Below are 49,678 nucleotides of genomic sequence, written 5' to 3' on the forward strand. Positions count from 1 at the left end.
GGCGCAGATCCTCGCCTCCTGCGCACGCCATGCCAAGGCCCGCACCGTACAAGAAGGCCGATCAAGATCTGTTGATCACAGCAGCGCGAGGCCACGCAGGCCACGCCTGGCGAAACGGCGTTGGTCGGCATAGTGGGCCGTTCGCGCCCGGCCCACCGACCGGGTCGGCGTCGCCACCGGACTGGTCGAAGTCGGAGTCCGGAATCTGTGTCGGCGCCGTGCCGACACCCCCACGCGCCTGGGACGTTGACACGTCCGATCAGGTGCGTACACCCAGACCCAGGATGACGAGCGCCCCGCGCGAGAGGGCGCGGGGCGTTCGGGACGGCCGAGTTGCGGGGAGGACGGCGTGTACTGGTCTGGGAAGGTCAGGGCCAGACCTGGTGGAGGGTCCACGGACCGGGCTTATGGGGAGCGATGACCTCGGCGATCGCGGGGCCGTCCGGTGTCGCCACCTGGAGGCGGTAGAACCTCGCCTGGCCCGGGGCCTGCCATTCTTCGAGGACTCGGCGCACGTGGTAGCGACCTCGGGGGCCGGTGATCTGGGAGGGGCGGCCCGTGGGCGTGGTCTCCGCCGAGACCGGTTCATCGATCAGCACGAGACGACAAGCTAGCCCGAACACACGTTCGAAGCGAGCGACACGCCGGGACGAGTCCTGGCGGTCAGACGTACCCGGCTCCTAGCTCAGGACTTCGTGCGAAAGGAATGTCCGCGGGGCTCGCTAGTCTCGCTGCCGCCGCACTACGGAGGACGATGAACATGGCGACCTACACACTCATCCCGGGCGCGGGCGGACAGGCCTGGTACTGGCATCGTCTGGTGCCGGAGCTGCGGGCGCGAGGGCACGAGGCCGTGGCCGTCGAGCTTCCAGCCGGTGATGACTCTGCAGGCTTGTCGGAATACGCCGACACGGTCGTCGAGGCGATCGGCGACCGGACGGACATCATCCTGGTGGCGCAGTCGATGGGCGGCCTCACGGCACCGCTCGTCTGCGAACGGCTGCCGGTCGACCTGCTGGTGCTGCTCAACGCCATGGCCCCGTCGCCGGGCGAGACGGGCGGTGATTGGTGGGGGAACACCGGCCAGGCGAAGGCGATGTCCGACCAGGCGGCCCGAGAGGGACGGGCGCCGTCCGCGGAGTTCGACGTCGAGGAGTGCTTCTTCCACGACGTGCCGGAGGATGTCAAGGCCGTCGCGCTGGCGCAGGAGCCCCCGCAGTCGTCCACCCCGTTCGCGGAGCCTTGGCCGCTCCACAAGTGGCCCAGCACTCCGACCGTGTTCCTGCAAGCGCGCGACGACCGCCTCTTTCCGCTGGAGTTCCAGCGGCGGGTGGTCGGCGAACGGCTGGGAATCACCGTGGACGAGATGCCCGGCGGACACCTGGTCGCGCTGAGCCGGCCTCGGGAACTCGCCGATCGCCTGGAGGCTTATCGCGCACGATGATGCGGATCGTCCGCCACTACCCGGGGACGCTTTCGAAGCTTGCCAGTGAGATGCTCCGGATGGCGGGCGCACCCGCGGAACGTGGCCCCCGGCATTGGCCGGACCGCCCGGGCCGGCAGTGGAACCGGGCGCCGCGAGGCTGACTAGGCGCGACGCGCGGTCGTCGGCTCCTCGGACGCTCCGAGGCGGTCGGTCAGGGCAGGTGGCAAGGGGTAGGGGCGTTCCTTGGGGAGCAGGGCTCTGGCCTGGGGCATCCGCCCGGCCTTGCGAAGCCCCTGGATCTTGCGGGCCAGCGGGGTGAGGTCCTCGATGCCGAGGACCCAGTCGTCGACGTAGCGGTCGACGATGTGGCGGCTGAGGCCTATCTGGATGCTGCGCGCTTCGAGTTTCCGGCCGTCGAGGGAGCGTTCGGGGTCCCATTGGACATGCACGACCGCCTCCGCGAACCGGCGGCGCCAGTCCTCGGAGCTCCGGAAGACGCGGCGGTCGGGATCGGTCGGGACGGCCAGCCCGAGCGCCTCCTCCCAGCCGGCCCGGCCGATCCGGACGGCGAGGATCGTCTCCTGACCGGGTTTGCGCGCCCAGTCGCTGCGGGCCATGAGCCACAGGAACGACGGTTTGATCCAGGTCATGCGGCTCCGCGAGAACGGCGGGACGAACGTGCCGTGCCTCGCGGCCGGGACGCCGATCTCGGGGGCGTACGCCTGGTAGACGGTGATCGAGTCGCGGTCGTAACAGGCACGGATCTCGCGTGTGCGCATGATCTGGCCAGCGTGTCGCGGGAGCCCTCCGCGGCTCAAGCGGTTTTCCGGCGGCGGTGGGCCTTCTGGCGGCAGGCGGCGCCGCAGTAGCGGGCGGGACGTCCCGTCGGCGCCGTGGTCAGCGGCTTCCCGCACACCTCGCACCTTCTTTCGTTACGCTCCCCGGACGATGTTTCGTCTCCTTTCGTTACGGGACGGAGGGCGTCGCACGCCAGTGCCGTCATGCGTCCGGGACCGCCCTCGGGGCGCTGCCGGCGTTCCATCAGCATGGCCCCGACGAGGAGGGTGCGAACGTCGTGCACGTTCACGTCCGCGCGGACCTCGCCGGCGGACTGCGCCCGCCGCAGCAGCTCGTCCAGAGCCGCGGTGAACTGCTCGTCCGTGCGACAGGCGTCGAGCGCTCGCAGGTCCGCGGCCAAGGCGTCGCACAGGGCGTGGTTGAACATCGCGCGCTCCACGACCCACATGAGGAAGCCGTAGAAGGCCTCCCCCGGCTCCTCCGCGTGGACGAGGGCCTGCGCCTCGTCCACGATCCGCTCGACGCGATCCGTGACGACCGCCTGGAACAGGGCTTCCTTGGTCGGGAAGTGGCGGTAGACCGTCCCGGCTCCGACACCCGCCCGGCGGGCGATGTCGTCGAGCGGGACGAGGCGGCCGTCCGCGGCGAACGCCTCGAACGCGGCCTCGAGGATGCGTTCACGGTTCCGGCGCGCGTCGGCGCGCTGGGGCCGTCCGCTCACCCGGCGCCTCCTTCATCGGTTGACAAGCGGGGCGGACGTTCCGGTAACGTCCCAAGCGGGTTGCTCGTTCCGATTATAGGAGGACCGATGACGGTGGTGGACGAGGCGCGGGCCGGGCTCGGCAGGATCGGCGTCGGGCTCGTGACGCCCATCGCGCCGGCCGACGCATGGCGGAGTGCGGCGCAGCGTGTGGAGCGGGCGGGCTACGGGGCGATCTGGGTGAACGAGGCCATCGGCGGCCGGGAGGTGTTCACGCAGCTGAGCGTGATGCTCGCCGCGACGGAGCGGATCGTTCTCGGCTCGGCGATCGCGAACCTGTGGGCGCGGCATCCCGCCACCATGCAGGGCGCCGCGTCGGTCCTGGCCGACGCCCACCCCGGACGGCTCGCGCTCGGCGTGGGCGTCAGCATGGGGGCGATCGTGGAGCAGAGCGGGCAGAAGTGGACCAGCCCGCTGACCCGGATGCGCGAGTACCTCGACGGCATGGACGCGGCCGTCGAGGCGGCACCGGTGCCCGAGAAGCCCTTCCCGCGGCTGCTGGCGGCCCTCGGCCCGAAGATGCAGGAACTGGCCCGGGATCGCGCGGACGGGGCACTCCCCGCCGCGATGCCCGTCGAGCACACCAGGCAGGCCCGAGAAAGGCTCGGCGACGACAAACTGCTCGTCGTCATGCAGACCGCCATCCTTGAGACGGATCCGGTGAAGGCGCGCGGACTCGCGAGGGGGACCCAGATGCTGGCGCTTCCGGGCTCGCCCTACGTCCGCTCGCTCAAGGCGCTCGGATACGGGGACGAAGCGGTCTCCGGCGGTGGCTCCGACGAGGTCATCGACGCCTGCTTCAACTGGGGCGACGAGGCCGCCGTCGCCGAACGGATCCAGGGACACCTCGACGCGGGAGCCGACCACGTCTGCGTGACGGTGTTCACCCCCGACCTGGCCTCGGCCGCCGACCAGTACGAACGCCTGGCCCCGGCCCTGCTCTGACCGCCACCCCGACCGTCGATTTGAGCCGCGCACCTGCGGGCCAGGTAAGTCTCAAGCCCCGCACCTTGGATTCCGACGTTTCGGTAACTCAGGCGGATTCCCGCCGTCCCCATCCCCGTCCGTCCGGGCCCGGGTCTGGTTCGGGCGGAGGTCATCGGGCGCGGACGAGCCCGGTCTCGTAGGCGGTGATGACCAGTTGGGCCCGGTCGCGGGCGTGGAGTTTGGCGAGCAGGTGGCCGATGTGGGTCTTCACGGTGGCGGGGCTCAGATGGAGGTGCTCGGCGAGTTCGGTGTTGGACAGGCCGCGGGCGATGAGGGTGAGGACTTCGCGCTCGCGGTCGGTGAGGGCGGCCAGTCCGGTCGGCGGGGGCTGCGCGGGGCCGGGGCGGCGGACGAACTCGGCGATCAGCCGCCGGGTCACCGACGGTGCGAGCAGGGACTCGCCGGACGCGACCACGCGGATCGCCGACAGCAGGTCGGCCGGCGGGGTGTCCTTCAGCAGGAAGCCGCTCGCTCCGGCCCGCAGCGCCGAGTAGACGTAGGTGTCCAGGTCGAAGGTCGTGAGGATCAGGACCCGGACGCCCGGGATGCCGGCGCAGATGCGCTGGGTGGCCTCGATGCCGTCCATCTCCGGCATGCGGACGTCCATGAGGACGACGTCCGGGCGCTCCCGCCCGGCCAGCTCGACGGCCTCGGCCCCCGTGCCGGCCTCGCCGACGGTGCGCAGGCCGGGCGCGGTGTCGATCAGGACGCGGAAGCTGCCGCGCAGCAGGGCCTGGTCGTCGGCGACGAGGACGCTCAGATCCAACGGGATTCCTAGGAGTCGTACGGGAAGGCGGCGGACACGGCGAAGCCGCCTTCGGGACGCGGGCCGGCGGAGAAGTCGCCGCCGTACATCATGACGCGTTCGCGCATGCCGATGAGACCGTGCCCGTCACCGCCCGGCAGGACGCGGACGCCGGGCCCGTCGTCGGTGACGTCGATGCGCATTCGCAGGCCGTCGGCTCTGACGCGGACGCGGCAGCGCGCGGGGGCCGCGTGCTTGACGACGTTGGTGACCGCCTCCTGGACGATGCGGTAGGCGGAGAGCGCGACGCCGTCGGGGAGCTCACCGGCGTCGACGTCCAGGGCGACGTGGACGCCGGCCATGGCGGCGCGTTCGGCGAGGCCGGTCAGGTCGGTGAGGCCCGGGGACGGGGTGAGGTCGGCGTCGGCGGCGCCGGTGCGCAGGACGCCGAGGAGGTGGCGCATCTCGGTGAGCGTGCCGCGGCTGGTGGTCTCGATGACCCGGAGGGCGTCGAGGGCCTCCTCGGGACGGGCCTCGGCGACGTGGACGGCGACGCCAGCCTTGACGGCGATGAGGCTCATGCTGTGCGCGACGACGTCGTGGAGCTCGCGGGCGATGCGGAGCCGCTCGTCGGAGACGGCCTGGTCGGCGAGACGGCGGGCGGCGTGGGCGGCGTGCGCACGGCGTTCGCGGACGACGCGGCCGAGCGTCCAGGACGCGCCGAGGACGGAGGCGCCGAGCAGCAGCCTTCCGAGGATCTCGGCCTGCGCTCCGACGGGGCCGGCGACGGCGCCGGCGAAGATGAAGACGGCGCTGACCACGCCGATCAGCAGCGTGGGGATCCAGCGGCGGCGGCGCCGGGTGAGCGCGACCTGGTAGAGGGCGAACCCCGCGGCGGCGTAGGTGTCCCAGGGCAGGCCGAGGAGCAGCGTGGCGGTCGAGGCGGACAGGACGGCGGCGAAGACCGGGACGGGCCACAGGCGCCGCACCGCGAGGGGCAGAGCCGCCGCGACGGCGAGCGGGAGGACGAGGATCGGCGAGGCGGCGGTGTCCGCCGGCAGCACCAGGAGCACGAGGGCGTAAAGGAGCGCGGCCCCGGCGTCGAGGCCGATGAGGCCGCGTCGGCCGAGCCTCGGGAGCGGAGAGCGCAGCTCGGATTCGTCCACGTCACGAACGGTAGCGGCAGAGCCGATGACCGCGCCTCGGGCCGGCGGCCGTCATACCGGGGGTGGAGGCGGCGGGACCGTCTCGGAGCACGGTCGCACGCATGGTTCCCGCCCACGTTCCGATGTGCGCGGGCCGGTCGTGCACGACGCTCGACCACATGATCGAGGTACGCGAGCTGACGAAGCGCTACGGCGGCACGACCGCGGTGGACCGCCTGTCCTTCACGGTGAGGCCGGGGACGGTGACAGGGTTCCTCGGCCCGAACGGGGCCGGCAAGTCGACGACGATGCGGATCGTGCTGGGCCTGGACCGTCCGGCGTCCGGGGAGGCGTTGGTCAACGGGGGACGGTACGCGGCGCTGAAGCGGCCGATGCGCGAGGTGGGAGCGCTGCTGGACGCGGGCGCGGTGCAGGGCGGGCGCCGGGCGTTCGACCATCTCGGCTGGCTGGCGCGCAGCAACGGGATCGGGACGCGGCGGGTGACGGAGGTCCTGGAGCAGGTGGGGCTCGCCGGGGTGGCGCGCAAGCGGGTCGCCGGCTTCTCGCTCGGGATGCGGCAGCGGCTCGGGATCGCCGCGGCGCTGCTGGGCGATCCGGGGGTGCTGATGTTCGACGAGCCGGTGAACGGCCTGGACCCCGACGGCGTCCGCTGGATACGGGAGCTGATGCGGGCGCTGGCCGCCGAGGGCCGGACGATCCTGATCTCCAGCCATCTGATGAGCGAGATGGAGCTGACGGCCGACCGGCTGGTCATCATCGGGCGCGGGCGGCTGATCGCGGACACGTCGGTGCGGGAACTGGCGGACCGGTTCCGCCGCGGGGTGCTGGTCCGCTCGCCCCGCCCGGCGGAGCTGACCGCCGTGCTCGCCGCGGCGGGCGGCCTGGTCGAGTCCGCGCCGGGCGGGGCTCTGACGGTCGCCGGGCTGGACGCGGCCGCCATCGGCGACACGGCCGCGGCGCACGGGATCCCGCTTCACGAGGTGACGCCGCACAGCGCCTCGCTGGAGGAGGCCTACATGGAACTGACCGCGGAGAGCACCGAGTTCGGGGCGGTGGCGCCGTGATCGAGGCGCTCGCCGCGGAGTGGTACAAGCTCCGGACCATCCGCTCGACGTTCGCCGTCCTCGGGACGGTCGCGGCGTTCATGCTGCTCTGCCTCGTGTGGTCCTGGTACGTGACCCGCTACTGGGACGGTCTGCCGGCCGCGAGGAGGGCGACGGCGAAGGCGGCCCCGGCGGAGCAGCCCCTGGCCGTGGCGCTGCCGGTGTGCGCGGTGGTGCTGGGGGCGCTGACGGTCACGTCGGAGTACGCGCACGGCATGGTCCGGACGACGCTGGCGGTGCTGCCGAACCGCCTGGCCCTGTACGCGGCCAAGGGCGGGGTGGCGGCGGCGACGATGCTCGCCGCGTCGCTGGCGGCGCTCGCGGCCGGGGTCGCCGCCGGGAACGCGATCGTGGGCGATCGTCCCGTGGCCACGTTCCGGGGCCCGGTGCCGGACGTCGCGGTCCATCTGCTGTGGCTGGGCATGACGACGGCCGCGGTCACGCTCATCGCCTTCGGGCTGGGCGCCGTCCTCCGCTCCACGGCCGCAACGATCACCGCGGGAATGGCCGTGCTGTTCGTGGCGCCCGGTCTCGCCCAGCTGCTGCCGTCGCCGTGGGACGAGAGGATCTGGTCGGCGCTGCCCGGCAGCCTGTCCAACCAGATCGCGGGCGCGCCGGGCTCGTCGAACGTCCACGGCGTGCTGGCGCCGTCCGCCGCGATCGCGCTGCTGGTGGCGTACGTGGTGGTCGCGCTCGGAGCCGGCGCCTTCTCGTTCACGCGGAGGGACGCGTGATCGTCGACGCGGTCGCCGCCGAGTGGCGCAAGCTGTGCTCGATCCGCTCGACCTCCTGGATACTGGCCGTGACGGCGGCCTTCACCGGGTTCACCGTCCTTCTCGCGATCCAGATGGCGCAGGTCTGGGACGGTCTCTCCGCTGATCGCCGTGAAGATTTCCTGCTGCGCCCGCTGCAGGAGCTCAGCACATGGGTGGCGTCGCTGTGCCTGGCGGTGCTCGGCGCGCTCTCCGTCACGTCGGAGTACCGCACGGGGATGATCCGCGCGACTCTCACCGTGCTCCCGAGGCGCAGCGCGCTGCTGCCCGCCAAGGCGGTGGTGGTCGGTGCCGTCGCCCTGCTCGCCGGGGAGGCCGCGACGGTCGGCTCGTTCCTCGGCACCCGGCTCGTCATCGGTGACCGCCCGTTCCCGGACCAGCACGCGTCCCTCGTCCACGACCTGCCCGGCTTCCTCGTCGAGGGGACGGCGGTGCCGTTGTTCGCGCTGCTCGGCCTGGCGCTCGGCGTGCTGCTGCGCTCCACGGCGGGGACGCTCGTGTCGGTGGTGTTCCTGTGGCACGTCCTGCCGCTGCTCGTCTTCCACCTGCCGCGGCCGTGGAACGAGCGCGCCGGCTCGGTCATGCCCGGTGGCCTGCCCGCCCAGATGGCGGGGCTCAGCGCGGACAACTCCATCTACGGCGATCTGCTGTCCCCCGGCGCGGCGACGGGCCTGCTGCTCGCGTACGCGCTCGTGCCGCTCGGTCTGGCCGCCCTCGTCCTCACCAGGCGCGACGCCTGAAGTCCCGGAAGCCATCGACGGCGGCGTCCCGTGCGGGGCGCCGCCGATCGTTCTGCCGGCTCGTCTCCGGGAGGCTCAGCCGGCCTGCAGGGAGCTCGCCCGGATCGCCAGGCGCTCGCGGAGCATGTCGACGGCCTCGTCGATGCGGGGCGCGGCGGCCTGCGCGCGCACGCGGCGGCCGTCGAGATCGACGACGGCCTGGGCCAGGGCGGGGCGCGGCAGCGACCGGTCGGCCACCACGCTCAGCGTAACCTGGACGGACGTGACGCCGCGTGCGCCGGCCAGCGCGTCGCGGACGGCCCGCTCGGCCGCCGCGCGCTCGTGCGCCGAGACGTCGCCCGAGGTCAGGAATCGGATCTCCGGTCGTTCACGGGTCGCGTTCATGTGCTCTCCCAGATGCGCGGGGTGTGCTCGCCTGTCGGAAACCGGCGACCGCGGCCGCCGCTCTGCACTGTGAACGCCGCGGGCCCCCGCGATCACGCCCGCGCGGGACGAGAGCTTCATCACTCGGCGGACCGAGGGCGCGGTACGTACCGTGGGGAATGTTCTCGCCAAATAAGTGGTCAGAGACATTCACGGAGACGGCGACCGACAGCGAAATGGCCTGTCAGGATTGGCCCGCCCGCATTGCGGGAGAGCGATCCGCAATTCGTGCGCCAACCGCGGCCCGGAGGCTGGGAAAATGACCACCGGGCCAACTCGGATGCAACGACACTGCAACGTTCCGCAGCCGCACCGCCACCGACAGCACTGGTCACGGGACTCTGCGACGGCTTCGCGCACGTCAACCGCCGTTCGGGCGCACCCGGACCGCAAGGCGGTATTCCAACTTCCCAAAATCGTCCGCGCATCCTCTAACATAGGGCGGTGCCGTTCCGCCCACGAGCAGACCCGTCGACTGGCTGGTGACCCCTTGTCCCAGGATTCAGCTGCCCCAACACCTCCGTCCGAAGGTGATCCGGCCGGACGGCTGATCGATTATCCGCGCCGCGGCGGGCCCACGGTCCTGCGCATTCTCCTCGGCGCGCAGTTGCGGCGGCTGCGCGAGTCGCGCGGCATCTCCACCGAGCAGGCGGGCTACGAGATCCGCGGCTCGCACTCCAAGATCAGCCGGATGGAGCTGGGCAGGGTCGGCTTCAAGGAGCGCGACGTCGCCGATCTGCTCACCCTGTACGGCGTCTCCGATCCCGCGGAGCGGGCCCCGCTGCTGGCGCTCGCCAAGGAGGCCAACACCCCCGGCTGGTGGCACCGGTACGGCGACATCCTCCCGAGCTGGTTCGAGGTGTACCTGGGGCTGGAGGAGGCCGCCTCCCTGCTGCGCACCTACGAACTGCAGTTCGTGCCCGGGCTTCTGCAGACCGAGGACTACGCGCGCGCCGTCGTCCGGCTCGGGTACTCCGACGCCAGTGACGAGGAGGTCGAGCGCCGCGTCCAGGTCCGCACCACCCGGCAGGAGCGGTTCACCTCCCCCGAGGCGCCGACCCTGTGGGCCGTGCTGGACGAGGCGGTCGTGCGCCGTCCGCTCGGCGGCCGCGAGGTGATGCGTGAACAGATCCGGCACCTGATCGAGGTGTCGGAACTGCCCAACGTCACGCTGCAGATCGTGCCGTTCGGCGCGGGAGGGCACGCCGCCGCGGGAGGCCCGTTCACCATCCTGCGCTTCGCCGAGCCCGGCCTGTCCGACGTCGTCTACCTGGAGCAGCTCACCAGCGCGCTCTACCTCGACAAGCCGACCGACGTCGACACCTACATGCGCGCGATGAACAACCTGTGCATCACCGCCGAGCGTCCCGACGAGACCTCGCGCTACCTCACCAGGGTCCTGGACGAGCTGTGACCCGTGCGCCTCAGGGCGCGCCGCCTTCCAGGACGCGCTGGTCCCGGCTGCGGCTCCCGCCGCGGAACTCCGCGATGACCTCGCCGCCGGGGACGCGGCGGACCGTGACGTCGTAGATGCCGCTCCGCCCGTACCGGGTGCGTTCGACCGCGGTCGCTTCCAGGACGTCACCGCCGCGCGCGCTCGCGACGAAGACCACGTCGGCCGACGCCGCGACCGTCACGGAGTCATAGGTGTTGCACGCGTAGGCGAAAGCCGAGTCGGCGAGCAGGAACAGGTAGCCGCCGTGAGCGATCCCGTGCCCGTTCACCATGGCGCCGGCCACCGTCATCCGCAGCCGCGCCCGCCCCGGTGCGATCTCGGTGATCTGCATGCCGAGGTCCTGCGCCACCCTGTCCTGCGCGTACATCGTCTCGGCGCACCGCCGCGCCACCTCCGCCGCATCATCCACCACGCCAGGGTAGTGATCCCGAGAAGGGCGGCTCCGACCCGCGGGTTGCAGAAGAGCGCCCTTATGGCGATGGCAAAGTGAGGGGAAACCATGCTGTACGGCAATGAACACGTCGAGCGGTACCAGGAGACCGACGGCGCGGAGGGACACGACTGGCAGGGCACCGTCACCCTCCTGCTCACCACCACCGGGCGGCGCAGCGGCAAGGAGCGCACGACGCCGCTCATCTACCAGCCGGAAGGCGACGCCTACCTCGTCGTGGCGTCCAAGGGCGGGGCGGACGCCCCGCCGCTCTGGTACCTCAACCTCCGGGACAACCCCGAGGTGAAGGTGCAGGTGAAGGGCGACAGGTTCACCGCTCGGGCCCGCACGGCGACGCCGGAGGAGAAGCCCGCCCTGTGGCGGAAGATGACCGCCACCTGGCCGGACTACGACGAGTACCAGAAGAAGACGGACCGCGACATCCCCGTCGTCGTCCTCGAACGCGCCTGAGGCGCCGGACCGCGCGGTTCACTTTCGCGCCACGGCCGGGACGTGTAGCGTCGGCGTAGAACATCCATTCGACCGCCGTCCGTCCGAAGCAGCCGAGGTGCCGAGGTGCCGACGTCCCAGAGTGCTGACGCCAGAGACAGGGCTGACACCGAACACCGGGCCGGCGCGGCGAATCGGGCCGACGGGAGCGGGCAGGCGAAGGCGGACGGCGGGCCCGGCGCCGAGGCTCTCCCGCCCCGGCTGCTGAAACGCTGGGAGATCGGCGCGCCGGAGGTGACGACCCCGCCGGCCACCGGGCAGGGCCACCGGAGCTGGCGCGTCGACACGGCCGGCGGCGCGTTCTTCCTCAGGGAGCACGCTGGCGCCGACCGACGCCGCGTGCTGTTCCAGCACGGCGTCACGGCCGCGCTCGACGCGGCCGGTCTTCCGGTGCTCGCGCCCGTGCCGGCCCGCGGCGGGCGCACGCTGGTCACCGCCGCCGGCCGCGGATACGCCCTGTACCCGTGGGTCGGCGGCCGCGGCCGCGGCGGCCTGGAGCTGACGTTCGCCCAGTGCGAGGCCCTCGGCGAGCTGCTCGGACGGCTGCACGCCGCGCTCGACGAGCTCACGCCGCCCGTCCAGCAGAGCATGCTCGTGCCGGCGCCGCGGGCCGCCGACGCGGCCGCGGCCGTCGAGGCGACGCTGCGCGACGTCCCGGACGGCGGGGGCGGCACCGACTTCGACGCGCTGACCGCGCGCCGCCTTCGCGAACGCCGCGATCTGCTCACCGAGTTCGCCGGGCACCAGCCGCCCGACGTCGAGGTGAGCACGGTCGGGCACCTGCACGGCTCCTTCCACGCCGAGCACCTGCGCTACGGCGGGTCGGGCAACGTCACCGCCGTGCTCGGCTGGGGCGGCCTCACCACGGGCCCGGTCGCCGGGGAGGTCGTGCGCTCGGCGGCACGGCTGTTCGCCTGCGAGGACGAGCGCGGCCTCGATCTCGACCGCGTCCAGGCGTTCGTGCGCGGGCACCGCTCCGCCTTCCCGCTGGACGCCGGGCAGATCCAGTCGGCCGTGCACCGCGAATGGTGGGAGCGGCTCTGCGACGTCGCGCCGCTGCGGCACCGCTACCTGGGCGGGGACGGCGCGGGCGAGCGGGGTCCCGCCACACTCGTGAGCTGGTGGTCGGCCCACCTCGACCGCACCCTCGACGCCTTCGCCGTGCCCTACACCGCCGTGTACGCCGACGCGCCCGGTGACAGCCCCGCCTACGGCTGACCGGCCCGGCCGGCCACCGCCCGATCGGACGGCGCGGCGAGGCATTCCCGCCTCCGGACGGGTAGGGGTTCCTGCGGATGCGCATCAGGCCGTGATGTGCGAATGTTGTCCCCGCACCATTCTGTATCAAGCAGTCCAAAAGGAGGGGCAGATGACTCAGGTCGCAGTGCTCGGCACCGGGATCATGGGCGCCGCGATGGCCCGCAACCTGCTGAGGAACGGCCACGGGGTCGCCGCCTGGAACCGCACGGCCGCCCGCGCGGAACCGCTCGCCGCCGACGGCGCCGCCGTCGCGGCCTCCCCCGCCGACGCCGTCCGGGACGCCGACGTGGTCATCACCATGCTGAACGACGGGGAGACGGCCCTGGCGGTGATGAACGACGCCGCGCCCGCGCTGCGCGCCGGGCAGGTCTGGGCGCAGATGGGCACGGTCGGCGTCGCGGACGTGCCCGCGCTGGCGCGGCTCGCCGCCGACCACGGGCTGACGTTCGTCGACTCCCCCGTCCAGGGCACCAGGCAGCCCGCCGAGCAGGGCAGGCTCGTCGTCCTCGCCGCCGGGCCGCAGGACGCGCGCAAGGCCCTGGGGCCGGTCTTCGACGCGGTCGGCGGCAAGACGGTGTGGCTGGACGAGGACGGCGCGAGCGGCGCGGGCACCCGGCTCAAGCTGGCCGCCGTGAGCTACGCCATCTCGCTGACCTCGGTCGTCGCCGAGTCGGTGGCGCTGACCAAGGGCTTCGGACTCGATCCGTCCCTGCTCGGCGAGGTCCTCACCGGCGGCCCGCTCGACAGCCCCTACCTGCAGACCAAGATGAAGGCGATGCTCGACGGCGACTTCGAGCCGAGCTTCGCCGTCCGCAACGCTGAGAAGAACACCCGGCTCATCCACGACTCCGCCGAGGCGGCAGGCGTCCGCGTCGACGTGAACGACGCGGCGGGCGAGCGTTTCCGGCGTGCCATCGAGCAGGGGCACGGCGACGAGGACATGGCCGCCACCTACCGCGCCAGCTTCGCGGACTGACCCGGGCCGGCACCGGGCGCGCCGGTGCGCGCGCCGGGCGGCGCCGGGGTCAGGATGGTGGCATGGACGTACTGAGCAGCCGCATCCTGCTTCGCTCCGGCGACCCGGCGCGCACCCGGCGCTTCTACCGTGACGTGCTGGGCCTCGCCGTGTACCGGGAGTTCGGCCCGGCCGACTCTCCCGGCGTGGTGTTCTTCCTCGGTCCGGGCTTCCTGGAGGTGTCGGGGCACGGCGACGGCGGGGCCGGGGCGTCGCCGATGCTCTGGCTCCAGGTCCGCGACGTCCGGGCCGAGCACGAACGGCTCGCGGCCGCCGGTGCCCGCGTCACGCGGGAGCCGCGGGAGGAACCGTGGGGACTGGTCGAGATGTGGATCGAGGACCCCGACGGCGTCAAGATCGTTATTGTGGAGGTGCCGGCGGGGCACCCTCTCCGCCGCGACCCGCGCTCCTGACCCGGCGGTGACGATGACCGGCGACTACTGGAACCACAACACGCACTACCACGGCGTCGTGCTGCGCAACGTGCCGCGCGGGTGCGGGGAGGCGCTGGACGTCGGCTGCGGGGACGGCCTGCTGGTGCGCCGCCTCGCGCCCCGCGCGACGCATGTCACCGGTCTCGACCGGTCGCCGGACATGGTCGCCGAGGCGGCGCGGTCGAGCAGGGGCGCCGGCAACGTCGACTTCGTCGAGGCGGGTCTCCTCGAATACGACCTGCCGGAGGACTTCTACGACTTCGTCTGCAGTGTCGCCGCGATCCACCACATGGACTTCGCCAAGGGCCTGTCGGCGATGCGCGGCGCCGTCCGGCCGGGCGGCAACCTCGTGGTCATCGGGCTGGCGAACAACAAGGGGCTCCGTGACCGGGCGTACGCGGCCACCGGCCTCCCCGCGCACTACGTCCACCGGCTCCGCAACCGGGGGCGCGCGGGCAACCCCGGCGCCCCGGTCATGGATCCCGACATGACGTGGGGCGAGGTCCGGGACGAGGCACTGCGGCTGCTGCCCGGCGCCGTGTTCCGCAGGCACCTGCTGTGGCGCTATTCCCTCGTGTGGCGCAAGCCGTGCTGAGCCCGCCCGGACACCACAAAACTGGAAAACACTGGAAGTGTCGGGAAGTACCTGTACTGTCTGCCGCATGTCCCGGTCCCCCGGCGTCCCGTCCCCCGACGAGCTGGAGACGCGCATCGCCGAGCTGCGCGCAGCCGTGCGCCGGGCCATGGCCGCCGGCGACCGGGCGCGGGCCCGTGAACTGCGCTCTGAGCTGCGCAGCACCGAGACCGCGTGGGACGACGCCGTCCTCGGCGACACCACCGGGTCCGGCGGCCGCCGCGACGAGGACGACGGCCCGCGCGGCCTGCTGCCCGTCCGGGAGCAGGTCCACCAGGCGCTCACCCTGCTCGGGGCGCCCGCCGCGCCGAAGCTGATCGGATCGGTGTACGCGGCGTTCTTCCCCGGCCGGATCCCGGGGAGCCGCCTGACGAGCCTGCGCCGCGACGAGGAGCGCTCCTTCCGCACCGCGCCGTACGCGCGCCCGTACTACCTGTGCGCCGCGCTGACCGCCGACCTGCTCGCGCCCGCGCGCGGGCTGCTCACCGTGAGCACGTGGCCGCTGGAGCAGCGCATCGTCGGGCCCCTCAGCCCGCGCACCGACTTCCTCACCTGCGCGCTGCGGCTGGCCGAGCACGCCGGGCGCGGGACGCCGTCGCCGGACGTGCAGCGGCTCCTGTGGCGTTTCGCGTCCAACATTCCCGGTGCGGTCACCGGTACGGTCGGTACAGTCGATCCGGCCGTGCTCGCCGAGGCCGCCCGGGCCGAACTGGACGTGCACCGCGACCCGGACCGGCGGCGGCGCGAGTCGGCCGCGGCACGCGCCCGGGAGCGGCTCGACGACGCCGAACGGCTGTTCGGCACCCGGCTGCGGGCCCTGCGGGATCCCGGCCGGCGCCCCGCCATCAACGGAGAGACGGACCGATGACCGACACCGCGCCGGACCTGGACCGGCTGCGCGGCGACGCGCCCCCGCGCAACCACGACGCCCGCACGATCGCCGCGCTCACGTCCAATCCGGGCTGCGCCCGCCGCGGGGTGATGGACGCGGCGGGAGTCGACAAGGACGCGGTGGCGCGCGCCCTGGGGTTCCCCGCGCCGTTCGGCCAGTCCCAGTTCGCGATCACGCGCGGGAACGCGTTCGAGGCGCAGGTGAAGGCGGACGGCTGCGCGGAGCTGCTGACACTGCTGCGCGAGCGGATCGGCCTCGCCGTTCCCGAGGTCGCCTACGACGACCTCGAGGTGGTCGCGGGCAACGAGGGCCGGGAGCTGCGGCACTCGCGCACGCGGCGGCTGGTCGCCCGCGCGCTGGAGACCGGCGAGGGGACGCTGTTCGACCATCCGCTGCTGCGGCTGGAGATCGGCGGGCGGCCCGCCTACCTGGAACCGGACGTGATCGCGTTCCAGCTCGAAGGCCGGATGCACGTCATCGAGATCAAGTCGTTCGCGGTCGTGGACGGGCAGGCCGAGCCGGAGCAGGTCGCGGCGGCGGCCCGCCAGTCGGCGGTGTACGTGCTGGCGCTGCGGCGGCTGGCGGCGGAGCTCGGGCACGACCCGGCGCGCGTGTCGCACGAGGTGTTCCTCGTCTGCCCGGAGAACTTCTCGAACCGTCCCACGGCGACGCCGCTGGACGTGCGGCCGCAGCTCGCCGTCCTGGAACGGCAGCTCACGCGCCTCACCCGCGTCGACGCCATCCTCGCCGAACTGCCGGACGACCTGTCGTTCGAGCCCGGGGAGGCGCTCGCGGAGTCCGTGCGGGCCGTCGAGGCGCGGTACGCGCCCGAGTGCATGGCGGGCTGCGAGATGGCGCTGTTCTGCCGGGACGAGGCGCGGGCGTGCGGCGCGACGGGCGCGCTCGGCCGGTCCGTCCGCGACGACCTCGGCGGCGTCGACACGATCGGCGCCGCGCTCGCGCTGGCGGACGGGTCGCTGCATCCCTCCGACGACCTGGCCGAGACGGCCGAGCAGCTGCGCGCCGCGGCCCGGCTGCGCGACGAGGCGCTGCACGGGGCCGCGTGATCCGCCCATGACTGCGCTGTCCTCGCTCGCGCGGTTGCAGGCGGTGTCCGCCGGGATCGCGCAGCCGCTCGCGACCGTGCGGCACTGCCATGTCTCCGGCGCCCCGCTCGTGCTCGTCCCGCTGAAGCTCGCCGGGGAGGCGGCGGCACCGCTGGCCGTGATGCTCGGCAGCGCGCCGGACGACGCGACGGTGCTCGTGGTCCCGCAGCCGCGCAACCGCGACCTGCGGTTCGCCTTCGCGGCGACCCTCGCCAAGCTCGTCCTGAACCACATCGAGACGAGCCGGGGCCCGGTGGAGGAACTGCCGCCCGGCAAGGACGGGGAGGAGCGGATCCGGTACGGGGACGCGCCGCAGCTGCTCGTGCCGAACCGGGGCGGCGTCGCGTTCCTGCGGATGGTGGGCCGGTCGACGCGGTTCCGCAGCACCGAGGGCCCGTACGCGGTGGACCCGGCGGTGCCGGTGCTCGGCCGATGGCTGACCTGGTTCGCCGACCGCCACGACCATCCGGGGTCGTCCCTGCTCGGGGCGGTGACGGAGCTGCTGCGGCTGCACTGGGCGACCGGGCAGAGCTCGCTGGAGGACGGCAACCTCGCCGCGCTGATCGGCTGGATCGAGCCGCCGGACGGCCTCGACGGCCCGGCCGCGGCGGCCCGCGCCGAGGACCCCGTCGTCTGCCCGCCCGCGGGCCCGACGACCGACCCGACCTTCGACAACGAGGTCCTCGCCCCCGCGATCGCCGCCTACGACCGGTCGGGCGGGGCCCCCGCCACCGAGGAGCGGCTGCGCGCCGCGGTCGCGAGCCAGCTGACCCCGACCTGGGAGCTGATGTGGCGGGCCGTCGGGCTGCTGCGCGCGCTGCCGGAGGCGGCGAGCGTCCCGCGCCGCTGGGAGCGCGACCGGGACGCCTTCACCTATTACCACCAGACGTTCGGCGAGGCGTATCCTCAGGCGCGCCGCGACCCGCCCGTCCGCGCGGCGCGGCGGCTGCACGACCTCGAACGCGCGCAGGACGCCTACGACGCGCAGCGAGCGTTCGACGACCCCCTGGTGATGGCCGAGCACCGGCTGGCCGGCCAGGCGTTCGGGGGGACGGTCACCGAGTGCGACCCCGCCCGGCTGGACGAGACGGGCAAGCGGCCGAAGCTGCGCCCGCTGCTGCGGGTCGGCACCCGGGACCCGGTGCGGCTGGACGCCGGCACGACCGTGTGCAGTGCCGCCAGACCGGCGCTCAAGGGGAGGATCGTGGAGTTGGACGACGGCGGCGTGCTGCTGGAGCTGACCGGCGGGATGGGCCGCAAGCTCACCCCCGAGGCGGGCTCCGTCCCCGAGGTCGGCGACCGGGTGTGCTTCACCTCGCTGACGGAGGGCTCGTTCGGCGCGGCGAGGTTCCCCGACCGGGAGGACACGCCGTGGACGCACGGCGGGCCGCCCGTCGAGTACGTGCCGACCGACGAGGACGCCGAAGAGGAATGGTCGTGACCGGATACGCGGGCCGTCACCTGGCGCCGGTGGCGGCGCGGGACCCGGAGCCGTCCCTCGATCCCGGCGTCGCCGCGGCGCGGGTCGTGGACGGCGTCCTGGCCGACCTCGGCGGCGGGCACCGCGGCGTGGTGGTCGACTCCCCGCCGGGCGCGGGCAAGTCGACGCTGGTGGTCCGCGCGGCCGCGCACCTGGCCGAGGCCGGCGAGCGGCTGATGATCGTGGCGCAGACCAACGAGCAGGTCGACGACCTCATCGACCGGATCGCCGCGAAGCACCCCGGCATCACGCTGGGACGGCTGTCGGCGTCGGGCTACCTGCCGTCCGAGCGGGTCATGGCGCACCCGTCGGTACGGGTGGCGCAGAAGGCCGACGACCTCGCCGAGCACACCGTCGTCATCGCGACGGGCGCGAAGTGGGCCACGCTCTCGGACGGGTCGTGGCCGTGGGCGATCGTGGACGAGGCGTACCAGATGCGCTCGGACCTGCTACTGCGCATCGCCGGGCGGTTCGAGCGGGCGCTGTTCGTCGGCGACCCCGGCCAGCTCGACCCGTTCTCCACCGTCGAGGTCGAACGCTGGGCGGGCCTGACCTGGGACCCGATGCGCAGCGCCGTGTCGGTCCTGCTGGCGCACAACCCGGAGCTTCCCGTCCACCGGCTGCCGGTGTCATGGCGGCTGCCCGCGTCGGCGGCGCCGGTGGTCTCGGAGGCGTTCTACCCGTTCACCGGATTCCGCGCCGGGACGGGGCCGGGCGACCGGAGGCTGGAGTTCGCCGCGCGCGGCATGGGCACCACCTACGACCACGCGCTCGAAGAGGCGGCGGCCACCGGCTGGGCCCTCTACGAGCTGCCCGCCCGGCACACGCTGCGCACCGACGCCGAAGCCGTCCGCGCGACGGCGGCGCTCGCCGTCCGGCTGCTGCAACGCGGCCCCGTCGCCCACTCCGAGCTGGGCTCTGCCCCGGTGGACGCCGCGCGCGTCGCGATCGGGGCGGCCCACCGCGACCAGGTCACCGCGATCCGCGCCGCGCTCGGGCCGCACGGCGAGGGCATCACCGTCGACACCGCCAACCGGCTCCAGGGCCGCGAGTACGACGTGACGGTCGTGCTGCACCCGCTGTCGGGGCGCCGCGACGCGACCGCGTTCCACCTGGAGTCGGGGCGGCTGTGCGTGCTGGCGTCGCGGCACCGCCACGCGTGCGTCGTGGTGGCGCGGGCGGGCATCCCCGAACTGCTGGACGCGCATCCGTCCGCCGAGCCGGTGCACCTCGGCGTGCCGGTCAAGTTCCCGGACGGGTGGGAGGCGAACCAGTCGGTCCTGGCCCACCTGGCCGAGCACCGCGTCGCCGGCGGCTAGCCCGGGAACCGCCGGCGCTCGGGAGGGTCCGGTCAGGCTGGTCCGGCGGTCGCGGCCCAGCGCCCGCGGTTCCGGCTGATGGTGATCGGATGGTCGAAGCACGCGCTGACCAGCTCGGTCGTGAGGACGTCGTCGGCCGGGCCGGAGGCGAGCACCCTGCCCTCGCGCAGCAGCAGCGCGTGGCTGGTGCTGACGGGCAGCTCCTCCAGATGGTGCGTGACGAGCACGGTGGTCAGGTCGGGCCGCCCGGCGCGCAGCTGGTCGAGGCCGGCGAGCAGCCGCTCACGGGCGGCGACGTCCAGCCCCGTGGCGGGCTCGTCGAGCAGCAGCAGCGGCGGGTCGGGCATCAGCGCCCGCGCGATCAGCGCGCGTCCCCGCTCCCCCTGCGACAGGTTCGGCCAGCGGGCGTCCGTGCGGGGCGTGAGGCCCATCAGCGCGATCAGCTCGTCCGCCCGGCGCAGGTCCTCCGCGGCCGGCGTCCAGCGGGGCACGAGCTCGATGGTGCCCGTCACGCCGGTCAGGACGATCTCGCGCACCGTCCGCGCCGACTCCAGGGGGTGGCGCGGGTCGACCTGCCCGATCAGCCTGCGCAGCTCCCGGACGTCCACGCGGCCGAGCCGGCGCCCGAGGATCTCCGCCGTGCCGCGCGTCGGGTGGGTGTAGGCGCCGAGGATGCCGAGCAGCGTGCTCTTGCCGGCCCCGTTCGGGCCGATCAGCGCCCAGTGCTCGCCGCGCAGCACCGTCAGCGTGACGCGGTCGAGCAGCGGCCGCCGCTCGCGCACCAGATCGATCTTGTCGGCGTTCAGCACGACATCGGGCACGGGACCTCCCGTTCGAGAGCACGGAATGAGGGCACGCGGAGGGATGTGCGGCGTGCGGACGCGGGAGACCGGGGTCGCCGGGGCGGATGCGTCGGTGAAGGGTCCTCAACGTACCCGAACGCCGCGGCCTGGTACGAGCGAGGCGTCCGGACGGATACTGTGAGAGCCGGTGCCTCAGCGATCGGGGAGGGACATGGAGGACCTCGGCTTCATGTGCGCCCGCTGCGGCGGCGAGGTGCACGACGTGACGCACAACCGCGAGGGCTCGCTCGACGGCGTCGGCTACCGCCACAACCGGCGGGTGGAGCCGTGGGACCACGAGCTCGAGCTCGCGGTCGGCGAGCCCGCCCCGCTCGACCAGGTGTGCGACTTCTGCGGCGTGGCCGCGCCGCGCTGGCTCTACTACCCCACGCTCGACCCCGACGACACCGACATGTTCGAGGTCGAGCTGGACACCACGCACCTGTCGGACGACGACACCGCCGTGGCCGTTCTCAACATGCTCTACCCCTGGTACGGGTGCGACACGTGCTCCGTCCTCGTCGCCGACCGCAACGTCGACCTTCTCATCGACCGGGCCCTCGACCGCACCCCCGTCCCCGCGGACGGTCCCGTCGACGAGGACACCGCCCGGGCCCGCCTGCGGGGCTCCCTCTCGGTCTTCTTCACCACCCGTCCGGGCAGGCCGCAGCCTTCCCGGGCGGTGTAGCGCGGGCGGCGCCCGGCTACCCCCGGGGGGTGGGTTGTCGGTGGGGCTCAATATGATCGGTCCCGTTTTGGTTTGACGGTTGTGAGCACGGGGGACAAGAAATGATCATCGAGAGGCGGTTCCACGGGCCGGACGGGTCCGGGAACGGCGGGTACGTGGCGGGGCGCCTGGCGGGGAGGGTGCCGATCGACACGGTGACGGTGACGCTGCGGCGGCCGCCGCCGCTGGACACCGAGCTCCGCGTCACGGTCGAGGACGAGCGCGGGCACAGCGCGCGGCTGTGGGACGGCGACCGGCTCGTCGCCGAGGCGCTCGCGGGAGCGATCGTGGTGCCGCCCATCGCGGCGGTGCCGTTCGAGGAGGCGTTGACGGCGGCGGAGAAGTACCGGACGGCGGAGAACCACCCGTTCCCGGGCTGCTTCGTGTGCGGGCCGGAGCGCGAACCCGGTGACGGGCTGCGGCTCGAACCGGGGCCCGTCTCCGAGGGCACCGTCGCGTCGCCGTGGATCCCCGAGCGGGTGCCCGAGCGGGAGCTGGTGTGGGCCGCGCTGGACTGCCCCGGCGGCTGGTCGTTCGACGTGGCGGGCCGCCCGGCGGTCCTCGGCACGATGACGGCGCAGGTCATGGACGTGCCGGAAGCCGGTGAGCGATGCGTCGTGATGGGTCTCGCGCGCAGCCGCGAGGGCCGCAAGATGCACGCGGCGACCGCCCTGTACGGGGCGGACGGGCGGCTGCTGGGCCGCGCCGAGCAGATCTGGATCGAGGTCGATCCCGAGACGTTCGGGCGCTGACCATCCGGCCGACGATCCGACGGTGCAGCCGCCCGGGTCCGCCCGTTTCGGCGAACTGTGTCGTCCGACACTGTCACTCGCGCCGGATCCGCTGTTCAATCTGAGCTTCCGCGGAAAACGGGAGGCGGATCGATGCGCGGAGACGGGTTGCTCATCGTGGGACTGGCGGCGCTGACCGTGTACATCGGGGCTTACTGGGAGCACGCCCGCCGCGCCGCGGTGGACATGGGGCGTGGCCGTCGGAGGGTTCTCACGCCGCGGCGGATCGCGGCGAGGAAGCGCGACCAGGTCCTGGTGTCCGCCTCGGTGGCGGCGCTGGCGCTGGCGCTGGTCCTCGTGGTCGGCCTCCGCTGAGCCCGGACGGCGCGGCCGCCCGGGCCCGGTCGGTCAGGGACCGGTGAACAGGGGGTCCTCCCAGTCAACTCCGTTGAGGGAGCGGCCCTGGTCCGGGGGGTTGCCGCCCGGGGCCGGATGGCCGCCGGTGGTCGAGGCCGGCGTCCCGTTCGGGGCGGGAGGCGGGTTCGGGACGGGGTTCGGGACGGGGGCCCCGAGGGGCACCGGCGCGCCGGGGCGGGCCGGGGTGCCGCCCGGGAAGGGGCCGCCGATCGGGGGCGGACCCGGCGGCATGCCGGGCGGGGGCCCCGGGTGGCCGCCGCCGGACATCCGCCCGCCGGGCGGGAAGTTCGACGAGAGCGTGTTGTGGGTGAGCTGGTCGATCTGGCGCCGGGCGCGGTCGGCCTCGGCGCGGGCGGCGTCGCGCTCCTCGGCGAGGGCGGTGAGCGCGGCCTGCTGCTCGGCGACCGACTGCGACAGCTGCCGCAGCTGCACCGCCTGGTCGTTGACCTTGGTGTTCAGCTCGTCCCGCTCGGCCGTCGCGGCCGTGGCCTGCGCCTGCGCGGCTTCGCGCTCCTTGGCGGCCTCGTCGGCGCGGGCGTTGGCGCGGACGAGCTCCGCCTCGGCCTCCGACTGCGCGCGCAGGGCGGTGGTGCGCTCGGCCTCGGCCTTGCTGGCGGCCTGCATGGCGCGCTGCCGCTGGGCCTCGGTGTCGCGCATGGCGTTGCGCAGGTCCTCGGCGCCCTGCTTGGCGACCGCGGCCTCCACGCGCTGCGCCTCGGCGGCGCCCTCCGCCTCGGCGAGCTTGGCGTGCAGGCCGACGAGCTCGGCCCGCGCGGCCTCCAGCGCGGCGAGCAGCTCGGTCTCCCGTGCCGCGACCCGGTCGCGCTCGCTCTCGGCCGCGAGCTTGGCCGTCATGGACTGCTGCGCGATCTGGTGGGCCTCCTCCCACGCCTGCTGCGCCGCGTCACGCTTGGCGGTGGCGAGCTTGGCCTCCTCGCGGGCGCGCCCGGCGTCTCCCTCGGCCGTCTCGGCGCGCTTGCGGGACGAGACGGCCTCGTGCCACGCCTCCTCGGCCTTGCGCTGGGAGGCGTCGCGCTCGCTCTGCGCGATGGCGAGCTCGCGGGCGGCCTCGGCGCGCACCTCGGCGACGCGGCGCTCCACGCCGGCGACGCTCAGCTCGGAGGTCAGCGACTCGGCGAGCGCGTCGGCGGCCCGCTCCATCCGCTCGACGAGCTCCCACGCCGACGCGACCTGCCCGGTGAGGCCCGGCGCGTCCCGGCCGCGGTCGCGGCGCTCGCGCGCCTCGCGGGCGCAGGCGCCCTCGTTGTCCTGGCAGTAGCGGACGGTGCGGGCGGCGCCGACCGGCTGCGGGACGGGCCTACCGCAGTTGGCGCACGGCCAGACCGTGACCGGGTCGCCCATGCGCGCGACCGCGGTCTCGGCGGGCGCCCCTGACACCGTGCCCTCGTACGCCGAGCCCTCGGAGACCGCGCCCTGGGGAGCCGCGGCCATCTCCTGGGGGCCGCTATTGTCGCGCTCATCGCTGTTAGGCATGGAATGAACCTTACGCACCCCTGCGCATCACTGCAGTGACTTGGGTGGTACATGTGGGGGCGCCCACTTCGTGGAGAAGTGAGCGGCGAAAGCGTCGGTGGCCTCGATGAGGCGGTCGCGCGTGCCGGGTTCGCCGCCGCCGTGCCCGGCGTCCTCGACGATGTGGAACCTCGCCTCCGGCCACGCGCGGTGCAGGTCCCACGCCTGCTCCAGCGGTGTCTTCATGTCGTAGCGCCCGTTCACGATCACGGCGGGGATGTGCCGGACGCGGTCCACGCCCGCGAGCAGGCCCCCGGCCGGGAGGAAGCCCCCGTTCGCGATGTAGTGGTGCATGATGCGGGCGAAGGCCACCGTCACCGCGTCGTCCAGCTCCGGCGGCGGGACGGGCAGGAGCGTGTTGGCCGCCAGCTCCCACGCGGCCCAGGCGCGGGCGGCGGGAACGTGGACGGCCGGGTCCGGGTGGCCGACGCGGCGTCCGTAGGCGGCCAGCAGGTCGTCCCGCTCGGCGGGCGGGATCGCGTCCCGGAACGCCTCCCACTCGGCCGGGAAGAGACGCGCCGCACCGGTCGCGGCCAGCCCCCACGCCTCGTCCCACGGGCGGACGAGCCAGATGCCGCGCAGCACCATCGCGCTGACCCGGCCGGGATGCGCCTGCGCGTACGCGAGCGCCAGGGTGCTCCCCCAGCTGCCCCCGAACACGAGCCAGCTCTCGATCGACAGGTGCTCGCGCAGGCGCTCGATGTCGGCCACCAGGTGCGGCGTGGTGTTGTGGTCGAGGGACACCGCCGGGTCGCCGGCGCAGGGCAGGCTCCGCCCGCAGTTGCGCTGGTCGAACAGCACGATGCGGTACCGGGACGGGTCGAAGAACCGCCGGTGGTCGGGCAGGACGCCGCCTCCGGGCCCGCCGTGCAGGAACACCGCGGGCAGTCCGTCCGGATTGCCGCAGGTCTCCCAGTGGACACGGTTGCCGTCGCCGACGTCCAGCAGCCCGGAGTCGTACGGCTCGATCGGTGGGTAGTACTCCCGCGAGGCCATGTCCCAGTATCACCCGAATATGATCACGCGTCGGCCCGCCGCCCCCGCGCCCGCGCCCGCGCCCGCATGACCCGCTACCCTCCCGGCATGACGCAGCCGACGTGCACGCAGTGCGAGGGCGACGACCTCGAATTGGGCTTCATCGAGGACGCGGGCGAGTCCTCCCGCGGTTACGCCCGCTGGATCCTCGGGCCGCTGGAGAAGGGCGTCTTCGGCGGGGCCAAGCGCATGGGCCGGCCCCGCTGGCAGATCGACGCGCTGCGGTGCCGCCGGTGCGGGCACCTGGAACTGTTCGCGCGCATCCCCGCCTAGAGCTGGGCCATCGCCTTGCGGATGCGCTTGTCGGAGACGGGGAAGCGGGTGCCGAGCTGCTGGGCGAAGAGGCTGACCCGCAACTCCTCCAGCATCCAGCGGATCTGCCGCGCCGGCTCCTCCTCGCGCCGGGCCGGATGGAGCCGGCGCAGGGTCTGGTCGTACTCCTGCGTCAGGACCTCGACCTGGTGCGCGAGCATGCGGTCGCGCCCCGGGTTCTCGGGGAGCTTGTCGAGCCTGACCTGCAGGGCGCGCAGGTAGCGCGGCAGATCCGGCAGCCGGGCCCAGCCGGTCGCGGTGACGAACCCCGGCCGGACGAGCGTGCCGAGGTGGCCGCGGACGTCGGTGAGCGCCGGGACCAGGGTCAGGCTCGCCGTGCCGCGCAGACGCCGGTCGATCTCGTGCGCCTCGGCGAGGATGCGCTCGACCAGGCCGACGATCTGGGCCGTAGCGTCGTGCAGGTCGGCGCGGACCCGGTCGTACAGGGCGCGGTAGCCGTCCTCGTCCCACGCGGGTCCGCCCGCCTCGGCGATGAGCCGGTCGGCGGCGGCGGTGACGCAGTCGTCGAACAGCGCCGCGACGGAGCCGTGCGGGTTGTGGCTGAGCGCCAGCTTGCCCTGGTTGGTCAGGCGGCCCTGGATGAGCTTCGCCGGCGACGGCGCGTTCAGCAGGATCAGCCGCCGCGTGCCGAGCCACATCGCGCGCCGCTGCTCGGCCTCCGTCTCGTACATGCGGACGGCGACGGTGTCGCCCTCGTCGGTGAGCGCGGGATAGGCCTTGACGTCGTAGCCGGCCTGGTTGCGCTCGTAGGTGCGGGGCAGCTCGCCGAGCGTCCACGCGGTGAGCCCGGACCGCTCGATCGTGGAAGCCGCCTTGGACAGCGTCCCGCGCACCTTCCCGGCTAGGCGGCGTTTCAGTTCGTCCAGGTCGGTGCCCTCGCCGAGGGACCGGCCTGCCGCGTCCACGACCCGGAAGGTGATGCGCAGGTGGGCGGGCAGCCGGGACGGGTCCCACGCCTCGCGTGCGACCGGCACGCTCGTCATCGCCGTCAGCTCGCGCTCCAGGGCGTCCAGCAGGGGCTCGGTGCGCGGTGCGACGCGGTCGAGGATCTTGCGCGCGTAGTCGGGCGCCGGGACGAAGTTGACGCGCAGCTGCTTCGGCAGCGACCGGATCAGCTCGGTGACCAGTTCGGTGCGCAGGCCCGGCACCTGCCAGTCGAAGCCGGCCGGCCGCACCTGGTTGAGGACCTGGACGGGGATGTGCAGGGTGACGCCGTCGGCGTCGGTGCCCGGCTCGAACTGGTAGGTGAGGCGCAGCCGCAGGGCGCCCTGCTGCCACACGTCCGGGTAGTCGGACTCGCTGACGCCGCCCGCGGACTCGTTGATGAGCATCGACTTCTCGAACCCGAGCAGGTCGGGGTCGGCGCGCCGGGCCTTCTTCCACCAGGCGTCGAAGTGCCGCCCGGACACGACGTCCTCGGGGATCCGCGCGTCGTAGAAGTCGAAGAGGGTCTCGTCGTCGACGAGGATGTCGCGGCGCCTGGCGCGGTGCTCCAGCTCCTCCACCTCGTCCAGCAGGGCGCGGTTGTCGTGGAAGAACCGGTGATGGGTCTCCCAGTCGCCCTCGACGAGCGCGTGCCGGATGAACAGCTCGCGTGACAGCGCCGGATCGATGGCGCCGTAGTTGACGCGGCGGTCGGCGACGATCGGGACCCCGTAGAGGGTGACCTTCTCGCGTGCCATGACGGCCGCCTGCTTCTTCGACCAGTGCGGCTCGCTGTAGTTGCGCTTCACCAGGTGCTGCGCGAGGGGCTCGACCCACTCGGGCTCGATCCGGGCGTTGATCCGCCCCCACAGCCGGGAGGTCTCGACCAGCTCGGCCGACATCACCCAGCGCGGCGGCTTCTTGAACAGCGACGACCCCGGGAACACCGCGAACTTCGCGCCCCGGGCGCCGAGGTACTCCTGCCCGCGCCGCTGCTTGTCCTTCTTGTCGACGTCCATCAGGCCGATGTGGGAGAGCAGGCCGGCGAGCAGCGAGGTGTGGATGCGGTCGGGCGGCGCGTCGGCGGTGTTGAGCGTGACGCCGAGCGACTTGGCGACCTGCTTGAGCTGGCCGTGCAGGTCCTGCCACTCGCGGATGCGCAGGTAGTGCAGGAACTCGTTCTTGCACATGCGGCGGAACGCGCTGCCCGACAGCTCCGCCTGCTGCTCGCGCAGGTGGTTCCACAGGTTCAGGTAGGCCAGGAAGTCGGAGCCGGGGTCGGCGAACCGGCGGTGCCTCTCGTCGGCGGCCTGCTGGTTGTCGGCGGGGCGCTCGCGCGGGTCCTGGATGGACAGCGCAGCCGCGATGATCAGGACCTCGCGGACGCAGCCGTTGCGGTCGGCCTCCAGGATCATGCGCCCGAGCCGGGGGTCGACGGGCAGCTGGGCGAGCCGGCGGCCGAGCTCGGTGAGGCGCTTGCGCGGGTCCTTCTCGGCCGGGTCCATCGCGCCGAGCTCGTGCAGCAGGTCCACGCCGGCCTTGACGTTGCGGCGGTCCGGCGGCTCAACGAACGGGAAGGCGGCGATGTCGCCGAGGCCGAGCGCGGTCATCTGCAGAATGACCGACGCGAGGTTGGTCCGCAGGATCTCCGGCTCGGTGAACTCCGGGCGGGACTCGAAGTCCTCCTCGGAGTACAGCCGGACGCACACGCCCTCGGAGACGCGGCCGCAGCGGCCCTTGCGCTGGTTCGCCGAGGCCTGCGACACCGGCTCGATCGGGAGCCGCTGGACCTTCAGCCGGTGGCTGTAGCGGGAGATGCGCGCGGTGCCGGGGTCGACGACGTACTTGATGCCGGGGACCGTCAGCGACGTCTCCGCGACGTTGGTGGCGAGCACGACCCGCCGCCCCCGGTGCGGCTGGAACACCCGGTGCTGCTCGGCCGACGACAGCCGCGCGTACAGCGGCACGACCTCGGTCGTCCCCCTCTGCCGGGTGAAGTGCTTGGTGAGCGCGTCGGCGGTGTCGCGGATCTCCCGCTCGCCGCTGAGGAACACCAGGACGTCGCCGGGCCCCTCGCGGCCGAGCTCGTCGACCGCGTCGACGATCGCCTGGACCTGGTCGCGGTCGGGGTCGGCCGACGGGTCGTCCGGGTCGGTGACGGGGCGGTACCTGACCTCGACCGGATAGGTGCGCCCGGACACCTCCACGATCGGCGCGTCCCCGAAGTGCGCGGAGAACCGCTCCGGGTCGATCGTGGCGGAGGTGATGATCACCTTGAGGTCGGGGCGCCTGGGCAGGATCTCCCTGATGTAGCCGAGGAGGAAGTCGATGTTCAGGCTGCGCTCGTGCGCCTCGTCGATGATGAGCGTGTCGTACTGGCGCAGCAGCCGGTCGGTCTGGATCTCGGCGAGCAGGATGCCGTCGGTCATCAGCTTCACGAGCGTGTCGTCGCTCGACCGGTCGGTGAAGCGCACCTTGTAGCCGACCGCGTCGCCGAGCTCGGTGCCGAGCTCCTCGGCGATGCGGTCGCCGACCGTCCGCGCGGCGAGCCGCCGCGGCTGGGTGTGGCCGATGGAGCCGAGCACGCCCCGGCCCAGTTCGAGACAGATCTTGGGGATCTGGGTGGTCTTGCCGGAGCCGGTCTCGCCCGCGACGATCACGACCTGGTGGTCGCGGATCGCGGCGAGGATGTCGTCCTTCTTCTTCGACACCGGCAGCTGCGCCGGATAGGTGATCGCGGGCACGGCGAGGCGCCGCCGCTCGACCCGCCGCTCGGCGGCCTCGACGTCGGCGGCGATCTCCTCGGCGACCCTGGCCCGGCGCGCGGCGTCCCGCGTCTTCTGGGCGCCGTCGATCCTGCGGCGCAGCCGGTGCTGGTCGCGCAGCATCAACTGCGGCAGGCGCGCGCGCAGGCCGGCGAGCGGCGATTCCACACTCGTCCCCATAACCATCGACAAGGATAGGGTTCCAGGCCCCCCGGGCCCCACTGACCCCACGACCTTCGCACCGTAGCCGGAACACGCCGCGTGGGGCGATCCATTATCCGGCCCTTACAACGCCGGGCCGGGAGAGCGCATTCCATCGTCCGCGGCCGCATTCCGTACCTGATCCTTCACCCAAAGCCACTGCACCGCCCCTTGTCCGTCATTCATGATTAGGAGACGTGGAGACCCCGATCGCCGCCGGGCGCTACCGGATCGACAGCCATCTCGGATCTGGCGGCTTCGCCTCGGTCTGGCGGGGGCACGATCCCGACCTCGACTCCCCCGTCGCCATCAAGATCCTGGCCGGGCACTGGACGCTGCGCACCGACGTGCGGGACCGGTTCGTCCAGGAGGCGCGGCTGCTGCGCCGCGCCGACTCGCACCGGCTGGTGCAGGTCTTCGACATCGGGGAGCTGCCGGACGGCCGGCCCTACTTCGTGATGACCTACGCCGACCGCGGCACGCTGGCCGAGCGGCTCGCCGGCGGGCCGCTCCCGCCGGGCGAGGCCCTGCGCACCGCGCAGGAGATCATCCGGGGTGTACAGGAGCTGCACGACCTCGGCATCGTGCACCGCGACCTGAAGCCGTCCAACGTGCTGCTGCGGTCTGCGCCCGGCGGCGGCGAGCGCATCATGATCGCCGATCTCGGCATCGCGCGCACCGGGGAGCACCTGTCGAGGCTGACGCTCCCCGCCGGCTCGCCCGGATACATGGCGCCCGAGCAGACGCTGGTGGACGGCGCGCCGGACCGCCGCGCGGACGTCTACGGGCTGGGCGCGCTGACCCACCACCTGCTGACCGGCGAACCGCCCGCCGTGCCGCCGCGCCCGCCCGGTCAGACCCGGGCCGCGATCTCGTCCGGGGTCAGCGCGGCCGTGATGCGCGCGCTCCATCCCGACCGGGACAAGCGCTGGGCGTCGGCGGCGGACTTCGGGGCGGCACTGGCACGAACCTCCGGGGAGACGCGCACCGGCGCTTTCGCCCCGAGGAGGCGTCCGCCGGGAAAGCGCTCGCGCGGCCGGCGGCGGGCGGTCGCGGGAGCCGGGGCGGCCGCCGCGGTGGCACTGGCCGCCGTCGCGTTCGTGGGGCTCCCCCACCGGGGCGACGGCGGCACGGCGCCGGAGGAGCGGAACCGGCAGTGGCTGCGGGCGGGATCGGACGTCCCCGCCCGCTACCGGGACCTGATCGTCCAGGCCGGGACGTGGTGCGAGCTGCGCGGGCTGAGCCCGACGCTGATCGCGGCGATGCTGAAGGCGGAGAGCGGCTTCGACCCGCACCTGTCCGACCCGGCGCACGACGAGTACGGCATCGCCCGGTGGACTCCGCACGTCCTGGCGTTCTGGCAGCCCGGCGGGCTCGACAACCCCGAGCCGAGGCCCGCCCAGATCACGCCGGAGCTGTCGATCCCCGCGATGGGGCGGTTCCTGTGCTACTGGGGGAAGGACCTGAAGGACCTTCCGGGCGACCCGGCGCTGAACCTCGCCGCCGCCTACCGCACCTCGGCCACGACGGTGGTGAAGACGGGCGGCGTCCCGGCCAGGACCCGGCCCTACGCGGAGCAGGTGAGCCGGTACATGGACGGCTACCGGCCCCAGTGAGGCGCGGGCGCCGGTCAGCCCGCTCCGTACACCGGTTCGGGGTCGGGGGTCTTCGCCAGGAGGTCCCTGACGACGTCGCCGACCTCGGCCGGGTCCCACCTCGCGCCCTTGTCGGCGGCGGGGCCGTGGCGGAAGGCGTCCATCACGCAGATCCTGCCTCCCTCGGCCTCGAAGACCCGCCCGGTGACGTCCCGCGACTGCGCGGAGCCGAGCCAGACGACGAGCGGCGAGACGTTCTCGGGCGCCATGGCGTCGAACTCGCCCTCGGCGGGCGCGGCCATCGTCTGCGCGAAGACCTCCTCGGTCATCCGGGTGCGGGCGGCGGGCGCGATCGCGTTGACCATCACGCCGTACCGGCCGAGCTCGGCGGACGCCACGAGCGTCAGCCCGACGATGCCCGCCTTCGCGGCGGAGTAGTTGCCCTGGCCGACGCTGCCGAGAAGCCCGGCGCCGGAGGAGGTGTTGACGACGCGCGCGTCCACGGCGCGGCCGGCCTTGCTCTCGGCCCGCCAGTGACGCCCGGCGTGCTTGAGCGGCAGGAAATGGCCCTTGAGGTGCACGCGCATGACGGCGTCCCACTCGTCCTCGCCGAGGTTGACCAGCATCCGGTCGCGCAGGAACCCGGCGTTGTTGACCAGGGTGTCCAGCCGCCCGAACGTGCCGGTCGCCGCGGCGACGAGCGCGGCGGCGCCCTCGTCGGTGGCGATGTCGTCGGTGCTGGCGACCGCCCGTCCGCCGAGCGCCTCGATCTCCCGCACGACGTCGTGGGCGGGGCCCTCGGAGGCGTCGCCGGTGCCGTCGCGCGCGACGCCGAGGTCGTTGACGACGACGAGGGCGCCCTGCCGGGCGAACTCCAGCGCGTGCGCGCGGCCGAGGCCGCGTCCGGCGCCGGTGACGGCGACCACCCGGTCCTTGCAGATCATCGCGTTTCCTCCTTGTTGGCGGTGGCGGCGTCCAGGAAGGCGGGGCGCTCTCCCCCGCCGTGCACCTGCATCGACGAGCCGGTCACGTAGGACGCCAGGTCGGACGCCAGGAACACGCAGGCGGCGCCGATGTCGTAGGGGTCGGCGAGTCGGCCGAGCGGGACGGTCCTCGCCACCGCCGCGACGCCGTCCTCGTCCCCGTAGTGCAGGTGCGCCAGCTCGGTCCGGACCATGCCGAGGATCAGCGTGTTGACCCGGATGTGCGGCGCCCACTCGACCGCCAGGGACTGGGTGAGGTTGTGCAGCCCCGCCTTGGCCGCGCCGTAGGCGGCGGTGCCCGGCGACGGGCGCACCCCGCTCACGCTGCCGATGTTGATGACCGAGCCGCCGCCCCGCCTCATGATCAGCGGCCGCAGCGCGCGGGCCATGATCAGCGGCGCGGTCAGGTTCAGCTCCATGATCTTGACGTGGGTGCGCAGGGCGCCGTCCGCCACCGGCAGGTACGGGGCGCCCCCCGCGTTGTTGACGAGCACGTCCGCGCGGTCGAGGTCGTCCGCGAAGGCCTGTACGGCGTCGGGGTCGCGCACGTCCAGCGAGACGAACCGCGCGGTCCGGCCGCCGGCCTCGGGCACCGAGTCCGGCTCGCGGCGGGCGACCGCGACCACGTCGGCGCCCGCCTCCAGGAAGGCGCGGCTGATCCCGGCGCCCACCCCGCGCACGCCCCCCGTCACCACGACGGTCCTGCCCTCCAGGTCGAGCGTCAGCGACATGCCGCCTCCGGCTCCGAGTGACCTGCCGCCTCCGGCTCCGATGACATTCCGCCTCCTCCGAACGGCTCTGCTACCGTCTGTTCTAACAAATGTTTGGTGGAAAGGTAGCGCATGGGAGTCTCCACCACGACCCTGGACGGGGTCGCCGAGATCGTCGTGGACGCGCCGCCGGTCAACGCCCTGACCGTCGCGGGCTGGTACGAGCTGGCCGACGCGGTGCTCGCGGCGGGCCGCGACCCCGGGGTCGGCGCCGTCGTGCTCCGCGCCGAGGGCCGGGGCTTCAACGCGGGCGTCGACATCAAGGAGATGCAGAGCACCGAGGGCCACGCCGCGCTGGTCGGCGCCAACCGCGGCTGCTTCGCGGCGTTCGCCGCCGTCTACGACTGCGAGGTCCCGGTCGTGGCCGCGGTGCACGGCTTCTGCCTCGGCGGCGGCGTCGGCCTCGCCGGCAACGCCGACATCGTGATCGCCTCGCGGGACGCCTACTTCGGGCTTCCCGAGGTGGACCGGGGCGCGCTCGGCGCCGCCACCCACCTGGCCCGGCTCGTCCCGCAGCACCTGATGCGGGCGATGGTCTACACGTGCCGCAACGTCACGGCCGAGGAGCTGCACCATCACGGCTCGGTACTGGAGGTCGTCCCGGCCGACGAGCTGCGTGCCAAGGCGATGGAGGTCGCCACCGGCATCGCCGCAAAGGACCGGTACGTGATCCGGCGCGCCAAGGAGTCCCTCAACGGCATCGACCCGGTCGACGTCAGGCGCAGCTACCGCTACGAGCAGGGGTTCACGTTCGAGCTGAACCTCGTCGGCGCGGGCGACGAGCACCGCGACGCGTTCGTCGCCAAGGGGGCCCGATGAGCTCCAAGGTGATGTCCGTCGAGGAGATCGCGGGGTCGCTGGAGAGCGGCATGACGATCGGGATCGGCGGCTGGGGCTCGCGGCGCAAGCCGATGGCGCTGGTGCGGGCGATCCTGCGCTCCCCCGTCACCGACCTCACCGTCGTCGCCTACGGGGGGCCGGACGTGGGGCTGCTGTGCGCGGCGGGCAAGGTCCGCCGGCTCGTCACCGCGTTCGTGACGATGGACTCGATCCCGCTGGAGCCGCACTTCCGGCGGGCGCGCCAGTCCGGGGCCATCGAGCTGACCGAGTACGACGAGGGCATGTTCATGTTCGGGCTGTACGCGGCGGCGCACCGGCTGCCGTTCCTGCCCACCCCGGTCGGCCTCGGCTCCGACGTGATGAAGGTCAACCCGGAGCTGCGGACGGTCCGGTCGCCCTACGAGGACGGGCGGGAGCTCGTCGCCGTCCCCGCGCTGCGCATGGACGCGGCGCTGGTGCACATGAACCGCGCCGACGCGCGCGGCAACGCCCAGTACCTCGGCCCCGACCCGTACATGGACGACCTGTTCGCCAAGGCGGCCGACCGGACGTACGTGTCGTGCGAGCGGCTCGTCGACACCGCCGACTTCGCCAAGGAGGGGCCGGTGCAGTCGCTGCTGATCAGCCGGTCGCAGGTGGCGGGCGTGGTGGAGACGCCGAACGGCGCGCACTTCACCGACTGCCTGCCCGACTTCGGGCGGGACGAGGCGTTCCAGAAGCTGTACGCGCAGGCGGCGGCCGATCCGGACACGTGGTCGGCCTTCAGCGAGCGGTTCCTGTCCGGCGACGAGGCCGCCTACCAGGACGCGGTCCGGGTCTGGCGGGAGGAGGCGCGATGAGCGAGGCGACCAGGGCCGAGGTGTGCGCGGCCGCGTGCGCGGACCTGTTCCGGGGAGACGGGGAGATCGTCGCGGCGGCGGTGGCCGGATTCGTCCCCATGCTGGGATCCAGGCTGGCGCGCGCGACGTTCGCGCCCGATCTGCTGACCACCGACGGCGGCCCGTCGCTGAGCGCCGAACCCGTCCCGCTCGGCGCGCAGGCCGGGACGGTCGAGGGCTGGCTGCCCTTCCGCGACCACCTGTGGCTCGTCCTGAACGGGCGGCGGCACGTGGTCATGGGGCCGAGCCAGATCGACGCGCACGGCAACACCAACATCTCGTGCATCGGCGACTGGAAGCAGCCCTCGCGGCAGCTCCTCGGGGTGCGCGGCGGGCCGGGCAACACGCTGCTGAACACGACGAGCTACTGGGTGCCGAAGCACTCGACGCGCGTGTTCACCGAGCAGGTCGACATGGTGAGCGGCGTCGGGTGGGACCGCGGCGCGCACGAGATCCGCGCCGTGGTGACCAACCTGGCCGTGCTCGACTTCGAGACGCCCGAAAGGCGGATGCGGCTGCGCTCGGTCCATCCCGGCGTGCGCGTCGAGGACGTGCTCGCGGCGACCGGCTTCGAGCTCGCCGTCCCGGGCGAGGTGCCCGAGACGCGCCTGCCGGACGCCGAGGAACTGCGGATCATGCGGGAGGTCCTCGACCCGAAGGGCCTGCGGGAGCGCGAGGTCCCCGCATGAGCGGGGCGGACACCGGGCAGGTGCTCGACACCCCGCTGACCCGCCTGACGGGGGTGCGGCACCCGATCGTGCAGACGGGCATGGGGTGGGTGGCCGGGCCGCGGCTCGTCACGGCCGTGGCGAACGCGGGCGGGCTCGGCGTGCTGGCGTCGGCGACGATGACGCTCGACCAGCTCGCGGACGCGATCCGCGAGGTCAAGGACCGCACGGACGCCCCGTTCGGCGTCAACCTGCGGGCCGACGCCGGGGACGCGGGCGACCGCATCGACCTGCTCATCAAGGAGGGCGTGAGGGTCGCCTCGTTCGCGCTCGCGCCCAAGCGGGAGCTGATCGCCAAGCTGAAGGACGCCGGGCTCGTGGTGATCCCCTCGGTCGGCGCCCGGCGGCATGCGGAGAAGGTCGCGGGCTGGGGCGCGGACGCCGTCCTGGTGCAGGGCGGCGAGGGCGGCGGGCACACCGGCCCCGTCGCCACCACGCTGCTGCTCCCCCAGGTCGTGGACGCCGTCGACATCCCGGTGATCGCGGCCGGCGGCTTCTTCGACGGGCGCGGCCTCGCCGCCGCGCTCGCCTACGGCGCGGCGGGCGTCGCGATGGGCACCCGGTTCCTGCTGACATCCGACAGCTCGGTGCCGGACGCGGTCAAGCAGGTCTACCTCAAGACCGGCGAGACCGTGGTCACGCGGCAGGTGGACGGCATGCCGCACCGCGTGCTGCGCAGCGGTCTGGTCGACGCGCTGGAGGACTCCGGCCGCGTCGGCGGGCTGGTCCGGGCGCTGCGCAACGGCGCCCGGTTCAAGAAGCTGTCCGGCATGTCGTGGCGCGAGATGATCGCCGACGGGAAGGCGATGAAGCACGGCAAGGACCTGTCGTGGTCGCAGGTCCTGATGGCCGCCAACACGCCCATGCTGCTGCGGGCCGCCATGGTGGACGGCCGGCCCGACCTCGGCGTGATGGCGTCCGGGCAGGTCGTCGGCGTGATCGACGACCTGCCGGACTGCGCCGGCCTGATCGGCGCGATCGTGCGGCAGGCGGCCGAGGCCATCGCCGCGCAGCAGTCGTACCTGGCGGGCCGGCAGGGCGCGGAACCCGTCTAGGACGCGCCTTCGCCCAGGCCGCGCAGCACGGCCGCCAGACCCCCGCGGAACTCCTCGTCGGGGCCGATCCGGCGGCCGTGGTGCGCGGTCCGCGCCAGATGGGGGAAGTCGTCGGCGGGCAGCCCGGCGATCACGGCGGTGCCCTCCCCCTCCAGCCCGCCCAGGTGCTCCAGCTGGATCGCGCCGACGATGTAGGCGATCAGCGCGCGGAGCGCGATCGCCGCGCGCGGGCCGGCGAAGCCCGCGTCGGCGAGGATGCCGGCGACCGCCTCGCCCCAGCAGAGCGATCCCGTCGAGTCGTGCCTGCGCGTGAGCGTCAGCGGCATGATCGCCGCGTGGGCGCCGAACGCGTCCCGCAGCCGCAGGGCCATGGTCTCGATCCGCCCCTCCCAGGGCCCGGGGGGCGGCGGCGCGGGATCGACCTCGGCGTACACCAGGTCGACGACCAGCCCTTCCAGTTCCTCGCGGTCGCGCACGTACCGGTAGAGCGCCATGGTGCTCATCCCGAGCTCCTTGGCGACGGCGCGCATGGACAGCCCGGCGAGGCCGTCCCGGTCGATGACGGCGAGAGCGGCTCGCGCGAGCCGCTCGGTGCTGAGCGAGCGTGGTCGAGGCATGGCGCTTGACAGCGTACGGCATACGCTTACGATCGTAGGCGTACGCCATACTTTTAAAGGAGTGCGCATGCACCTGGCACCCGGTTCCGATGTCCCCGCGCGGGAGCTGACCCCGGTGAGCGGCCCGCCGATCCCGATTCCCGATCCCGGCCGCCTCGTCCACCTGCAGTTCCGCCGGTTCGCCGGCTGCCCGATCTGCAACCTGCACCTGCGCTCGATCGTGGCGCGGCACGAGGAGATCGAGGCCGCCGGGATCGGCGAGGTCGTCGTCTTCCACTCCTCCGCGGAGGAACTGCGCGAGCACGTCGACGGCCTGCCCTTCCCCGTGGTCGGCGACCCGGCGAGGCGGCTGTACGCCGAGTTCGGCGTCGAGCCGGCACGGCGCGCCCTTCTCCACCCGCGCGTGTGGGGGACGGTCGTCCGGGCCGTCGCCCGCGGCACCTGGGACATCCTCCGGCGACGCGAGCGGGCTCCCCGGCTGTTCCCCGACGGCGGCCGCTTCGGTCTGTCCGCCGACTTCCTGATCGGACCCGACGGAAGGGTCGTCGCGGCCAAGTACGGCGAGCACGCCTACGACCAGTGGACGGTCGACGCGCTGCTGGCTCTGGCCTCTGGGGCCGGCGTCCGACCGGAAAGCGGCGAGATGACCGCCCCCCGGCCGGAGGAACGCCTCCGGAGGGTCAGCCCCTGACCGCCAGGACGAGCTTGCCGGTGGTGGCGCCCGACTCGATGCGCCGGTGCGCCTCGGCGGCCTGCGCCAGCGGCAGTTCCTCGACCTGGACCCGCAGGTCGCCGGAAGCGGCGGCGGCGACCGCGCGGCGCAGGGCACGTCCGGCCTCGGCCGGTGCGACGCCCGCGAAGGCCGCGAGGTTGAACCCGGACACCGTCTTGTTGGTGAACCACAGCTCGTTCGCCGGGACGCCCACATCGTCGGCGCCGGACGCGTTGCCCATCACGACCATCCGGCCCATCGGGGCGAGGGCGTCCAGGCTCGCGCGGCGAGCGGGACCGCCCACCATGTCCACGACGATGTCGAAGCCGCGCCCGCCGGTGAGGCCCGCGACCTCGCCCGGCAGCTCCTCGCGCAGGACGACGTCGTCGTAGCCGAACCCGCGCGCGGCCTCGATCTTGGCGGGGCCGCCGACCGTGCCGGCCACCCGGCCGGCGCCGAGCAGCCGGGCGGCCTGGCCGAGCTGGCTGCCGACGCCCCCGGCGGCCGCGTGCACCAGCACGGTCTCACCCGGCTCGATGCGCGCGACGCGGTCCAGGACGAGGAACGCGGTGGTCCCGTTGGACGGAACGGCCGCGGCGACGTCCAGGCCGAGGTCGAGGCCGTCCAGCGGCGCGACGAGGTCGGCGGAGGTGACCGCGACCTCGGCGTAGCCGCCGCTGTCGACGATCGTCAGCGCGGCGACGGGCTGGCCCCTGCGCAGCCCCTCCACGTCGGGCCCGACCGCACGGACGTGCCCGGACACCTCGATGCCGGGGACGAACGGCAGCGGCACGTCCACGACGCCCCGCCGGTACAGGACCTCGGCGAAGTTCGCGCCCGCGTACGCGACGTCGATGGACACCTGGCCGGGCCCCGGCTCGGGGACCTCGACCGCGGCCTGGCGCAGCACGTCCGCGCCGCCGAACCCGGGGATCGTGACGGCCCGCATCAGTACCGCCCCCCGACCGGCGCGGGCACGCCGTCCAGCTCGGCGAGGTCGGCCTCGGTGAGCTCCAGCGCGGCGGCGCCGGCATTGTCGCGCAGGTACTTCTGCTTCTTGGTGCCGGGGATCGGGATGACGTGCTCGCCCTGCGCCAGCGTCCAGGCGATGGCGACCTGCGCCGGCGTGGCGCCGTGCCGCGCGGCGACCGCCTTGACCACGTCGACGATCCGCAGGTTGGCCTTCAGCGCGTCCTCCTGGAAGCGCGGGTTGCCGCCGCGGAAGTCGGTGTCCTCGAAGTCGGCCGCGGTGACCGTCCCGGTGAGGAAGCCGCGGCCGAGCGGCGAGAACGGCACGAACGCCGCACCGTTGGCGGCGCACCAGCCGACCACGTCGCCCGGCCCTTCCGCCGTCCCGGTGGTGTCGCCCGGCATGGTGCCGGCCATCCCCCCGGGCGCGCCCATGGCGTCGCGGGTCCACAGCGACAGCTCCGACTGGACGGCCGCGACCGGGTGGATCGCGTGCGCCTCGGCGGCCTGCGCGACGCCGACCTCCGACAGTCCCAGCCTGCGGACCTTGCCCTCGGCGACCAGCTCGGCCATCGCGCCCCACGTGTCGGCGAGGGGCACCTGCGGGTCGACCCGGTGCAGGTAGTACAGGTCGATCGCCTCCGTGCCGAGACGGCGCAGGCTGTCCTCGGCGGACGCCTTGACGTGCTCCGGCCGCCCGTTCCGGACGATGTTCCTGGTGGCCATCGACTCCACGACCAGGCCCGTCTTCGTGGCGACGACCGCCTCGTCCCGGCGCCCCGCCAGCGCCCGCCCGACCAGGGCCTCGTTGTGGCCGTCGCCGTAGGGCTGCGCGGTGTCCAGGAACGTCACGCCGAGGTCGAGCGCCTCCCGGATCAGCGCCACCGAGGCGTCGTCGTCGCGCTCCGACTCGGTGTAGGCCCAGCTCATGCCCATGCACCCGAGCCCGACGGCGCCCACCGGCGTTCCGGCGAAGTCCCGCGTCCTGATGATGTCTCCTTCGTTCCTCATGAGGACGATCGTGGTGGACGGACGGGAGGGGAGACAGACTCCGTTCATCCTGGGTGTGGCACCACCACCCTCGGCGGAGGCCGGGTCAGCCGGCGGCGGCGAGGTCGCGCCGCGCCATCAGCCGTTCGAGGCGCTCCTGCGTGCCGGTGCCGGGGCGCGGGTTGTGCAGCACCAGGTGGTGGCCCGGACGGTCGGCGAGCGGCAGCAGCGTGCCCTCGAAGACCATCTCGCCCGCGTCCGGGTGCCTGATGCCCTTGACCGCCTGGGCGCCCGCGCTCACCTCGTGGCGGGGCCACAGCTCGGCGAACTCCGGGCTGACCGCCAGCAGGTCCTCGATGATCCGGTCGAACTCGGGGTCGTCGGGGTAGCGGGCGGCGTCCGCTCGGAACCGCGCCACGACGTCGGGCGCGGCGGCGGCCCAGTGGGTGTGCATCGACCGGTACCGGACGTTGGTGAAGTAGGTGACCAGGCAGTTGTGGTCGATGTCGCCGTACCCGAACACCTCGCGGGCCGCGTCGTTGATCGCGACGAAGTTCCAGTGCCGGTCGCGGACGTAGGCGGGGCGCGGCGACCAGGCGTCCAGCACCCGCTGCAGCTCCGGTGTGATCGGCACGGCGGGGCCCGCCTCCGCCTGCGGCGGGTTCAGCCCGGCGAGCAGGTACAGGTGCTCGCGCTCGGGGCGGTCCAGCCGCAGGGCGCGGGCGATCGCGTCGAGGACGTCCCCGGACACCTTGATGTCGCGGCCCTGCTCCAGCCACGTGTACCAGGACACGCCGACCCCCGCGAGGACGGCGACCTCCTCACGGCGCAGGCCCGGCGTCCGGCGCCGTCCCGCGTCGGGCATGCCGACGTCGGCGGGGGCGAGGCGGGCGCGGCGGGTGCGCAGGAAGTCGCGCAACTCCTCCCTGCGGCGACCGGGGGCTGAGGCGGGAGTCTGGCTGGCCATGCCGCCACGATATCCGGCGGCCCCGGGGCGGTGCGGTCGCAGGTCGCGACGGTGCGGCGGTCAGGCGACCGCACCGGCGGAGCGCAGGGCCGCGATGGCGGCGTCGTCGCGGCCCAGCTCGCGCAGCACGGCGTCGGTGTGCTCACCGAGCGCCGGGACCGGGTCCATGCGCGGCTCGGCGCCGGCGAAGGTGATCGGCGGGAGCAGGGCCCGGATGCCGCCGACCGGCGAGCCCACCTCCCGCCACCGGTCCCGTTCGGCGAGCTGTGGATGGGCGACGAGGCCGTGCCCGTCGTTCAGGGACGCGCTCGGCACGCCCGCCTTGTCGAGCCGCCGCAGCAGCTCCTCCCGTCCCATGCGGGACGTGACACCGGCGACGAGCGCGTCCACCTTCTCCCGGTTGCGGACTCGCGCCTGATTCGTCGCGTACTCGGGGTCGATCACGAGGTCGGGCCGCTCCAGCACGCCGGCGGCCAGGGCCGCCCAGCCGCGGTCGTTCTGGACGCCGATCACCACGTCGATGCCGTCGGACGTCGGGTAGGCGTCGTAGGGCGCGATCACGGGGTGGCTCAGCCGCGTGCGCGGCGGCGGGGAGCCGGTGTAGAGCGTCGTGTACATCGCCTGGCCCATCCACTCGGCGACCGCGTCGAACATCGTGATCTCGATCGACGCGCCCTCACCGGTGGCGCCGCGCCGCACGAGCGCGGCGAGCGTCCCGGAGAAGGCGTACATGCCGGCCGCGATGTCGGCCAGCGGCGAGCCCGCCTTCACGGGCGTCTCGGGCGTGCCGGTGACCGAGATCAGCCCCGCCTCGGCCTGGACGAGCATGTCGTAGGCGCGCTTGTCGCGGTACGGTCCGCGCGTCCCGTAGCCGGACATCTCGACCACGATCAGCCGGGGGTCGCGGGCGCGCAGCTCGCCGGCGCCGAACCCGAGCCGGGCGGCCGCGCCGGGCGCCAGGTTCTGCAGGAACACGTCGGCGCGGGCGACGAGGTCGGCGAGGATCGCGCGGCCCTCGTCCCGCTTGAGGTCGAGCGCGACCGACTCCTTCGACCGGTTGAGCCACGCGAAGTGCGTGCCGAGCCCGCCGCGCACGCCCGTGTCGTACGCGCGGGCGAAGTCGCCGCCGTCCACGCGCTCCACCTTGATGACGCGGGCGCCCTGGTCGGCGAGCCGCGTGGCGAACGGCGCCGCGACCGCCTGCTCCAGCGCGACGACGGTGATCCCCTCCAGCGGCAGCCGGGCGCCCGCGGCGGTCACCGCTCCTCCAGCAGCCTGCGGCCGATGATCATCTTCTGGATGTCGGCGGTGCCCTCGCCGATCAGGAGCATCGGGGCCTCCCGGTACAGGCGCTCGATCTCGTACTCCCTGGAGTAGGCGTAGCCGCCGTGGATGCGGAACGCGTCCTCCACGACCTCCTTGCAGTACTCGCTGGCCAGGTACTTGGCCATCCCGGCCTCCAGGTCGTTGCGCTCGCCGGAGTCCTTGCGGCGCGCCGCCATCACCATCATCTGGTGCGCGGCCTCGACCTTGGTCGCCATCTCGGCCAGGCGGAACAGGACGGCCTGGTGCTCGGCGATCGGCCTGCCGAACGTCTCGCGCTGCCGCGCGTAGGCCAGGGCGAGCTCGTAGGCCCGGCGGGCCACGCCGCAGCCGCGCGCCGCCACGTTGACGCGGCCGACCTCGACGCCGTCCATCATCTGGTAGAAGCCGCGTCCGGGCGTCCCGCCCAGGACCTGCGCGGACGGGATCCGGTAGGAGTCGAACACCAGCTCGGTGGTGTCGACGCCCTTGTACCCCATTTTGTCGATCTTGCCGGGGACGGTGAGGCCGGGGGCGACCTCGCCGAAGCCCGGCTCCTTGTCGACCAGGAACGTCGTCATGCCGCGATGGCCCGCGGCGGGGTCGGTCTTGACCAGCGTCGCCACCAGGTTGGCCGTGCCGCCGTTGGTCAGCCACATCTTCTGACCGTCGATCACGTAGTCGTCCCCGTCCGGGACGGCGCGGGTCCTGATGGCCGAGACGTCCGACCCGCAGCCCGGCTCCGACATCGAGAACGCGCCGCGGATCTCGCCGGTGGCCATCCTCGGCAGGTAGTGCGCCCGCTGCCCGGCGGTGCCGTGCTGGGCGATCATCCAGGCGACGATGAAGTGGGTGTTGACGATGCCCGACACGCTCATCCAGCCGCGCGACAGCTCCTCCACCACCAGCGCGTAGGTCAGCAGCGAAGCGCCGAGCCCGCCGTGCTCCTCGCCGATCGTCAGGCCGAAGAGCCCGAGCTCCTTCATCCCGTCCACGATCGCCTGCGGGTAGGCGTCGGCGTGCTCCAGCTCGGTCGCGACCGGGAGGATCTCCTGGTCGACGAACGCCCGCACGGTCGCGATGATCTCCCGCTGCTCGTCCGTCAGCCCGTGGGTCTGCTGCAGCCTGCTCACGTCCCGGTCCTCCCTAGCGGCCCTCGAAGCGCGGCGGGCGGCGCTCGGCGAACGCGGCCCGTCCCTCGGCGAAGTCGGCGCTGCCGAACAAAGAGGTCTGCTCGTCCCGCTCGGCTTCCAGCAGGCGGTCCAGACTTTGATCGGTCCGGGCGAGGAGGCGCTTGGCGGCGGCGACCGACAGCGGGGCGAGCGCGGCCGCCTCGGAGGCGCGCTCCAGGGCCGCGTCCAGGGCCGTGCCCGACGGGGCGAGGGAGTCCGCCAGCCCGATCTCGTAGGCGCGGGGTGCGGGCACGGTCTGGCCGAACACCAGCATCTGCTTGGCACGGCCCATGCCGACGCGCTGCGGGAGCGTCCAGAGCAGCCCGCCGTCGGCGACGAGGCCGACCTTGCCGAACGCGGCGACGAACCGGGCGTCCTCGGCGGCGACGACGTGATCGCACACGGCGGCGAGGGAGACGCCGAGCCCGGCGGCGGCGCCCTCGACCGCCGCGATGAACGGCGTCCCGCAGGTCGCGATGAGCCGGACGGTCTCGTGCACGGGATCGAGCCGCGCCCGGACGGCGTCCGGTCCGGCGCCCTCCATCGAGCGGACGTCGCCGCCCGCCGAGAACGTCCCCGCGGCCCCGGTCAGCACGACGGCCCGGACGCCCAGGTCGTCCGCGGCGCGCCGCACCTCGTCCGCGAGCCGCTCGCGCATCGGGATGTCGATCGCGTTGCGGGCCTCGGGCCGGTTCAGCGTCAGCACCCGCGTCGCACCGTGGTCGGCTGCGGTGACCACGGAGCCGTGTGCCGGTTCGGGGTACCGGTCGTCCATCAGCCCTCCTGAAAATTTTTTATACGATATGTGAGCCCCTGAAGCCGGGGGAAGGGGGCCTGGGACGTCAGCCGGGTTGCTCGTTCCAGAAGCCCTGCGCCTCCAGGTGCACCACGAGCAGCGTCCCCGCGTGCCGGATGTGGGCGCGCATCGCCTGCCGCGCCGCGTCGCCGTCCCCGGCCCGCAGCGCGGCGAGCACGAGATGGTGGTCGTCGACCGACGCCTGCGTCCAGCCGTCGATGCTGGAGTAGAAGCGGCTCGGGGCGTACCGCACCACGAGCTGCAGCAGCCAGGACGTCTTGGGCGAGCCCGCGCACAGGTTGATGATCCGGTGGAACCGGTGGTTGGCGCGCTCGATGGCCGCGGAGTCGCGGGCCTTGGACGCCTCCTCCAGAAGCGCCTGCGTCCGGTCGAGCGACTCCAGTTCCGCCTCGGTGATCCTCCCGGCGGCGCGGGCGGCCAGCTCGCCGGCGAAGTACGCCTGCGCCTCGAACAGGTCCTGGACGTCCTGCCGGGTGAGCGGCGCCGGCATGAACCCGCGCCGCGGCTCCAGCGTGACGAAGCCCTCGCCGCGCAGCGACAGCAGGGCCTCCCGGACGGGGGTGACGCTGACCCCGAGATCCTCGGCGATGCGCTCCAGGCGGAGGAACTCTCCGTGCCTGACCTGGCCCGACATGATGAGGTCGCGGACGTAGGCGGCCACCTCGTCGCTCAGCTGGCGGCGCCGGCCGAGGGCCCGGTCACCGGAAAGTGCCACTCTCATCGTCTCCCGTGCGCCTGGTGGTGGGGTCACATTATGGACGGGCGACCACCCTCCCTCCCGTCGACGGCAGGTATCTTCCTATCAAATATATGAAACACGAAGCGGGAGGAGAGGCGGAGCCGTGTTCACGCTCAGCGACGAGGAACGCGCCATCGTCGAGGTCGTCGCGGACTTCGTCGACAAGGAGGTCCGCCCGGTCGCCCGGGACCTGGAGCACGCGGACACCTATCCCGCCCAGCTCATCGACCGCATGAAGGGGCTCGGCGTCTTCGGGCTCGCCGTGCCCGAGCCCTACGGCGACGTCGGAGTCTCCAAGACCTGCTACGCGCTCGTCACCGAGGAGCTGGCGCGCGGCTGGATGACGCTCGCGGGCGCGTTCGGCGGGCACACGGTCGTCTCCCACCTGCTCGCGGTGTACGGCACCGAGGAGCAGAAGGCCCGGTACCTGCCCCGGATGGCGACCGGCGAGCTGCGCGCCACGATGGCGCTCACCGAACCGTCCGGCGGCTCGGACCTGCAGGCCATGGGCACGACCGCGCGCAGGGACGGCGACCGGTACCGCGTCGACGGCGCCAAGATGTGGATCACCAACGCGCGCACGTCCGGTCTCATCGCGCTGATGTGCAAGACCGACCCGGCCGCGTCCCCCCGGCACAGGGGGATCAGCATCCTGCTGGTGGAGAAGGGCCCCGGGCTGACCGTCTCCCGCGACCTGCCGAAGCTCGGCTACAAGGGCGTGGAGAGCTGCGAGCTGTCCTTCGACGGCTACGAGGCGCCGCTCGACGCCGTGCTCGGCGGCGAGGAGGGGCGCGGCTTCGCCCAGATGATGCGCGGCCTCGAAGTCGGCCGCATCCAGGTCGCGGCGCGCGCTCTCGGCGTCGGGCGCGCCGCACTGGAGGACTCCCTTCGCTACGCCCAGCAGCGCGAGGCCTTCGGCAGGCCGATCTGGCAGCACCAGTCCATCGGCAACTACCTCGCCGACATGGCCACCCAATTGCGGGCGGCCCGGCTGCTCACCCTCGACGCCGCCGAGCGCCTGGACGCGGGCGAGCGCTGCGACATGGAGGCCGGGATGGCCAAGCTGTACGCGTCGGAAGCGGCGATGGAGATCGCCCTCAACGCGGTCCGCATCCACGGCGCGGCCGGCTACTCCACCGAGTTCGACGTCGAGCGCTACTTCCGGGACGCCCCGCTCATGATCGTCGGCGAGGGGACCAACGAGATCCAGCGCAACGTGATCGTCCGGCAGCTCGTCGAGCGGCACCGAGTCCGGGGAGCAGACCGGGCCTAGGGCGCCGCGGCCGGGTCCTCCCCCGCGCGGATCCAGTCGAACGTGCGCTCCACGGCGCGCTTCCAGTTGTCGTACTCGGCGGCCCTCTGCGCGGGTTCCATCGCCGGAACCCAGCGGGCGGCGCGGTGCCAGTTGCGGCGCAGCCCCTCCAGCCCCGCCCAGTAGCCGACCGCGAGGCCGGCGGCATAGGCGGCGCCGAGCGACACCGTCTCCACGACCATCGGGCGCGCCACCGGCACGTTCAGAACGTCGGCGACCATCTGCATGACCAGGTTGTCCGACGTCATGCCGCCGTCGGCCTTGAGCTCCTTCAGCGAGAGGCCGGAGTCGGCGTTCATCGCGTCCACGACCTCGCGGGTCTGCCAGCCCGTCGCCTCCAGCACGGCCCGCGCCAGGTGCCCCTTGGTGATGTAGGAGGTCAGGCCGACGATGATGCCCCGGGCCTCGCTGCGCCAGTGCGGGGCGAACAGCCCGGAGAACGCCGGGACGATGTAGCAGCCGCCGTTGTCGTCGACGGTCCGGGCCAGGGTCTCGATCTCCGGCGCCGTGGTGATCAGCCCGAGGCCGTCCCGGAACCACTGGACCAGCGCCCCGGTGATCGCGATCGAGCCCTCCAGCGCGTACACGGCGGGCTCGTCACCGATCTTGTAGCCGACGGTGGTGAGCAGCCCGTTGTCCGACTTGACCGGCGTCGTGCCGGTGTTCATCAACAGGAACGCGCCCGTCCCGTAGGTGCACTTGGTCTCGCCCGGGGAGAAGCACGTCTGCCCGAACAGCGCGGCCTGCTGGTCACCGAGGGCGGCGCCGATGCGCACGCCGGGGAACACGCGGCGGGCCGTCCCGTAGGTCTCGGTGGACGACCGGATCTCCGGCAGCATCGCCTTCGGCACCCCGAAGAAGTCGAGCAGTCCGTCGTCCCAGCTGAGCGTGTGCAGGTCCATCAGCAGCGTGCGGCTGGCGTTGGTCACGTCGGTGACGTGGACGCCGCCGTCGACGCCGCCGCTGAGGTTCCAGATCAGCCAGCTCTCCATCGTGCCGAACAGGACCTCGCCGCGCTCGGCGCGTTCCCGCAGGCCGGGCGTGTGGTCCAGCATCCAGCGGACGCGCGGGGCCGAGAAGTAGGTGGCCAGCGGCAGCCCGCTGCGCTCGGTGACCATCGCGGCGCCGGGGGCGCGGGACAGCTCGTCCACGAGCGGGCCGGTCCGCATGTCCTGCCAGACGATGGCGCGGCCGATCGGGACGCCGGTCAGCCGGTCCCACAGGACGGTCGTCTCCCGCTGGTTCGCGATCCCGACCGCCGCGACCTGGCCGGGCGTCGCGCCCGCCTGGGCGAGCGCCTCCGGGGCGATGCGCTCCAGGTTGCGCCAGATCTCCATCGGGTCGTGCTCGACCCAGCCGGGCCTCGGGAAGTGCTGCCGGTGCTCGCGCTGCGCCACCGAGACCAGGCGGCCGCCGTGGTCGAACAGGATGCACCGGGTGGACGTGGTGCCCTGGTCGATCGACATGACGTACCGTTCGGTCACGGTCTGCCTCCTCCCCCCGGACGGGCCTCCCCGCGCCGGCGCGGCTGCGTCAGGACGGGTGACGGGGCGTCACCAGCGCGAGCCGCCGAGGTCACGGGAGACGGCGCGAGCGGCGTCGCGCACGTAGGCGACGAGCCTCGGGTCGGGGACGCGGCGGGAGTCGCAGATCCGTTCGACCGCGCCGGAGATGCCGATGGCCCCGACGACGAGTCCCCCGTGCCCGCGGATCGGGGCGGCGATTCCTGCCTCGCCGATGGACAGCTCCTCGGTCTCGGCGGCCCAGCCGTTCTCCCGGACGCGGGTGGCGGCCCGTGCGAGTTCCTTGGGGTCGGTGATGGTGCGCCGGCAGTAGGACTCCAGGACCGTGTCGCGGATGGACGCCGCCGCGTTGGCGTCGTGCGCGAGCAGCGCCTTGCCGAGCGCGGTGGCGTGCAGCGGCAGCAGCGAGCCGACGTCCATGGCCTGGAGCGTGTCGTCCGGGCGGAACACGTGGTGGACGACCAGGACCTTCCCGTCCAGCAGCGTCCCGATCCGGACGGCCTCGCCGCTGCGCGAGGCGAGCGCGTCGGCCCAGTTGATGGCGCGGGACCGCAGCTCGTTGACGTCCAGGTAGCTGGTGCCGAGGTGCAGCAGCGCGGCGCCGAGCTGGTACTTGCCCGTGCCGCCGTCCTGTTCGACGAAGCCGACGCGCTCCAGGGTGCGCAGGATGCCGTGCGCGGTGCCCCGGGCGAGGCCCAGCGAACTGGCGATCTCGCCGACCCCGAGCCGGCCCGAGCTCGCCGCCAGCAGGCGCAGGATCGCGGCCGCCCGCTCGATCGACTGCACAGGTCCGGGCATGGCCTCGATGGTAGTTCTACCGGCGATGTGCCGACAATGTCGGCAGCCGCCGCGATCATCGTCCGATGCGCCCTGAACTGCCCGGATTCTGTGATCTGGTGCACAGGGTGGAGAGTAACCGCCGCCGGGCTACGACGAAAGTGTTCGACATTGTCGGCAGCCTCCCGTTGTCAGGCGTTCTGTCCCGGCTTACGGTCCAGCCAGCCTCACGGGGCTCGCGTCCACCCCACCTGCCGAGGAGTACCCATGGCGGAACGCACCCGAATCCCCCCGCTGGCCGGTGAGCTCGCCGCCGAGTTCGCCGGCACCCTGATCCTCATCCTGTTCGGCGTCGGCGTCGTCGCGCAGGTCGCCGGGGCCGAGATCGGCGACCACGACAGCATCGCCTGGGCCTGGGGCCTCGGCGTCACGCTCGGCGTGTACGTCGCGGCCCGGATCAGCGGCGCCCACCTCAACCCCGCCGTCACCATCGCGCTCGCCGCGTTCAGGGAGTTCGCCTGGCGCAAGACGGCGCCCTACATCGCCGCGCAGACCGCGGGGGCGTTCGTCGCGGCCCTGATCGTCCGCTGGAACTACAGCGAGGTGCTGGCCAAGATCGACCCCGGCCACACCATCAAGACCCAGGGCGTGTTCTCCACCCTGCCGGGCAACGGCACGCTCCCGGTCGGCACCTGGGGCGCGTTCCGCGACCAGGTGATCGGCACCGCCATCCTGCTCTTCGTGATCAAGGCGCTCACCGACGTGCGCAACTCCCCGCCGCTCGCCAACCTCGCCCCGCTCATGATCGGCCTGCTGGTCGTCGGGATCGGCATGGCGTGGGGCACCGACGCCGGCTACGCGATCAACCCGGCCCGCGACTTCGGGCCCCGGCTCGCCTCGTTCCTCACCGGCTACGGCAGCGCGTGGCGGGACCAGAACGGCGATCTCTACTTCTGGGTGCCGATCATCGGCCCGCTGATCGGCGGAGTGCTCGGCGTCGGGCTCTACAAGGCGCTGATCGGCCGGTTCCTGCCGGCGGAGGAGAACCCGCAGGAGCCCACGACGCCCGAGCCCCAGTACGAGACGGCGTGAAGCGTCCCGTCCCGCCCGCCACGACTCCAGGAGAAGGCACGCATGGCTGACTTCGTCGGGGCCCTCGACCAGGGCACGACCAGCACCCGATTCATGATCTTCGACCACGGCGGCAACGAGATCACCCGCCACCAGCTCGAACACGAGCAGATCCTGCCTCAGGCCGGCTGGGTCGAGCACAACCCGACCGAGATCTGGGAGCGCACCCGCTCGGTCATCCAGTCCGCGCTGAACAAGGCGAACCTGTCCCACGGCGACCTGGCCGCGCTCGGGATCACCAACCAGCGCGAGACGACCGTGGTGTGGAACCGGCGCACCGGGCGCCCCTACTACAACGCGATCGTCTGGCAGGACACCCGCACCGACCGCATCGCCGCGGCCCTGGAGCGGGACGGCAAGGGCGACCTCATCCGGCGCAAGGCCGGCCTCCCTCCGGCCACGTACTTCTCCGGCGGGAAGATCCAGTGGATCCTGGAGAACGTCGACGGCGTCCGCGAGGCGGCCGAGAACGGCGACGCGGTCTTCGGCACGACCGACTCGTGGGTGCTGTGGAACCTCACCGGCGGGATCGACGGCGGCGTGCACGTCACCGACCCGACCAACGCCAGCCGCACCATGCTGATGGACCTGGAGACCCTCGCCTGGGACGACGAACTCCTCGCGCTGTTCGGGATCCCGCGCTCCATGCTGCCGGAGATCAAGCCGTCCTCGGCGCCCGACGCCTACGGGACGACCCGCGCGAACGGCCCGCTCGGCGGCGAGGTCCTGCTGACCGCCGCGCTCGGCGACCAGCAGGCGGCGACGGTCGGGCAGGTGTGCTTCTCTCCCGGCGAGGCCAAGAACACCTACGGCACCGGCAACTTCCTGCTGCTCAA

General features: G+C 73.3%; 51 protein-coding genes. 28 read left to right on the forward strand and 23 right to left on the reverse strand.

The genetic code is table 11. The annotated features are described in order from the left end of the window. Window positions 1–368 precede the first annotated feature (368 nt). Window positions 369–599, reverse strand: coding sequence for a hypothetical protein (locus AB0H37_RS33080; RefSeq protein ID WP_179834375.1), 231 nt, complete (start codon window positions 597–599; stop codon window positions 369–371). A 161-nt stretch (window positions 600–760) separates the two neighbouring features. On the opposite strand from AB0H37_RS33080, the gene AB0H37_RS33085 reads away from it, so the two are divergent. After that, window positions 761–1,444, forward strand: coding sequence for an alpha/beta hydrolase (locus AB0H37_RS33085; protein ID WP_329091837.1), 684 nt, complete (start codon window positions 761–763; stop codon window positions 1,442–1,444). Window positions 1,445–1,587: 143 nt separating this feature from the next. Here AB0H37_RS33085 and AB0H37_RS33090 read toward each other — a convergent pair whose 3' ends face one another. Next, window positions 1,588–2,205, reverse strand: a complete 618-nt coding sequence (locus tag AB0H37_RS33090; RefSeq protein ID WP_360616779.1) for a DUF4291 domain-containing protein — start codon at window positions 2,203–2,205, stop codon at window positions 1,588–1,590. Window positions 2,206–2,240: 35 nt separating this feature from the next. Continuing rightward, window positions 2,241–2,945, reverse strand: a complete 705-nt coding sequence (locus AB0H37_RS33095; RefSeq protein WP_360616780.1) for a TetR/AcrR family transcriptional regulator — start codon at window positions 2,943–2,945, stop codon at window positions 2,241–2,243. Window positions 2,946–3,032: 87 nt separating this feature from the next. On the opposite strand from AB0H37_RS33095, the gene AB0H37_RS33100 reads away from it, so the two are divergent. Further along, window positions 3,033–3,929, forward strand: coding sequence for a TIGR03620 family F420-dependent LLM class oxidoreductase (locus AB0H37_RS33100; protein WP_329091843.1), 897 nt, complete (start codon window positions 3,033–3,035; stop codon window positions 3,927–3,929). A 151-nt stretch (window positions 3,930–4,080) separates the two neighbouring features. On the opposite strand, the gene AB0H37_RS33105 is transcribed toward AB0H37_RS33100, so the two are convergent. Continuing rightward, window positions 4,081–4,743, reverse strand: a complete 663-nt coding sequence (locus tag AB0H37_RS33105) for a response regulator transcription factor (RefSeq protein ID WP_179838630.1) — start codon at window positions 4,741–4,743, stop codon at window positions 4,081–4,083. 2 nt (window positions 4,744–4,745) lie between these two features. Next, entirely contained in the window at window positions 4,746–5,882 is a 1,137-nt protein-coding gene (locus AB0H37_RS33110) for a sensor histidine kinase (protein WP_329091845.1), read from the reverse strand. A 158-nt stretch (window positions 5,883–6,040) separates the two neighbouring features. On the opposite strand from AB0H37_RS33110, the gene AB0H37_RS33115 reads away from it, so the two are divergent. From AB0H37_RS33115 to AB0H37_RS33125, 3 genes are read left to right on the forward strand one after another with little or no spacing between them, the layout of a single operon-like run. Then, window positions 6,041–6,946, forward strand: coding sequence for an ATP-binding cassette domain-containing protein (locus AB0H37_RS33115; RefSeq protein ID WP_360616781.1), 906 nt, complete (start codon window positions 6,041–6,043; stop codon window positions 6,944–6,946). After that, window positions 6,943–7,719, forward strand: coding sequence for an ABC transporter permease (locus tag AB0H37_RS33120; RefSeq protein WP_329091850.1), 777 nt, complete (start codon window positions 6,943–6,945; stop codon window positions 7,717–7,719). Before AB0H37_RS33115 ends, AB0H37_RS33120 begins: the two co-directional genes overlap by 4 nt. Beyond that, window positions 7,716–8,498, forward strand: a complete 783-nt coding sequence (locus tag AB0H37_RS33125) for an ABC transporter permease (RefSeq protein WP_329091852.1) — start codon at window positions 7,716–7,718, stop codon at window positions 8,496–8,498. The genes AB0H37_RS33120 and AB0H37_RS33125 overlap by 4 nt, the downstream gene beginning before the upstream one ends. Window positions 8,499–8,573: 75 nt before the next feature. On the opposite strand, the gene AB0H37_RS33130 is transcribed toward AB0H37_RS33125, so the two are convergent. Further along, window positions 8,574–8,882, reverse strand: a complete 309-nt coding sequence (locus tag AB0H37_RS33130; protein ID WP_360616782.1) for a hypothetical protein — start codon at window positions 8,880–8,882, stop codon at window positions 8,574–8,576. A gap of 586 nt (window positions 8,883–9,468) precedes the next feature. Here AB0H37_RS33130 and AB0H37_RS33135 point away from each other — a divergent pair. Beyond that, the gene (locus AB0H37_RS33135) at window positions 9,469–10,335 is read left to right on the forward strand and encodes a helix-turn-helix transcriptional regulator (RefSeq protein ID WP_179838629.1); all 867 of its coding nucleotides are present in this window, start codon (window positions 9,469–9,471) and stop codon (window positions 10,333–10,335) included. Between the two features lie 10 nt (window positions 10,336–10,345). On the opposite strand, the gene paaI is transcribed toward AB0H37_RS33135, so the two are convergent. Continuing rightward, window positions 10,346–10,786, reverse strand: coding sequence for a hydroxyphenylacetyl-CoA thioesterase PaaI (gene paaI / locus AB0H37_RS33140; RefSeq protein ID WP_329091854.1), 441 nt, complete (start codon window positions 10,784–10,786; stop codon window positions 10,346–10,348). Between the two features lie 90 nt (window positions 10,787–10,876). Between paaI and AB0H37_RS33145 the strand changes: the two genes are divergently transcribed. The 9 genes from AB0H37_RS33145 (at window position 10,877) to AB0H37_RS33185 (ending at window position 19,457) form a co-directional block, all read left to right on the forward strand. Beyond that, window positions 10,877–11,278 carry a nitroreductase family deazaflavin-dependent oxidoreductase gene (locus AB0H37_RS33145; RefSeq protein WP_329091856.1) on the forward strand — a complete coding sequence of 134 codons (402 nt, stop codon included), beginning with the start codon at window positions 10,877–10,879 and terminating at the stop codon, window positions 11,276–11,278. A 105-nt stretch (window positions 11,279–11,383) separates the two neighbouring features. Further along, the gene (locus AB0H37_RS33150; RefSeq protein ID WP_360616783.1) at window positions 11,384–12,535 is read left to right on the forward strand and encodes a phosphotransferase; all 1,152 of its coding nucleotides are present in this window, start codon (window positions 11,384–11,386) and stop codon (window positions 12,533–12,535) included. A 151-nt stretch (window positions 12,536–12,686) separates the two neighbouring features. Then, window positions 12,687–13,553, forward strand: coding sequence for an NAD(P)-dependent oxidoreductase (locus AB0H37_RS33155; protein ID WP_179834366.1), 867 nt, complete (start codon window positions 12,687–12,689; stop codon window positions 13,551–13,553). Window positions 13,554–13,615: 62 nt separating this feature from the next. Beyond that, on the forward strand, window positions 13,616–14,005 hold the full coding sequence (locus tag AB0H37_RS33160; RefSeq protein ID WP_179834365.1) for a VOC family protein: 390 nt from the start codon (window positions 13,616–13,618) through the stop codon (window positions 14,003–14,005). A 13-nt stretch (window positions 14,006–14,018) separates the two neighbouring features. After that, a complete protein-coding gene (locus AB0H37_RS33165; protein WP_360616784.1) occupies window positions 14,019–14,621 on the forward strand; it encodes a class I SAM-dependent methyltransferase in 603 nt (200 codons plus the stop codon). A gap of 67 nt (window positions 14,622–14,688) precedes the next feature. Beyond that, complete coding sequence (locus AB0H37_RS33170; RefSeq protein ID WP_179834363.1) at window positions 14,689–15,528, forward strand: hypothetical protein; 840 nt, start codon at window positions 14,689–14,691, stop codon at window positions 15,526–15,528. Beyond that, window positions 15,525–16,619 carry a hypothetical protein gene (locus AB0H37_RS33175; RefSeq protein WP_179834362.1) on the forward strand — a complete coding sequence of 365 codons (1,095 nt, stop codon included), beginning with the start codon at window positions 15,525–15,527 and terminating at the stop codon, window positions 16,617–16,619. Before AB0H37_RS33170 ends, AB0H37_RS33175 begins: the two co-directional genes overlap by 4 nt. 7 nt (window positions 16,620–16,626) lie before the next feature. Next, window positions 16,627–18,099, forward strand: coding sequence for a hypothetical protein (locus AB0H37_RS33180; protein WP_360616785.1), 1,473 nt, complete (start codon window positions 16,627–16,629; stop codon window positions 18,097–18,099). After that, complete coding sequence (locus AB0H37_RS33185; protein WP_360616786.1) at window positions 18,096–19,457, forward strand: AAA family ATPase; 1,362 nt, start codon at window positions 18,096–18,098, stop codon at window positions 19,455–19,457. The genes AB0H37_RS33180 and AB0H37_RS33185 overlap by 4 nt, the downstream gene beginning before the upstream one ends. A gap of 32 nt (window positions 19,458–19,489) precedes the next feature. Here AB0H37_RS33185 and AB0H37_RS33190 read toward each other — a convergent pair whose 3' ends face one another. Further along, on the reverse strand, window positions 19,490–20,278 hold the full coding sequence (locus AB0H37_RS33190) for an ATP-binding cassette domain-containing protein (RefSeq protein WP_360616787.1): 789 nt from the start codon (window positions 20,276–20,278) through the stop codon (window positions 19,490–19,492). Window positions 20,279–20,471: 193 nt separating this feature from the next. Between AB0H37_RS33190 and AB0H37_RS33195 the strand changes: the two genes are divergently transcribed. The 3 genes from AB0H37_RS33195 (at window position 20,472) to AB0H37_RS33205 (ending at window position 22,132) form a co-directional block, all read left to right on the forward strand. Continuing rightward, window positions 20,472–20,987, forward strand: coding sequence for a hypothetical protein (locus tag AB0H37_RS33195; RefSeq protein WP_179834358.1), 516 nt, complete (start codon window positions 20,472–20,474; stop codon window positions 20,985–20,987). 101 nt (window positions 20,988–21,088) lie between these two features. After that, window positions 21,089–21,778: a hypothetical protein gene (locus AB0H37_RS33200; protein WP_329091868.1), complete on the forward strand. Its 690-nt coding sequence runs from the start codon at window positions 21,089–21,091 to the stop codon at window positions 21,776–21,778. A 132-nt stretch (window positions 21,779–21,910) separates the two neighbouring features. After that, a complete protein-coding gene (locus AB0H37_RS33205) occupies window positions 21,911–22,132 on the forward strand; it encodes a hypothetical protein (RefSeq protein ID WP_360616788.1) in 222 nt (73 codons plus the stop codon). A 33-nt stretch (window positions 22,133–22,165) separates the two neighbouring features. Here the strand turns inward: AB0H37_RS33205 and AB0H37_RS33210 are convergent, their stop codons facing one another. Continuing rightward, the gene (locus AB0H37_RS33210; RefSeq protein ID WP_360616789.1) at window positions 22,166–23,668 is read right to left on the reverse strand and encodes a chromosome segregation ATPase; all 1,503 of its coding nucleotides are present in this window, start codon (window positions 23,666–23,668) and stop codon (window positions 22,166–22,168) included. A 27-nt stretch (window positions 23,669–23,695) separates the two neighbouring features. Then, the gene (pip, locus tag AB0H37_RS33215) at window positions 23,696–24,703 is read right to left on the reverse strand and encodes a prolyl aminopeptidase (protein ID WP_360616790.1); all 1,008 of its coding nucleotides are present in this window, start codon (window positions 24,701–24,703) and stop codon (window positions 23,696–23,698) included. A gap of 87 nt (window positions 24,704–24,790) precedes the next feature. Here pip and AB0H37_RS33220 point away from each other — a divergent pair, with 87 nt between their 5' ends. Further along, window positions 24,791–25,015 carry a hypothetical protein gene (locus AB0H37_RS33220; RefSeq protein ID WP_360616791.1) on the forward strand — a complete coding sequence of 75 codons (225 nt, stop codon included), beginning with the start codon at window positions 24,791–24,793 and terminating at the stop codon, window positions 25,013–25,015. Here AB0H37_RS33220 and hrpA read toward each other — a convergent pair. Beyond that, the gene (gene hrpA / locus AB0H37_RS33225) at window positions 25,012–28,944 is read right to left on the reverse strand and encodes an ATP-dependent RNA helicase HrpA (RefSeq protein ID WP_360616792.1); all 3,933 of its coding nucleotides are present in this window, start codon (window positions 28,942–28,944) and stop codon (window positions 25,012–25,014) included. The two genes, AB0H37_RS33220 and hrpA, sit on opposite strands and share 4 nt — an antisense overlap. Window positions 28,945–29,162: 218 nt before the next feature. Between hrpA and AB0H37_RS33230 the strand changes: the two genes are divergently transcribed. After that, window positions 29,163–30,581 (forward strand): serine/threonine-protein kinase, encoded by a 1,419-nt coding sequence (locus tag AB0H37_RS33230; RefSeq protein ID WP_360616793.1) that lies wholly within the window; start codon window positions 29,163–29,165, stop codon window positions 30,579–30,581. 14 nt (window positions 30,582–30,595) lie between these two features. Here the strand turns inward: AB0H37_RS33230 and AB0H37_RS33235 are convergent, their stop codons facing one another. After that, window positions 30,596–31,504: an SDR family oxidoreductase gene (locus tag AB0H37_RS33235; protein ID WP_360616794.1), complete on the reverse strand. Its 909-nt coding sequence runs from the start codon at window positions 31,502–31,504 to the stop codon at window positions 30,596–30,598. Next, entirely contained in the window at window positions 31,501–32,274 is a 774-nt protein-coding gene (locus AB0H37_RS33240; RefSeq protein WP_329091884.1) for an SDR family oxidoreductase, read from the reverse strand. Before AB0H37_RS33240 ends, AB0H37_RS33235 begins: the two co-directional genes overlap by 4 nt. Before the next feature lie 111 nt (window positions 32,275–32,385). On the opposite strand from AB0H37_RS33240, the gene AB0H37_RS33245 reads away from it, so the two are divergent. From AB0H37_RS33245 to AB0H37_RS33260, 4 genes are read left to right on the forward strand one after another with little or no spacing between them, the layout of a single operon-like run. After that, window positions 32,386–33,132: an enoyl-CoA hydratase family protein gene (locus tag AB0H37_RS33245; RefSeq protein WP_360616795.1), complete on the forward strand. Its 747-nt coding sequence runs from the start codon at window positions 32,386–32,388 to the stop codon at window positions 33,130–33,132. Next, window positions 33,129–33,992 carry a CoA-transferase gene (locus AB0H37_RS33250; RefSeq protein ID WP_360616796.1) on the forward strand — a complete coding sequence of 288 codons (864 nt, stop codon included), beginning with the start codon at window positions 33,129–33,131 and terminating at the stop codon, window positions 33,990–33,992. The genes AB0H37_RS33245 and AB0H37_RS33250 overlap by 4 nt, the downstream gene beginning before the upstream one ends. Further along, window positions 33,989–34,720 carry a CoA-transferase gene (locus AB0H37_RS33255; protein WP_360616797.1) on the forward strand — a complete coding sequence of 244 codons (732 nt, stop codon included), beginning with the start codon at window positions 33,989–33,991 and terminating at the stop codon, window positions 34,718–34,720. The genes AB0H37_RS33250 and AB0H37_RS33255 overlap by 4 nt, the downstream gene beginning before the upstream one ends. After that, entirely contained in the window at window positions 34,717–35,814 is a 1,098-nt protein-coding gene (locus AB0H37_RS33260; RefSeq protein WP_329091893.1) for a nitronate monooxygenase, read from the forward strand. The genes AB0H37_RS33255 and AB0H37_RS33260 overlap by 4 nt, the downstream gene beginning before the upstream one ends. Here the strand turns inward: AB0H37_RS33260 and AB0H37_RS33265 are convergent. Further along, window positions 35,811–36,431 carry a TetR/AcrR family transcriptional regulator gene (locus AB0H37_RS33265; RefSeq protein ID WP_360616798.1) on the reverse strand — a complete coding sequence of 207 codons (621 nt, stop codon included), beginning with the start codon at window positions 36,429–36,431 and terminating at the stop codon, window positions 35,811–35,813. The genes AB0H37_RS33260 and AB0H37_RS33265 overlap by 4 nt on opposite strands. Window positions 36,432–36,498: 67 nt before the next feature. Here AB0H37_RS33265 and AB0H37_RS33270 point away from each other — a divergent pair, with 67 nt between their 5' ends. Continuing rightward, window positions 36,499–37,122 carry a peroxiredoxin-like family protein gene (locus tag AB0H37_RS33270; RefSeq protein ID WP_360616799.1) on the forward strand — a complete coding sequence of 208 codons (624 nt, stop codon included), beginning with the start codon at window positions 36,499–36,501 and terminating at the stop codon, window positions 37,120–37,122. On the opposite strand, the gene AB0H37_RS33275 is transcribed toward AB0H37_RS33270, so the two are convergent. From AB0H37_RS33275 to AB0H37_RS33305, 7 genes are all read right to left on the reverse strand, one after another. Continuing rightward, the gene (locus tag AB0H37_RS33275) at window positions 37,112–38,092 is read right to left on the reverse strand and encodes a zinc-binding dehydrogenase (RefSeq protein ID WP_329091899.1); all 981 of its coding nucleotides are present in this window, start codon (window positions 38,090–38,092) and stop codon (window positions 37,112–37,114) included. The genes AB0H37_RS33270 and AB0H37_RS33275 overlap by 11 nt on opposite strands. Then, window positions 38,092–39,102: an aldo/keto reductase gene (locus tag AB0H37_RS33280; RefSeq protein ID WP_329098283.1), complete on the reverse strand. Its 1,011-nt coding sequence runs from the start codon at window positions 39,100–39,102 to the stop codon at window positions 38,092–38,094. Before AB0H37_RS33280 ends, AB0H37_RS33275 begins: the two co-directional genes overlap by 1 nt. A gap of 106 nt (window positions 39,103–39,208) precedes the next feature. Next, window positions 39,209–40,069 (reverse strand): helix-turn-helix transcriptional regulator, encoded by an 861-nt coding sequence (locus tag AB0H37_RS33285; protein ID WP_329091900.1) that lies wholly within the window; start codon window positions 40,067–40,069, stop codon window positions 39,209–39,211. Between the two features lie 60 nt (window positions 40,070–40,129). Next, the gene (locus AB0H37_RS33290) at window positions 40,130–41,329 is read right to left on the reverse strand and encodes a CaiB/BaiF CoA-transferase family protein (protein WP_360616800.1); all 1,200 of its coding nucleotides are present in this window, start codon (window positions 41,327–41,329) and stop codon (window positions 40,130–40,132) included. Beyond that, the gene (locus AB0H37_RS33295) at window positions 41,326–42,504 is read right to left on the reverse strand and encodes an acyl-CoA dehydrogenase family protein (protein WP_360616801.1); all 1,179 of its coding nucleotides are present in this window, start codon (window positions 42,502–42,504) and stop codon (window positions 41,326–41,328) included. Before AB0H37_RS33295 ends, AB0H37_RS33290 begins: the two co-directional genes overlap by 4 nt. A gap of 13 nt (window positions 42,505–42,517) precedes the next feature. After that, window positions 42,518–43,318 carry an enoyl-CoA hydratase/isomerase family protein gene (locus tag AB0H37_RS33300; protein ID WP_360616802.1) on the reverse strand — a complete coding sequence of 267 codons (801 nt, stop codon included), beginning with the start codon at window positions 43,316–43,318 and terminating at the stop codon, window positions 42,518–42,520. A gap of 67 nt (window positions 43,319–43,385) precedes the next feature. Then, entirely contained in the window at window positions 43,386–44,075 is a 690-nt protein-coding gene (locus AB0H37_RS33305; RefSeq protein ID WP_329091908.1) for a GntR family transcriptional regulator, read from the reverse strand. Window positions 44,076–44,202: 127 nt separating this feature from the next. Here AB0H37_RS33305 and AB0H37_RS33310 point away from each other — a divergent pair, with 127 nt between their 5' ends. After that, a complete protein-coding gene (locus AB0H37_RS33310; RefSeq protein WP_360616803.1) occupies window positions 44,203–45,372 on the forward strand; it encodes an acyl-CoA dehydrogenase family protein in 1,170 nt (389 codons plus the stop codon). Here AB0H37_RS33310 and glpK read toward each other — a convergent pair. After that, the gene (gene glpK / locus AB0H37_RS33315) at window positions 45,369–46,895 is read right to left on the reverse strand and encodes a glycerol kinase GlpK (RefSeq protein ID WP_329091912.1); all 1,527 of its coding nucleotides are present in this window, start codon (window positions 46,893–46,895) and stop codon (window positions 45,369–45,371) included. The two genes, AB0H37_RS33310 and glpK, sit on opposite strands and share 4 nt — an antisense overlap. A gap of 69 nt (window positions 46,896–46,964) precedes the next feature. Beyond that, complete coding sequence (locus AB0H37_RS33320) at window positions 46,965–47,732, reverse strand: IclR family transcriptional regulator (protein WP_258945263.1); 768 nt, start codon at window positions 47,730–47,732, stop codon at window positions 46,965–46,967. A 246-nt stretch (window positions 47,733–47,978) separates the two neighbouring features. Between AB0H37_RS33320 and AB0H37_RS33325 the strand changes: the two genes are divergently transcribed. Further along, window positions 47,979–48,803 (forward strand): MIP/aquaporin family protein, encoded by an 825-nt coding sequence (locus AB0H37_RS33325; protein WP_179834333.1) that lies wholly within the window; start codon window positions 47,979–47,981, stop codon window positions 48,801–48,803. Window positions 48,804–48,845: 42 nt separating this feature from the next. Beyond that, a partial coding sequence (locus tag AB0H37_RS33330; protein ID WP_360616804.1) for an FGGY family carbohydrate kinase occupies window positions 48,846–49,678 on the forward strand: 833 nt, incomplete at its 3' end.

The sequence above is a fragment of the Actinomadura sp. NPDC023710 genome, from assembly GCF_040639875.1.
GTDB classification, from domain to species: domain Bacteria; phylum Actinomycetota; class Actinomycetes; order Streptosporangiales; family Streptosporangiaceae; genus Spirillospora; species Spirillospora citrea.

Excerpts from the sequence above, each read along its gene's own strand:
- AB0H37_RS33165 (WP_360616784.1), top strand. The coding sequence starts at position 14,019 with ATGACCGGCGACTACTGGAACCACAACACGCACTACCACGGCGTCGTG.
- AB0H37_RS33160 (WP_179834365.1), top strand. The coding sequence starts at position 13,616 with ATGGACGTACTGAGCAGCCGCATCCTGCTTCGCTCCGGCGACCCGGCG.
- AB0H37_RS33115 (WP_360616781.1), top strand. The coding sequence starts at position 6,041 with ATGATCGAGGTACGCGAGCTGACGAAGCGCTACGGCGGCACGACCGCG.
- AB0H37_RS33320 (WP_258945263.1), bottom strand. The coding sequence starts at position 47,732 with ATGCCCGGACCTGTGCAGTCGATCGAGCGGGCGGCCGCGATCCTGCGC.
- AB0H37_RS33100 (WP_329091843.1), top strand. The coding sequence starts at position 3,033 with ATGACGGTGGTGGACGAGGCGCGGGCCGGGCTCGGCAGGATCGGCGTC.
- AB0H37_RS33175 (WP_179834362.1), top strand. The coding sequence starts at position 15,525 with ATGACCGACACCGCGCCGGACCTGGACCGGCTGCGCGGCGACGCGCCC.
- AB0H37_RS33220 (WP_360616791.1), top strand. The coding sequence starts at position 24,791 with ATGACGCAGCCGACGTGCACGCAGTGCGAGGGCGACGACCTCGAATTG.
- AB0H37_RS33145 (WP_329091856.1), top strand. The coding sequence starts at position 10,877 with ATGCTGTACGGCAATGAACACGTCGAGCGGTACCAGGAGACCGACGGC.
- AB0H37_RS33245 (WP_360616795.1), top strand. The coding sequence starts at position 32,386 with ATGGGAGTCTCCACCACGACCCTGGACGGGGTCGCCGAGATCGTCGTG.
- AB0H37_RS33210 (WP_360616789.1), bottom strand. The coding sequence starts at position 23,668 with ATGCCTAACAGCGATGAGCGCGACAATAGCGGCCCCCAGGAGATGGCC.
- AB0H37_RS33205 (WP_360616788.1), top strand. The coding sequence starts at position 21,911 with ATGCGCGGAGACGGGTTGCTCATCGTGGGACTGGCGGCGCTGACCGTG.
- AB0H37_RS33085 (WP_329091837.1), top strand. The coding sequence starts at position 761 with ATGGCGACCTACACACTCATCCCGGGCGCGGGCGGACAGGCCTGGTAC.
- AB0H37_RS33130 (WP_360616782.1), bottom strand. The coding sequence starts at position 8,882 with ATGAACGCGACCCGTGAACGACCGGAGATCCGATTCCTGACCTCGGGC.
- AB0H37_RS33200 (WP_329091868.1), top strand. The coding sequence starts at position 21,089 with ATGATCATCGAGAGGCGGTTCCACGGGCCGGACGGGTCCGGGAACGGC.
- hrpA (WP_360616792.1), bottom strand. The coding sequence starts at position 28,944 with ATGGGGACGAGTGTGGAATCGCCGCTCGCCGGCCTGCGCGCGCGCCTG.
- AB0H37_RS33155 (WP_179834366.1), top strand. The coding sequence starts at position 12,687 with ATGACTCAGGTCGCAGTGCTCGGCACCGGGATCATGGGCGCCGCGATG.
- pip (WP_360616790.1), bottom strand. The coding sequence starts at position 24,703 with ATGGCCTCGCGGGAGTACTACCCACCGATCGAGCCGTACGACTCCGGG.
- AB0H37_RS33260 (WP_329091893.1), top strand. The coding sequence starts at position 34,717 with ATGAGCGGGGCGGACACCGGGCAGGTGCTCGACACCCCGCTGACCCGC.
- AB0H37_RS33255 (WP_360616797.1), top strand. The coding sequence starts at position 33,989 with ATGAGCGAGGCGACCAGGGCCGAGGTGTGCGCGGCCGCGTGCGCGGAC.
- AB0H37_RS33325 (WP_179834333.1), top strand. The coding sequence starts at position 47,979 with ATGGCGGAACGCACCCGAATCCCCCCGCTGGCCGGTGAGCTCGCCGCC.
- AB0H37_RS33300 (WP_360616802.1), bottom strand. The coding sequence starts at position 43,318 with ATGGACGACCGGTACCCCGAACCGGCACACGGCTCCGTGGTCACCGCA.
- AB0H37_RS33275 (WP_329091899.1), bottom strand. The coding sequence starts at position 38,092 with ATGCGGGCCGTCACGATCCCCGGGTTCGGCGGCGCGGACGTGCTGCGC.
- AB0H37_RS33270 (WP_360616799.1), top strand. The coding sequence starts at position 36,499 with ATGCACCTGGCACCCGGTTCCGATGTCCCCGCGCGGGAGCTGACCCCG.
- AB0H37_RS33285 (WP_329091900.1), bottom strand. The coding sequence starts at position 40,069 with ATGGCCAGCCAGACTCCCGCCTCAGCCCCCGGTCGCCGCAGGGAGGAG.
- AB0H37_RS33250 (WP_360616796.1), top strand. The coding sequence starts at position 33,129 with ATGAGCTCCAAGGTGATGTCCGTCGAGGAGATCGCGGGGTCGCTGGAG.
- AB0H37_RS33170 (WP_179834363.1), top strand. The coding sequence starts at position 14,689 with ATGTCCCGGTCCCCCGGCGTCCCGTCCCCCGACGAGCTGGAGACGCGC.
- AB0H37_RS33265 (WP_360616798.1), bottom strand. The coding sequence starts at position 36,431 with ATGCCTCGACCACGCTCGCTCAGCACCGAGCGGCTCGCGCGAGCCGCT.
- AB0H37_RS33240 (WP_329091884.1), bottom strand. The coding sequence starts at position 32,274 with ATGTCGCTGACGCTCGACCTGGAGGGCAGGACCGTCGTGGTGACGGGG.
- AB0H37_RS33180 (WP_360616785.1), top strand. The coding sequence starts at position 16,627 with ATGACTGCGCTGTCCTCGCTCGCGCGGTTGCAGGCGGTGTCCGCCGGG.
- AB0H37_RS33090 (WP_360616779.1), bottom strand. The coding sequence starts at position 2,205 with ATGCGCACACGCGAGATCCGTGCCTGTTACGACCGCGACTCGATCACC.
- AB0H37_RS33195 (WP_179834358.1), top strand. The coding sequence starts at position 20,472 with ATGGAGGACCTCGGCTTCATGTGCGCCCGCTGCGGCGGCGAGGTGCAC.
- AB0H37_RS33235 (WP_360616794.1), bottom strand. The coding sequence starts at position 31,504 with ATGATCTGCAAGGACCGGGTGGTCGCCGTCACCGGCGCCGGACGCGGC.